The sequence below is a fragment of the Sphingomonas panni genome (assembly GCF_022664435.1).
In the GTDB taxonomy this organism is placed as follows: domain Bacteria; phylum Pseudomonadota; class Alphaproteobacteria; order Sphingomonadales; family Sphingomonadaceae; genus Sphingomonas; species Sphingomonas panni.
On the sequence record NZ_JAKREU010000007.1, the window covers coordinates 57672 to 112688 of the forward strand.

At 66.8% G+C, this 55017-nt stretch carries 61 protein-coding genes, 1 tRNA gene and 1 pseudogene (2 of these 63 running past the window's edge); 25 read left to right on the forward strand and 38 right to left on the reverse strand.

Translation table 11 applies throughout. From position 1 onward, the window contains the following. Both MF609_RS13935 and MF609_RS13940 read right to left on the reverse strand, forming a co-directional pair. A protein-coding gene (locus MF609_RS13935) for a cold shock domain-containing protein (protein ID WP_419723106.1) crosses the window boundary here: on the reverse strand, positions 1 to 59 show its start. 526 nt of this gene lie to the left of the window's left edge; the window shows 59 of its 585 coding nt (coding positions 1-59); its start codon is at positions 57 to 59; the stop codon falls past the left edge of the window. A gap of 66 nt (positions 60 to 125) precedes the next feature. Beyond that, positions 126 to 653, reverse strand: coding sequence for a regulatory protein RecX (locus MF609_RS13940; protein ID WP_242416901.1), 528 nt, complete (start codon positions 651 to 653; stop codon positions 126 to 128). 125 nt (positions 654 to 778) lie between these two features. Here MF609_RS13940 and MF609_RS13945 point away from each other — a divergent pair, with 125 nt between their 5' ends. From MF609_RS13945 to nusG, 6 genes are all read left to right on the forward strand, one after another. Further along, positions 779 to 2533: a fatty acyl-AMP ligase gene (locus MF609_RS13945; RefSeq protein WP_242416902.1), complete on the forward strand. Its 1755-nt coding sequence runs from the start codon at positions 779 to 781 to the stop codon at positions 2531 to 2533. Positions 2534 to 2621: 88 nt separating this feature from the next. Next, positions 2622 to 2697, forward strand: a tRNA-Trp gene (locus MF609_RS13950). A gap of 49 nt (positions 2698 to 2746) precedes the next feature. Next, positions 2747 to 3325: a YqaA family protein gene (locus tag MF609_RS13955; RefSeq protein ID WP_242416903.1), complete on the forward strand. Its 579-nt coding sequence runs from the start codon at positions 2747 to 2749 to the stop codon at positions 3323 to 3325. Between the two features lie 99 nt (positions 3326 to 3424). Continuing rightward, on the forward strand, positions 3425 to 4069 hold the full coding sequence (locus MF609_RS13960) for an outer membrane beta-barrel protein (protein ID WP_242416904.1): 645 nt from the start codon (positions 3425 to 3427) through the stop codon (positions 4067 to 4069). Positions 4070 to 4391: 322 nt separating this feature from the next. Further along, complete coding sequence (secE, locus tag MF609_RS13965) at positions 4392 to 4589, forward strand: preprotein translocase subunit SecE (RefSeq protein WP_242417080.1); 198 nt, start codon at positions 4392 to 4394, stop codon at positions 4587 to 4589. A gap of 34 nt (positions 4590 to 4623) precedes the next feature. After that, the gene (gene nusG / locus MF609_RS13970) at positions 4624 to 5163 is read left to right on the forward strand and encodes a transcription termination/antitermination protein NusG (protein ID WP_055759843.1); all 540 of its coding nucleotides are present in this window, start codon (positions 4624 to 4626) and stop codon (positions 5161 to 5163) included. Positions 5164 to 5331: 168 nt separating this feature from the next. On the opposite strand, the gene MF609_RS13975 is transcribed toward nusG, so the two are convergent. Together MF609_RS13975 and MF609_RS13980 are read right to left on the reverse strand one after the other, a co-directional pair. After that, complete coding sequence (locus MF609_RS13975; protein WP_242416905.1) at positions 5332 to 6192, reverse strand: hypothetical protein; 861 nt, start codon at positions 6190 to 6192, stop codon at positions 5332 to 5334. A gap of 121 nt (positions 6193 to 6313) precedes the next feature. Beyond that, positions 6314 to 7135, reverse strand: coding sequence for a hypothetical protein (locus MF609_RS13980; protein ID WP_242416906.1), 822 nt, complete (start codon positions 7133 to 7135; stop codon positions 6314 to 6316). A gap of 155 nt (positions 7136 to 7290) precedes the next feature. Here MF609_RS13980 and rplK point away from each other — a divergent pair, with 155 nt between their 5' ends. Both rplK and rplA read left to right on the forward strand, forming a co-directional pair. Continuing rightward, the gene (rplK, locus tag MF609_RS13985; protein WP_242116154.1) at positions 7291 to 7722 is read left to right on the forward strand and encodes a 50S ribosomal protein L11; all 432 of its coding nucleotides are present in this window, start codon (positions 7291 to 7293) and stop codon (positions 7720 to 7722) included. A gap of 4 nt (positions 7723 to 7726) precedes the next feature. Next, the gene (gene rplA / locus MF609_RS13990) at positions 7727 to 8425 is read left to right on the forward strand and encodes a 50S ribosomal protein L1 (RefSeq protein WP_242416907.1); all 699 of its coding nucleotides are present in this window, start codon (positions 7727 to 7729) and stop codon (positions 8423 to 8425) included. A gap of 233 nt (positions 8426 to 8658) precedes the next feature. Here the strand turns inward: rplA and MF609_RS13995 are convergent, their stop codons facing one another. From MF609_RS13995 to MF609_RS14005, 3 genes are read right to left on the reverse strand one after another with little or no spacing between them, the layout of a single operon-like run. Next, entirely contained in the window at positions 8659 to 9153 is a 495-nt protein-coding gene (locus MF609_RS13995) for a nucleoside deaminase (protein WP_242416908.1), read from the reverse strand. Between the two features lie 45 nt (positions 9154 to 9198). Then, positions 9199 to 10188, reverse strand: a complete 990-nt coding sequence (locus MF609_RS14000; protein ID WP_242416909.1) for a polysaccharide deacetylase family protein — start codon at positions 10186 to 10188, stop codon at positions 9199 to 9201. After that, positions 10185 to 12083 carry a sensor histidine kinase gene (locus MF609_RS14005; RefSeq protein WP_242416910.1) on the reverse strand — a complete coding sequence of 633 codons (1899 nt, stop codon included), beginning with the start codon at positions 12081 to 12083 and terminating at the stop codon, positions 10185 to 10187. Before MF609_RS14005 ends, MF609_RS14000 begins: the two co-directional genes overlap by 4 nt. A 178-nt stretch (positions 12084 to 12261) precedes the next feature. On the opposite strand from MF609_RS14005, the gene MF609_RS14010 reads away from it, so the two are divergent. Beyond that, positions 12262 to 12732, forward strand: a complete 471-nt coding sequence (locus MF609_RS14010) for an Lrp/AsnC family transcriptional regulator (protein ID WP_066693198.1) — start codon at positions 12262 to 12264, stop codon at positions 12730 to 12732. 918 nt (positions 12733 to 13650) lie between these two features. Here the strand turns inward: MF609_RS14010 and MF609_RS14015 are convergent. Next, complete coding sequence (locus MF609_RS14015) at positions 13651 to 14955, reverse strand: tetratricopeptide repeat protein (protein ID WP_242416911.1); 1305 nt, start codon at positions 14953 to 14955, stop codon at positions 13651 to 13653. A gap of 264 nt (positions 14956 to 15219) precedes the next feature. On the opposite strand from MF609_RS14015, the gene yaaA reads away from it, so the two are divergent. Next, positions 15220 to 15972, forward strand: coding sequence for a peroxide stress protein YaaA (yaaA, locus tag MF609_RS14020; protein ID WP_242416912.1), 753 nt, complete (start codon positions 15220 to 15222; stop codon positions 15970 to 15972). A gap of 187 nt (positions 15973 to 16159) precedes the next feature. Here the strand turns inward: yaaA and MF609_RS14025 are convergent, their stop codons facing one another. The 3 genes from MF609_RS14025 to MF609_RS14035 form a co-directional block, all read right to left on the reverse strand. Beyond that, a complete protein-coding gene (locus MF609_RS14025; RefSeq protein ID WP_242416913.1) occupies positions 16160 to 16348 on the reverse strand; it encodes a hypothetical protein in 189 nt (62 codons plus the stop codon). Beyond that, positions 16338 to 16544: a hypothetical protein gene (locus MF609_RS14030; RefSeq protein ID WP_242416914.1), complete on the reverse strand. Its 207-nt coding sequence runs from the start codon at positions 16542 to 16544 to the stop codon at positions 16338 to 16340. The genes MF609_RS14025 and MF609_RS14030 overlap by 11 nt, the downstream gene beginning before the upstream one ends. A gap of 85 nt (positions 16545 to 16629) precedes the next feature. After that, positions 16630 to 18237 (reverse strand): phosphoenolpyruvate carboxykinase, encoded by a 1608-nt coding sequence (locus tag MF609_RS14035; protein WP_242416915.1) that lies wholly within the window; start codon positions 18235 to 18237, stop codon positions 16630 to 16632. A 350-nt stretch (positions 18238 to 18587) separates the two neighbouring features. On the opposite strand from MF609_RS14035, the gene MF609_RS14040 reads away from it, so the two are divergent. The 7 genes from MF609_RS14040 to MF609_RS19995 all read left to right on the forward strand — a co-directional run bounded on the left by MF609_RS14040 (position 18588) and on the right by MF609_RS19995 (position 24518). After that, positions 18588 to 19298, forward strand: coding sequence for a response regulator transcription factor (locus tag MF609_RS14040; RefSeq protein ID WP_242416916.1), 711 nt, complete (start codon positions 18588 to 18590; stop codon positions 19296 to 19298). Between the two features lie 166 nt (positions 19299 to 19464). Further along, positions 19465 to 21036, forward strand: coding sequence for a sensor histidine kinase (locus MF609_RS14045; RefSeq protein ID WP_242416917.1), 1572 nt, complete (start codon positions 19465 to 19467; stop codon positions 21034 to 21036). Beyond that, positions 21033 to 21455 carry an HPr kinase/phosphorylase gene (locus MF609_RS14050; RefSeq protein WP_242416918.1) on the forward strand — a complete coding sequence of 141 codons (423 nt, stop codon included), beginning with the start codon at positions 21033 to 21035 and terminating at the stop codon, positions 21453 to 21455. Before MF609_RS14045 ends, MF609_RS14050 begins: the two co-directional genes overlap by 4 nt. Further along, positions 21455 to 22345, forward strand: coding sequence for an RNase adapter RapZ (rapZ, locus tag MF609_RS14055; protein ID WP_242416919.1), 891 nt, complete (start codon positions 21455 to 21457; stop codon positions 22343 to 22345). The genes MF609_RS14050 and rapZ overlap by 1 nt, the downstream gene beginning before the upstream one ends. A 23-nt stretch (positions 22346 to 22368) precedes the next feature. Beyond that, the gene (locus tag MF609_RS14060) at positions 22369 to 22776 is read left to right on the forward strand and encodes a PTS sugar transporter subunit IIA (RefSeq protein WP_055761511.1); all 408 of its coding nucleotides are present in this window, start codon (positions 22369 to 22371) and stop codon (positions 22774 to 22776) included. After that, on the forward strand, positions 22773 to 23042 hold the full coding sequence (locus MF609_RS14065) for an HPr family phosphocarrier protein (protein ID WP_242416920.1): 270 nt from the start codon (positions 22773 to 22775) through the stop codon (positions 23040 to 23042). The genes MF609_RS14060 and MF609_RS14065 overlap by 4 nt, the downstream gene beginning before the upstream one ends. Positions 23043 to 23261: 219 nt before the next feature. Further along, positions 23262 to 24518 (forward strand): helix-turn-helix domain-containing protein, encoded by a 1257-nt coding sequence (locus MF609_RS19995; protein ID WP_336944712.1) that lies wholly within the window; start codon positions 23262 to 23264, stop codon positions 24516 to 24518. Here the strand turns inward: MF609_RS19995 and MF609_RS14080 are convergent. Continuing rightward, entirely contained in the window at positions 24482 to 25705 is a 1224-nt protein-coding gene (locus tag MF609_RS14080; protein ID WP_242416922.1) for an SAM-dependent methyltransferase, read from the reverse strand. The genes MF609_RS19995 and MF609_RS14080 overlap by 37 nt on opposite strands. Before the next feature lie 110 nt (positions 25706 to 25815). Here MF609_RS14080 and MF609_RS14085 point away from each other — a divergent pair, with 110 nt between their 5' ends. After that, positions 25816 to 27048, forward strand: coding sequence for a phospholipid carrier-dependent glycosyltransferase (locus MF609_RS14085; RefSeq protein WP_242416923.1), 1233 nt, complete (start codon positions 25816 to 25818; stop codon positions 27046 to 27048). A 170-nt stretch (positions 27049 to 27218) separates the two neighbouring features. Here MF609_RS14085 and MF609_RS14090 read toward each other — a convergent pair whose 3' ends face one another. The 5 genes from MF609_RS14090 to MF609_RS14110 all read right to left on the reverse strand — a co-directional run bounded on the left by MF609_RS14090 (position 27219) and on the right by MF609_RS14110 (position 32952). Further along, complete coding sequence (locus tag MF609_RS14090) at positions 27219 to 28331, reverse strand: glycosyltransferase family 2 protein (protein ID WP_419723105.1); 1113 nt, start codon at positions 28329 to 28331, stop codon at positions 27219 to 27221. 160 nt (positions 28332 to 28491) lie between these two features. Beyond that, a complete protein-coding gene (gene leuB, locus MF609_RS14095; RefSeq protein ID WP_242417082.1) occupies positions 28492 to 29535 on the reverse strand; it encodes a 3-isopropylmalate dehydrogenase in 1044 nt (347 codons plus the stop codon). Positions 29536 to 29597: 62 nt separating this feature from the next. Continuing rightward, positions 29598 to 30329, reverse strand: a complete 732-nt coding sequence (gene recO, locus MF609_RS14100; RefSeq protein WP_242416924.1) for a DNA repair protein RecO — start codon at positions 30327 to 30329, stop codon at positions 29598 to 29600. A gap of 755 nt (positions 30330 to 31084) precedes the next feature. Continuing rightward, on the reverse strand, positions 31085 to 31999 hold the full coding sequence (locus tag MF609_RS14105; protein WP_242416925.1) for a GNAT family N-acetyltransferase: 915 nt from the start codon (positions 31997 to 31999) through the stop codon (positions 31085 to 31087). Further along, a complete protein-coding gene (locus MF609_RS14110) occupies positions 31996 to 32952 on the reverse strand; it encodes a polysaccharide deacetylase family protein (protein WP_242416926.1) in 957 nt (318 codons plus the stop codon). Before MF609_RS14110 ends, MF609_RS14105 begins: the two co-directional genes overlap by 4 nt. 234 nt (positions 32953 to 33186) lie before the next feature. On the opposite strand from MF609_RS14110, the gene MF609_RS14115 reads away from it, so the two are divergent. Beyond that, on the forward strand, positions 33187 to 33357 hold the full coding sequence (locus tag MF609_RS14115; protein WP_242416927.1) for a hypothetical protein: 171 nt from the start codon (positions 33187 to 33189) through the stop codon (positions 33355 to 33357). 90 nt (positions 33358 to 33447) lie between these two features. Here MF609_RS14115 and MF609_RS14120 read toward each other — a convergent pair whose 3' ends face one another. The 18 genes and pseudogenes from MF609_RS14120 to MF609_RS14205 all read right to left on the reverse strand — a co-directional run bounded on the left by MF609_RS14120 (position 33448) and on the right by MF609_RS14205 (position 48698). Beyond that, the gene (locus tag MF609_RS14120) at positions 33448 to 33645 is read right to left on the reverse strand and encodes a type II toxin-antitoxin system CcdA family antitoxin (protein WP_242416928.1); all 198 of its coding nucleotides are present in this window, start codon (positions 33643 to 33645) and stop codon (positions 33448 to 33450) included. Then, positions 33623 to 35554 carry an excinuclease ABC subunit UvrC gene (gene uvrC, locus MF609_RS14125; RefSeq protein ID WP_242416929.1) on the reverse strand — a complete coding sequence of 644 codons (1932 nt, stop codon included), beginning with the start codon at positions 35552 to 35554 and terminating at the stop codon, positions 33623 to 33625. The genes MF609_RS14120 and uvrC overlap by 23 nt, the downstream gene beginning before the upstream one ends. 39 nt (positions 35555 to 35593) lie before the next feature. After that, on the reverse strand, positions 35594 to 36685 hold the full coding sequence (locus MF609_RS14130; RefSeq protein ID WP_242416930.1) for a GGDEF domain-containing protein: 1092 nt from the start codon (positions 36683 to 36685) through the stop codon (positions 35594 to 35596). Positions 36686 to 36735: 50 nt separating this feature from the next. Beyond that, positions 36736 to 37725, reverse strand: coding sequence for an oxidoreductase (locus MF609_RS14135; protein WP_242416931.1), 990 nt, complete (start codon positions 37723 to 37725; stop codon positions 36736 to 36738). 1 nt (position 37726) lies between these two features. Beyond that, a complete protein-coding gene (locus MF609_RS14140; RefSeq protein WP_242416933.1) occupies positions 37727 to 38026 on the reverse strand; it encodes a hypothetical protein in 300 nt (99 codons plus the stop codon). Positions 38027 to 38263: 237 nt separating this feature from the next. Beyond that, positions 38264 to 39207: pseudogene (locus MF609_RS14145) on the reverse strand (alpha/beta hydrolase). Between the two features lie 114 nt (positions 39208 to 39321). Next, positions 39322 to 40161 (reverse strand): DUF4349 domain-containing protein, encoded by an 840-nt coding sequence (locus MF609_RS14150; protein ID WP_242416934.1) that lies wholly within the window; start codon positions 40159 to 40161, stop codon positions 39322 to 39324. Positions 40162 to 40269: 108 nt separating this feature from the next. Continuing rightward, positions 40270 to 40590 carry a DMT family transporter gene (locus tag MF609_RS14155; protein WP_242416935.1) on the reverse strand — a complete coding sequence of 107 codons (321 nt, stop codon included), beginning with the start codon at positions 40588 to 40590 and terminating at the stop codon, positions 40270 to 40272. Positions 40591 to 40722: 132 nt separating this feature from the next. Beyond that, complete coding sequence (locus MF609_RS14160; RefSeq protein WP_242416936.1) at positions 40723 to 41352, reverse strand: F0F1 ATP synthase subunit B family protein; 630 nt, start codon at positions 41350 to 41352, stop codon at positions 40723 to 40725. Further along, on the reverse strand, positions 41345 to 41836 hold the full coding sequence (locus MF609_RS14165) for a F0F1 ATP synthase subunit B family protein (protein ID WP_242416937.1): 492 nt from the start codon (positions 41834 to 41836) through the stop codon (positions 41345 to 41347). Before MF609_RS14165 ends, MF609_RS14160 begins: the two co-directional genes overlap by 8 nt. Before the next feature lie 115 nt (positions 41837 to 41951). Then, the gene (locus tag MF609_RS14170; protein ID WP_055759731.1) at positions 41952 to 42179 is read right to left on the reverse strand and encodes a F0F1 ATP synthase subunit C; all 228 of its coding nucleotides are present in this window, start codon (positions 42177 to 42179) and stop codon (positions 41952 to 41954) included. Between the two features lie 41 nt (positions 42180 to 42220). Then, positions 42221 to 43006: a F0F1 ATP synthase subunit A gene (locus MF609_RS14175; protein WP_242416938.1), complete on the reverse strand. Its 786-nt coding sequence runs from the start codon at positions 43004 to 43006 to the stop codon at positions 42221 to 42223. Between the two features lie 38 nt (positions 43007 to 43044). After that, a complete protein-coding gene (locus tag MF609_RS14180) occupies positions 43045 to 43365 on the reverse strand; it encodes an AtpZ/AtpI family protein (protein WP_242416939.1) in 321 nt (106 codons plus the stop codon). A gap of 492 nt (positions 43366 to 43857) precedes the next feature. Beyond that, a complete protein-coding gene (locus tag MF609_RS14185) occupies positions 43858 to 44241 on the reverse strand; it encodes a YdbL family probable chaperone protein (RefSeq protein ID WP_242416940.1) in 384 nt (127 codons plus the stop codon). Positions 44242 to 44243: 2 nt separating this feature from the next. Further along, positions 44244 to 44438 (reverse strand): YnbE family lipoprotein, encoded by a 195-nt coding sequence (locus tag MF609_RS14190; protein ID WP_055789857.1) that lies wholly within the window; start codon positions 44436 to 44438, stop codon positions 44244 to 44246. Continuing rightward, positions 44435 to 47563 (reverse strand): intermembrane phospholipid transport YdbH family protein, encoded by a 3129-nt coding sequence (locus MF609_RS14195; RefSeq protein ID WP_242416941.1) that lies wholly within the window; start codon positions 47561 to 47563, stop codon positions 44435 to 44437. Before MF609_RS14195 ends, MF609_RS14190 begins: the two co-directional genes overlap by 4 nt. A gap of 143 nt (positions 47564 to 47706) precedes the next feature. Then, positions 47707 to 48033 carry a hypothetical protein gene (locus MF609_RS14200; RefSeq protein WP_242416942.1) on the reverse strand — a complete coding sequence of 109 codons (327 nt, stop codon included), beginning with the start codon at positions 48031 to 48033 and terminating at the stop codon, positions 47707 to 47709. Then, on the reverse strand, positions 48030 to 48698 hold the full coding sequence (locus tag MF609_RS14205; protein WP_242416943.1) for an acyloxyacyl hydrolase: 669 nt from the start codon (positions 48696 to 48698) through the stop codon (positions 48030 to 48032). Before MF609_RS14205 ends, MF609_RS14200 begins: the two co-directional genes overlap by 4 nt. 35 nt (positions 48699 to 48733) lie before the next feature. Here MF609_RS14205 and MF609_RS14210 point away from each other — a divergent pair, with 35 nt between their 5' ends. From MF609_RS14210 to MF609_RS14225, 4 genes are read left to right on the forward strand one after another with little or no spacing between them, the layout of a single operon-like run. Next, entirely contained in the window at positions 48734 to 49411 is a 678-nt protein-coding gene (locus tag MF609_RS14210; RefSeq protein WP_242416944.1) for a hypothetical protein, read from the forward strand. Beyond that, a complete protein-coding gene (locus MF609_RS14215; RefSeq protein WP_242416945.1) occupies positions 49411 to 49647 on the forward strand; it encodes a helix-turn-helix domain-containing protein in 237 nt (78 codons plus the stop codon). Before MF609_RS14210 ends, MF609_RS14215 begins: the two co-directional genes overlap by 1 nt. Before the next feature lie 45 nt (positions 49648 to 49692). After that, complete coding sequence (gene radC / locus MF609_RS14220) at positions 49693 to 50376, forward strand: RadC family protein (protein ID WP_242416946.1); 684 nt, start codon at positions 49693 to 49695, stop codon at positions 50374 to 50376. Further along, positions 50376 to 50921: a sugar O-acetyltransferase gene (locus tag MF609_RS14225; protein ID WP_277991258.1), complete on the forward strand. Its 546-nt coding sequence runs from the start codon at positions 50376 to 50378 to the stop codon at positions 50919 to 50921. The genes radC and MF609_RS14225 overlap by 1 nt, the downstream gene beginning before the upstream one ends. Before the next feature lie 56 nt (positions 50922 to 50977). Here MF609_RS14225 and MF609_RS14230 read toward each other — a convergent pair whose 3' ends face one another. Then, positions 50978 to 51448 carry an EF-hand domain-containing protein gene (locus tag MF609_RS14230; protein ID WP_242416947.1) on the reverse strand — a complete coding sequence of 157 codons (471 nt, stop codon included), beginning with the start codon at positions 51446 to 51448 and terminating at the stop codon, positions 50978 to 50980. A 210-nt stretch (positions 51449 to 51658) separates the two neighbouring features. Between MF609_RS14230 and purB the strand changes: the two genes are divergently transcribed. Further along, positions 51659 to 52969 (forward strand): adenylosuccinate lyase, encoded by a 1311-nt coding sequence (gene purB / locus MF609_RS14235; RefSeq protein ID WP_242416949.1) that lies wholly within the window; start codon positions 51659 to 51661, stop codon positions 52967 to 52969. A gap of 194 nt (positions 52970 to 53163) precedes the next feature. Continuing rightward, a complete protein-coding gene (locus MF609_RS14240) occupies positions 53164 to 53787 on the forward strand; it encodes a hypothetical protein (RefSeq protein ID WP_242416950.1) in 624 nt (207 codons plus the stop codon). A 24-nt stretch (positions 53788 to 53811) separates the two neighbouring features. On the opposite strand, the gene MF609_RS14245 is transcribed toward MF609_RS14240, so the two are convergent. Together MF609_RS14245 and dnaJ are read right to left on the reverse strand one after the other, a co-directional pair. Then, positions 53812 to 54294, reverse strand: coding sequence for a GNAT family N-acetyltransferase (locus MF609_RS14245; RefSeq protein ID WP_242416951.1), 483 nt, complete (start codon positions 54292 to 54294; stop codon positions 53812 to 53814). Positions 54295 to 54457: 163 nt separating this feature from the next. Then, positions 54458 to 55017 carry the 3' portion of a molecular chaperone DnaJ gene (gene dnaJ / locus MF609_RS14250; protein WP_242416952.1) on the reverse strand. It continues 565 nt past the right edge of the window, so only the last 560 of its 1125 coding nucleotides appear in the window; the start codon falls outside the window, past its right edge — the gene reads right to left on this strand; it ends in the stop codon at positions 54458 to 54460.

Here is a 55017-nt window from a genome sequence, read left to right on the forward strand (position 1 = left end):
GCCGGCCCCGCCTGCCCCGTCACGCAATCATCGGCAATCGTTCGCGCTTCCAGACGCATCGTCGCTTGCTCCCCCTGCGCCCACTCTATCACGATGTTTCGCGAACGCGACGATTTCTTTACATTTCAGCTGTCCCATCCCGTATCGTCGTCGGACGGCTCCAGTCCGACGATCCGCCGGGCGAGCGCGGGGGCATGGCCGGCCCGCACCATCGCCCCGATCTGCTTCTCGCGCCGGTCGCGTTCGGCGGGCACCGCCGCAAAGGGGCCGATCCGCTTGCGCCGGGCAAAAGCGAGCGCGGCTTCCTCCGCCCCCTCCTCCAATGTCTCGCGAAATTCGCTGGCATCGTCCGCGCCCACGCCCGCCTGGCGCAATACCTCCTGCACGCGCCGCGCGCCAAGTCCCCGCCGGGTCATCGACGCCACCCGCGCCTCGGCAAAGGCACGGTCGTCGACATAGCGCAGTTCCGCCATCCGGTCGGCAAGCGCGTCGACATCGATCGGTCCCTCGCCCCCGCGCTCGCGCAGCTTGCGGTTGAGATAGGCGACCAGCTTCGCCCGCGTGGTCGCATAGCGTTCAACATAGCGTAAGGCGGCACGTTCCAGGGCGGGCTGGTCGAGCGGTGGCAGCGGACGGCGTGGGTCTCGGGACATGCGCCATGTTTGTGCCACACTGGGCGGCGATTTTGAAATCAACTGTGCCGCGCGGCCCTTTGCCGCTATGGCGACATGCTTCGAACGCCGCGTATCGCGCGAACGGGCCTGAGAGTTGGACAAGAATGACGACGAATCTTGAAGATAGTGTTGCAGTTTCGCCGGAAGCGACGCCGACCGTGGACGCGTTGCCGCGCCGCTTCGCCGACTTCGCGACGCTGGGCGACGCGATGGACTATGCGGCGCAGGGCACGCGCGGGCTGAACTTCCACGACGCGCGCGGCACGCTCAAGCGCCCCTACCCGTTCCGTGAAATGCGCGAGGATGCGCTGCAACAGGCCTATCGCCTGATCGCGAAGGGCGTGCGCCCGAACGACCGCATCGCGCTGATTGCCGAGACGGGGCCGGAATTCGCGGCGCTGTTCTTCGGCGTCGTCTATGCCGGCGCATGGCCGGTGCCGCTGCCGCTGCCCACCTCGTTCGGCGGGCGCGAGGCCTATGTCGAACAGCTGCGCGTCCAGCTGGCGAGCTGCGATCCGAAGACGTTGTTCTACCCGGCCGAACTGGAAGCGATGGCGGGTGAGGCCGCGCGGATCGCCGGCGTCGAAGGCATTGACTGGGAAAGCTTTTCGGCGGCAGACGCCCCCGAGGTCGAGTTGCCCAAGGCGTCGACGGACGACATCTGCTACCTGCAGTATAGCAGCGGATCGACCCGCTTTCCCCATGGTACCGAGATTACCCATGCGGCCTTGCTGAACAACCTGTCGGCGCACAGCCATGGGATGCAGCTGGTCGAGCAGGATCGCTGCATTTCGTGGCTGCCCTGGTATCACGACATGGGGCTGGTCGGCTGCTTCCTGTCGGTCGTCGCCAACCAGGTATCGACCGACTATCTGAAAACAGAGGATTTTGCCCGCCGTCCGCTGGCGTGGCTCGACCTCATCACCCGCAACGCCGGCAATTCGATTTCCTACTCGCCGACCTTCGGCTACGACATTTGCGCGCGGCGCATGTCGAGCCAGACCAAGGCGGCGGACCGGTTCGACCTGTCGCGCTGGCGCCTTGCCGGCAATGGCGCGGACATGATCCGGCCCGACGTGATGCAGTCGTTCGTCGACGCCTTCGCCGATGCCGGGTTCAAGGCATCGGCGTTCCTGCCGTCCTATGGCCTTGCCGAGGCGACGCTGGCGGTGGCGATCATGCCGCCGGGCGAAGGGATCATCGTCGAACTGGTTGAAGAAACCGAACTTTCCGGCGGCACCGGCCGCGCCGACCGACCGCAGCGGTATCGCGCGATCGTCAATTGCGGGAAGCCGGTGAAGGACATGGCGGTCGAAATCCGCGAGGAGGACGGCACCCCCCTGCCCGAGCGCGCGATCGGAAAGGTCTGGTGCAAGGGGCCGTCGTTGATGAGCGGCTATTTCCGTGATCCGGAAGCGACCGCGGCGTGCATGGTCGACGGGTGGCTGGACACCGGGGACATGGGCTATCTGTCTGACGGATATGTATATATCGTCGGTCGGGCCAAGGACATGATCATCGTCAACGGCAAGAATCACTGGCCGCAGGACATTGAATGGGCGGTCGAGCAGCTGCCCGGGTTCAAGGCCGGCGATATTGCCGCCTTCGCGATCACCACGCCCGGCGGCGAGGAAACGCCCGCCGTGCTGGTGCAGTGCCGCGCGTCGGACGAGGGTGAGCGCCAGCGGCTGCGCGAGGAAATTCGCGAGCGGGTACGGTCGGTTACCGGCATGAACTGCGTCATCGAACTGGTCCCGCCGCGCACCCTGCCCCGCACGTCGTCGGGCAAGCTCAGCCGGGCCAAGGCGCGCAAATTGTACCTCGAGGGCGAGATCAAGCCCTACGCCATCGCGGCCTGATTTTTCGCTTTCCTACAGCGCCGCGCTTCCCTATCCCGGATTTGGCCTTGCCCTTCCGGTTCGACCGGGATAGAGGCCGCGTCCGCACACGAGTGTAGCTCAGCTGGTAGAGCATCGGTCTCCAAAACCGAGGGCCGGGGGTTCGAATCCCTCCACTCGTGCCAGCGCGCCGCCGCGCCGATCCCCGCAACCGATGGACTGGATTCGACGACGATGTTTCGCGCGCTGTACGACTGGACGCTCCGCCTCGCCAATCATCGCCATGCGGTGCGCAGCCTGGCTGTCGTGTCGTTCTGCGAAAGCTCGTTCTTTCCGATCCCGCCCGATGTCGTGCTGGTGCCGGTCATCCTGCAGCATCGCAGCCGCGCGTATCAGATCGCGGCGATCTGCACGATCGCGTCGGTGCTGGGCGGCATGGTCGGCTATGCCATCGGCTATTTCCTGTGGGACACGGTCGGCGCGTGGGTCATCAACCTGTACGGGTTGGAGGACAAGGCGGCGAAGTTCCAGGCGGGCTTCGCCGAATATGGCGCGGCGATCATCCTGCTGAAAGGATTGACGCCGATCCCGTTCAAGCTGGTCACGATCGCGTCGGGCCTCGCCAAGTTCAACTTCGCGCTGTTCGTCCTCACCGCGACGATCACCCGCGCGTTCCGTTTCTTCCTGATCGCGTTCCTGCTCAAGAAATATGGCGCACCGGTGCAGGAGTTCATCGAGAAGCGGCTGACGCTGATCGGCATCCTGCTGGTCGTGGCGCTGGTCGGCGGCTTCGCGGCGATCAGCTTGTTGTAACCATTTCGGATACGATTCCGGAAATCGTAACCGGCACGAAACGACTGATCGGCCATCAGCCTCCCCCGACGCGGCAGTCGCGTCCAAGGGGGGACTGACATGAAATTGACGATAGTCGCGGCGATCGCGGCATTGACGGGTGCGACGCCGGCGTTCGCGCAGGACAAGCCGTTCGATCCCTATGGCACCGGCGACGAGGTCACGTATCGCGACGCGATGACCGGGTTCCGGGTCGAGGTGCAGGGCGGGTATGACCGGCTGGAGGTCAACAGCGTCGAGGGCGACACCAAATATTATGATGGCGCCGACGGCATCCGCTATGGCGGCGAGATCGGGTATGACGTCGCGATCGGCAGCCGGGTGCTGCTGGGCGCCTATGCGGGCTATGCCGGGACGACGACCAAAAGATGCGACGATGTCGGGCTGTCGATCGAGGTGTGCCAGCGGGCGAAGGGTGAGCTGGGCGGCGGCGTCCGGCTGGGGGTGAAGGTCGGGGAGCAGGCACAACTCTATGGCAAGGTCGGCTATGCGTCGATGCCGCTGGAATTCGCGTTCGGCGTCGACAAGACCACCGAAACCTATGCCGGCATGAATTTCGGGCTGGGTGGCGAGTTCGGGGTCGGCCGCGGGGCATATGTGAAGGCCGAACTGGTCGCGACCAACTTCCGGACGAAGGACCGGATCTACGAGGGGCTGAACTTCGACCGGCGTCATGCGGTGGCCGGGTTCGGCTATCGGTTCTGACCGGCGCGGATCGCGCTGCAGGCAGCCGTCCGGGGCGTCGGGCGACTCGTGCCGCGTACTATCACGAGGAGACTCCCGCCTTTGCCGGGATGACGTTCGGGGCGGAGCGGGTCGAGGCGACCTGCGCCAGGCGGCGGCGCGTGTCGCGGGTGGTGGGAGCGGCTGCGCGGCCCCTGCCCCCCGCGCGCTTGCTTCCCGCTCGCGCAGTCGCTAGATACCATGCCCAATCCGACAGCGTGGATGGGCCGCGCCGGTTCCCAACAGGGACCGGACGGGGCCTTGTGTCCGGCGGTCGGTCGAACCGATAATGAAGGTCATGCACGTGGCGAAAGTTACCCCCGTCGAATTCATGCGGCAGGTCCGGGCCGAAACCGCCAAGGTGGCGTGGCCGACCCGCAAGGAAACGGTGATGACCGCGGTGATGGTCGTCATCATGACCTCGCTGCTGGCGATCTTCTTCCTCGGCGTGGATTCGGCGTTCGACGCGATCGTCAAGGGCCTGCTGAAGCTCGCCCAGTAACCCACGCCTTCCCGAAATAGCTTTAAGGACAACCATGTCGCGCTGGTACATCATTCACGCCTATTCCGGGTTCGAGGGCAAGGTCCGCGATTCGATCCTGTCCGAAGCGACGCGCCTCGGCCTCGACCACGCCGTCGAGGCGATCGAGGTCCCGACCGAGAATGTGACCGAAGTCCGTCGCGGCAAGAAGGTGCAGTCCGAGCGCAAGTTCATGCCCGGTTACGTGCTGGCGAAGCTTGACCTGAGCGACCAGGTCTACCACCTCGTCAAGAACACGCCGAAGGTCACCGGCTTCCTGGGATCGTCGGGCAAGCCGCAGGCGATCAGCGAGGCGGAAGCCACGCGGATGCTGAACAGCAAGGAAGAGGCCGCCGCCTCGCCCACCAAGCAGAAGATCAAGGTCGATTTCGAGATCGGCGATTCGGTCAAGGTGCTGGACGGCCCGTTCGCGAGCTTCAACGGCGTGGTCGAGGAACTGGACTTCGACAAGTCGAAGGTGAAGGTCAGCGTGTCGATCTTCGGACGCGCGACCCCGGTCGAACTGGATTTCGAGCAAGTGGAACGAAGCAAGTAAGGCGAATGCCTGACTTGCTGTCCGCACGCAGTTAGCGAACGCTAACTGCGAGACGGCGGACACCGGCCGGCGGGTGCAACCCGACCGACGTTAGCGGCGTAGGGCGAAGGCCCTGCGCCGTTTTTGTTTAAAAGCGATTGGCCATTTAGCGTGGCTTGAACCCATCTTTTATCGGTATTCGCTTACTTTTCGACGGCGTTCACCGGGCATGGCATGATCCATACGTACAAAGAAACTGGCATCATTATAACTTAATATGTATGGCTTCACAGGCTTAATACCCAATATATCGCCTAGCTCTTCAGGGCTTACTACCCGAGCTTTTAATGATTTTAGAGGCTCTTTTTTTGACAGAGTTTTACATGCTTTTAGCAATGAACGATCCGAAGTCAAAAAATAACCCAATCCGTAATGTTCTGCCGTACGGATATGCCACGCATCTTGGCTACATTTCTCTCCGAGCTGCTGCTTCAAAAGATCATACAATCTTTTGAACAACATATCATCTGATTGTCTTAAACGATTACGCTGCTGATCCTGCAAAGAAGGCAGCTTCATCCAACTTGGCCCGATCATCGAAAAAACCCAACCATCGATCGGTTTGATTTCTAAGCCCTGAAATAGCGAATAATCGACGTAACCATACCCCCGATATCGTCCTACTGGCTGCCGAAATTTTTCTTCTTCTAATTCAGCAGACTGGAAGAATTTTATTGCCCCGGACCTAGCTAAATGAGTTAAGCTTACAAGGTAGCTAGCCTGCCTATGACGCTCGGAATTATTTTTTCGGCCATACACCGGAACGCGCGCAACATATCCCCCACGACTATGCTTAATCCATTTACCTTCATGAGTGACAGCTAGATCTAAAACAGTGTTATCGACGAGTATGGTGGCTATCTCTTTCCCCGCTGCATCCTTTCTCGTTTTGTGAGTAGCGTACTGTAAAAGCGCGCGAGCAATCAGGGGAATAAGCTTGAACCGGAGGCGCTCGGGAAGCGCAAGGAAGCGTCTATAACAGTGAAACACGACACCCCCGATAATCAGAATAACCTAATGCATCACGTTAAAGGATTTTTGCATCGAGTCTAACGCGATTACCGGAGCTTGATTCTCAAGATGCAAAACTCGATGGTTTTTCCTTTGCCCCTCACCCCTTCCTGAGCGCAATCTCCAACGCCACCTCCCACCCGCCCGGCTCCCACTGCGTCCGCCGCCCACCCCGCCGCCACTCCAACTGCGCGTACTCCACCATCCGCATCTCTTCCTCGGCCAGCAGCAACCCGGCGCGATAGTCCTTCGCCTTGCGCTCGATAAACGCGGCGTTGCTCTCGCCGCGCTTCGGCGCGAGGTCGGGTTCGGCCAGCCCTTTCGCCCGGCGGTCGTTCCACGCGATCATCTGCATCGCCTGCGCTGCGGTCATCGCCGGGATCGGCGGGGGATCGTTATGGCGCCAATGGTCGTGGACATTGGCTTCGGGCAGCGAGCTTTCGAGCAGCGCCGCCTCCAGCCGTTCGGAACCGACCGCCAGCGCGACGCGCATTTCGCGGGCGAAGCCGGGGTTGTTGCGCGCGCGGGCGTAGAAGCTGGAATGGGCGAAGCCGGCGGCGGCTGCCGAGAGGCGGACATTGGCGGTGGCGCTCAAGGCGGCGAGGAAGCGTTGTTCGGCGTCGCGGTCGATGGTGCGGGTCTTGGAGACGCGCAGTTGCAGGCGGCCTTTCGAACGGACGACGCGCGCCGGCCCTTCCGTCTGATCGGGTTTGGCGAGGCGGGCGGCGGCTAGGGTCAGGGCGGCCTCCCAGCGCTGGGCGAAGTCGGGGTCGGCGTTCCTCCGCTTGGTGAGCATCGAGCGGTTGAGGCCGGTTATGCGGCCGGCGTCGCGGGCGTTGCCGGTGCGTTCGAGTTGGCTAAGGAAGGCGGCGTTCTGCAGCGCCTGCTTGCGGCTGTACGGGCGGGGCTTGCGGTCGGGCATGGTGCGTACCGGATCAGGCGGAATCCTACATTGCAAGGGGGGCCGGTTTGCGCTAAGCGCGCCGCTTCCCAAACGACAGTTTTGGAAACCATGGCGGGAGGCCGGTCCGACAGGGCCGCGCCGCACGAACCGCTAAACTTGAAAGAGAGTGAACCATGGCCAAGAAGATTACCGGCTATATCAAGCTGCAGGTGCCGGCGGGCGAAGCCAAGCCGTCGCCGCCGATCGGCCCGGCGCTGGGTCAGCGCGGCGTGAACATCATGGAATTCTGCAAGGCGTTCAACGCGCAGACCGGCGATGCTCCCAAGGGCACCCCGCTGCCGACGATCATCACCGTCTATGCCGACCGTTCGTTCAGCTTCGAGACGAAGACGCCGCCGGCGACCTACCTCATCAAGCAGGCGATCAACCTGAAGTCGGGTTCGAAGGAACCGGGCAAGGTGAAGGCCGGCAGCATCAAGCGTTCGCAGCTGAGCGAAATCGCCACGATGAAGATGAAGGATCTGAACGCCAACGACATCGACGCGGCGACGAAGATCATCGAAGGTTCGGCCCGCGCGATGGGCCTCGAAGTGGTGGAGGGTTAAGACTGTGGCCAAGCTGACCAAGAAGGCGAAGACCCTCGCCGCTGCCGTCGATGCGCAGAAGCTGTACGGCGTTGACGAAGCCATTGCGCTCGCCAAGACCCATGCGACCGCCAAGTTCGACGAGACGATCGAAGTCGCGCTGAACCTGGGCGTCGATCCGCGTCACGCCGACCAGATGGTCCGTGGCGTCGTGACCCTGCCCAAGGGCACCGGCAAGACCGTGCGCGTCGGCGTGTTCGCCCGCGGCGCGAAGGCCGAGGAAGCCACGGCGGCGGGTGCCGATGTCGTCGGCGCCGAGGACCTGATGGACGCGATCCAGGGCGGCAAGATCGACTTCGATCGCTGCATCGCGACCCCGGACATGATGGGCCTGGTCGGTCGTCTCGGCAAGATCCTGGGTCCGAAGGGCCTGATGCCGAACCCGAAGCTGGGCACGGTCACCATGAACGTCGCGGCTGCGGTCGAAGCGGCCAAGGGCGGCCAGGTGGAATATCGCGTCGAAAAGGCCGGCATCATCCATTCGGGCATCGGCAAGGCGTCGTTCTCGGCCGCCGACCTGCGCGAAAACTTCGACGCACTGGTCGATGCGGTGGTGAAGGCCAAGCCGTCGGGCGCCAAGGGCAAGTATGTCCGCAAGGTTGCGGTCAGCTCGTCGATGGGCCCGGGGATTAAAGTTGACACCACGGAAGTGGCTGGCGCGTAAGCCCGAGCCGCACCGCGTTAGCGCAAGCTAAGGCGGAGACGGCGACAGGCCGGCCGGCGGGGGCGTAGCACCCGACCGACGACGCGGGATTTACTCCCGCGTCGGCCGACAAACAGAACAGGGGGTCGGAGGCTTCGTGCTTCCGGCCCCTTTTCTTTGGCGGCGGCAGAAGAGGAAGCGGGACCCCGGGTCAAGCCCGGGGCGACGGTTGGGGGAGCGCGGCGCCCTCCCCCTCAGATATTGCCCTGTTCCTCCTCCGGCACGTCGTCGTCGGGGCCGTAATAGAGCGCGGCGCATTCGTCGCGCAGGCAGCCCCCTTCGATCACGATGTCGTCGCGGTACGCGTCGGTGATGAAGCTGAGCGTGTCGATGTGGCGGTCCTCGAAATACATCCGGTGCACGTCGTCGCGGCCGGCGCCGTAGACGACGCGGGCGACCTTCGACCAGATCGAGGCCATGGTGCACATGCCGCAGGGCTGGAGCGTGGAATAGAGCGTCGCGCCGCGCAGCTCCATGTCGCGCTCGCTCTCGCAGGCGCGGCGGATCGCCATCATCTCGGCGTGCGCGGTGGCGTCGGGCAGTTCCTGGGTCTGGTTCGGTTCGGCGGACAGGACGCGGCCGTCCCGGACGATGATCGACCCGAGCGGGGAACAGGATGGGTCGTCGCCCTTGGTCCGGGCGATGGCGATCGCCTGTCGCATCCAGTGTTCGTCTTGGGGGGTGAGCATCGGCAATTCCCTTCGCGCGGCTGAACGCGCCGGGGCCGAGAAGGATCAGGTGGCGGCGGCGAGGATGTCGTCGCTCGACGCTGCGCCCACGCCCAGCCGCGCGAGCAGGCCCAGCACCGCATCCCACCACGCCCAGAAGGCGGCGAGATCGGCGGCGTCGCGGACATAGGGGGTGTGGCCGGGGACGAGGCTGGGCGAGTGATAGGCGAAGTTGAGGACGCGGGCCCCCTCCCCCACGGCCACGCGGATCGCCTCCAGCACGTCGGCGAGCGGCATGTCCTCCGGCGTCAGCGCGACGCGGTGGAGCAGGCCGGTGCGCGCGAGGATGCCCCGCCCGCGAGGGATCCGGCCGGCGGCGCGGTAGAGCGCTGCCCCACCGCGCCGCAACCGTCCGGTGAAGACGGTGGTCAGCGGCAGTTCGACGATGGTGCCGTCGGGACCGGTGCGAAAGGCGTGGTTGGCGATGGCGCGATAGTCCGGCCCGCCCTGCGCGCCATAATCATAGCGGGCGCGCATCGAGCTATCGAGGGCATAGCCGCGTTCCGCCAGCAGCTTGAGCGTGTTGGGGCCGAGACCGTAGCGGCCGGCGCGGTAGACGGTCGGGCGGGTGCCGGCGAGCGCGGTCAGCGCATCGGTCAGGCGGTCGAGCTTGGCGGCCTCCAGCGCCTTGGGCAGATTGCCCGCGAAGCTGCTGTGGGCCGACAGGGCTTCGTCGAACGGCGGGTTGACCCAGGGGTGGAGCTGCGCGCCGATGGTCGCATCGCCCTGCGCCAGCACCGCGCGCAGGGCGTCGATCGCGGCGGGATCGGTCGCGACCGGATAGTCGACCAGATAGCAGCTGCGCACGCCCAACCCCGCCATGCGGGCATGGGCGTCGGGCAAGGCGGCGGTGGTCGCCACGCTCCACCCGTCATGGCTGAAGGGGGCGTTCCAGTCGAACTCCTCCTCGGTATCGACGAAGACGGCGAAGCGCGTGCCGAACCCGTCGCGCCAGACGACCGGCCGGCCATCGGCGGGCCGAAACGGCGGGCTCACCGCTGTTGCGCCTGCCCGACCTCCACCGCGTCCGCCGCCGGCAGGCGCAGCGTCAGCGTGGCGGTGCCGAAGACGAGCGTGCCGCCCAGCTCGCTGGCGAGATTGCGGGCGAGGCGCAGCGCAAAGCCGGTGCCGAGCAGCGACTGGTCGCCTTCGTCATCGTCCACGTCGAACACGCTGTCGCCCGGCCATGCATCGAGCGCTGCCGGCCGGTCGAGGACGATCGCGACATGGCCATCGCCCTCCAGCCCCATGCGGACATAGATCGATTCCTCCGCCTCGCCCGCCGACACCAGCGTCGCGAGCAGGCGGGCGAGCAGGCGTTCGACCGCGCGGCGGTCGCCGGTCACCGACAGGTCGGTCGGCTCGATCTCCAGCAACGTGCCCCGCAGGTCGCACAGCGAGGCGAGGTCGGCGGCGATCATGTCCAGCACCGGGCGCAGCGCCACGCTGTCGGCGCGCAGGTCGAGCGCGTCGCCGTCGATGCGGGCGGCGAGGTCGAGATCGTCGATGACGGCGACCAGATCGCGCGAATGGTTGAGGATCGCCCCGGCGCGGTCGCGATAGACCGGGGGGACGGGGCCGAGCAGCTGAGCCTCGATCATCTCGGCAAAGCCGGCGATCGCGCCTGCCGGGGTGCGCAGTTCGTGGACCAGCTGGCGCAGCTGGGCGACGCCGGCGTCGCGCGTGGCGACCGGTTCGGCGCGCTCATCGCGGCGCGGACGGCGGGCGGTGCCGCGATAGCCGGTGAAGCGGCCGGTCGCATGGTCGAAGGCCGGCACGCCCGACACGCACCATTCGCCCGCCGCATCGCTGTCGCCGCCGATGACGAGGCGCGCGTCGCGGAACGGGCTGCGCTGGCGGAGCGCACCGGCCGCCACGCCGTCGAAGCGCGCGGTTCCCGGGGCTGCGCCGAAATCGAGCGACAGCCCGACCAACGGTGCGCGGCTGACCCCTTCGACCCAGCGGATCAGGCCGGCGGCATCGGTTTCGAAGCGGAAGCTGTCCTGCGTACCGGGCAGCGGCGGTGGGGGCGGCGCGACGTCCTGCGTGCGTTCGAACGCCTCGATCCGGGCCATGACGTCGACGATGCGGAACGGGCCGGCGGGGTCGGCGGCGGGGGCAAAGAGATCGGCCTGGGGCGAGACGGGGGCGGGTTTACCGGATACGTCCTGGCCATCCGCCACGCGCGTCACCCCAGCGGAGGCTGGGGTTGCTGCGGGGCGGGCGTCGTCCGCTTGCGGCGGGAGACCCCAGCCTTCGCTGGGGTGACGCGTGGGGGGGAGTTCGATTTCTGGGTCCGCCTGCGTCGTCGGCGTCGGCTCGGCAGCCTTCGTCACAGGCGTCACCCCAGCGGAGGCTGGGGTCTCTGTGGGGCTGGCGTCGTCCGATTGCGGCGGGAAACCCCGGCCTTCGCTGGGGTGACGTTGTTGGCTGGCGGATGCGGAGACATCGCCTTCGCCGCGGTCGTCGCCCAGCACCAGGTCGGTGCTGCCGAAACTGTCGAGCGCGCGTTGCACTTCGGGGTCGAGGTCGCGGCGATTGCGGACGACGCCGCGGGCGGCCGAGCCGAGGCGCGGGAGCAGCGCGAGCCATTCGCCGACCGACAGGGTGGCGCTGCGCAGCACCGGCACCGCCGCCTCGATCACGTCGGTCGCCAGCAGGTCGACCAGCACGGCGGGCGGGCGGGCATATTCGAGGTCGCGGGCGCTGGCGACGCGGACGGTGCGCGGCACGCCGTCGCGCAGTTCGTGGAGCAGCGCGATGGCGCGGGGATCGGGGGCCGAGCGGCCGCGCCCGATCAGGTCGACCAGCTGCCGCCACGCCGACGCGCGCGCGCCCTCGCCCGTCAAATCGGAGGCCAGAACCGTTTCGAGGCTGTCGTCGAAGCGCACCGCATTCCCGTCACTCGCACCCGCGCAAATCCGGGGTGCCCACGACCCTTAACGCCGCGACCGTTAATACGGAACTGCCCATTTTCGGTACGTCGCAATGTGGGACAATTGCGCTTCCGCGTAATTTTATAATGCTGTAGGCAGGGCAATCATTCGAACCCTATCACGGAACTCTTTCATGGCTTTCGATCGTATCGACCGGCAAATCCTCGCCCTGTTGCAGGAGGACGGACGGATGACGAACGTCGAATTGGCCGAACGCGTCGGGCTGACCGCCCCGCCTTGCCTGCGCCGCGTACGGGCGCTGGAAGAGGCCGGCGCGATCCGCGGCTATCATGCCGCGCTCGACCCCCGGCTGCTGGGCTTCACGATCACGGTCTTCGCGCTGGTCAGCCTGAAGAGCCAGGCGGGCAGCGACCTGGCCGCGTTCGAGGAGCATATCGCGACGATCCCCGAGGTGCGCGAATGCCATATGCTGAACGGCGAGATCGACTTCATCCTGAAAATCGTCGCGGCGGACCTCGAATCCTTCCAGTCGATGCTGACGACGCAGCTGATTACCGCGCCCAATGTGGCGAGCGTGAAGACGTCGCCGACGGTCCGCACGTCGAAGGCGTTGCCGGGGATTCCGGTTTCCGCCGGGGAGTGATGGGGGGGACGCGTTGCCCTTCGCTACATTTCCTCACTCCGTTTGCTTCGAGCGGAGGTTGAGCCTGTCGGGAAGGGGTTGCCCCAAACGGAGAGTTCTCGACGGACGCTTCTCGACAGGCTCGAAGCTGCTCGAACCGAACGGGGTGGTTGAGTGTGGGGATGAAGCTTTCCTCTCCCATCCTCCATATCAAACTCCGTTTGCTTCGAGCGCAGGTTCGAGCCTGTCGAGAACCGTAGTCGAGAAGGGACTGCCCCAAGCGAACGGGTTCTCGACGGGCGCTTCTCGACAAGCTCGAAGCTGCTCGAACCGAACGGGGGTGGTTGGATGTGGGCGTGTGGCTTTCCTTTCCCGTGCCCCATATCAAACCCCGTTTGCTTCGATCGAAGGGTCGAGCCTGCCGAGAACCGTAGTCGAGAAGGGACTGCCCCAAGCGAACGGGTTCTCGACGGGCGCTTCTCGACAGGCTCGAAGCTGCTCGAACCGAACGGGGTGGTTGAGTGTGGGGATGAAGCCTTCCTCTCCCATCCTCCATATCAAACTCCGTTTGCTTCGAGCGCAGGTTCGAGCCTGTCGAGAACCGTAGTCGAGAAGGGACTGCCCCAAGCGAACGGGTTCTCGACGGGCGCTTCTCGACAAGCTCGAAGCTGCTCGAACCGAACGGGGGTGGTTGGATGTGGGCGTGTGGCTTTCCGTTCCCATCCCCATATCAAACTCCGTTTGCTTCGAGCGAAGGGGCGAGCCTGTCGAGAACCGTAGTCGAGAAGGGACTGCCCCAAGCGAACGGGTTCTCGACGGGCGCTTCTCGACAAGCTCGAAGCTGCTCGAACCGAACGGATCTGGTGCGGCGGGTTGCCCGAAACGAAAACGGCCCGGACCATCGCTGGTCCGGGCCGCTTCGCGTATTCGATTACCCGATCAGTTGTTGCCGACCGCCGGGGTCGAGGCGACGATGCGGGGATTGTCGACGTAGAAGGTCCAGAAGCTGGCGATCTCGGCACGCGGGCCGCTCTTCGTGACCTTGGCCAGCGCCGCCTTCGCTTCCGCCGCCTGGCCGGCACGGGCATGGGCGATGCCGATGCGGGTGTTGGCCTCGTCGGCGTCGATCCCGCCCTTTTGCAGCGCGAGATTGTACAGCTCGACCGCCTTGGCATTGTTGCCGGTCGCCAGATAGACGTTGCCCGCCGCCAGCGCCGCACGGCCGTTCGGGCCGGACTTTGCACGGGTTTCGAGCGCCGCTGCCGAACCGTCGGCCTTGATCTGGGTCTGGGCCGTCGTGCGGACGGTGTTGAAGATCGACGCCGAGGCCGGGATCTTGCCCGACGCGCGGCCTTCGTCGATCACCGCGACGGTTTCATAGGGCAGGCCGATGTCCTGCGTCGTCTGCGCATAGTCGCGATAGTCGTTCTGGTCGGCCAGCGACTTGGTGTCGCGCATCAGGCGCAGAATGTCGACGCGGGCCTGATTGCCAAGCGTCGCGCCCTTGTTGTCGGCGCGGTCGCGGAACAGCGCCAGCACGGTGCGCCAGTTCGCCTGGGTCGGATATTCGGCCAGCTTGCGGCGCGCCCACTGCCCCGCCTCGACCGGACGGTTCGAGCGATAGAGCTGCGAAATGGCGAGGTCGTACCACCCCGGCGGCACCGGCTGACCGGCGGCCTTGCGCGCGGCCATCACCTTTTCGAGGCTGGCGAGACCCTGATCGACCTGACCCTTCTGGATCGCGATGCTGGCGAGGCGCAGTTCGAGGTCGGGCTCGTTATAGCCGGCCTGCTTGGCGCGTTCGAAATTCTGCACCGCGACATCGGTCTGCTTGGTGTCGAGCGCGAGGACGCCGCGGTTGTAATAGAGACTGCCGCGCTCTTCCGGCTTCAGCTTCGGGCTGGCGAGCAGTTCGTCGATCGCGGCGGCGAGTGCGGGGCGGTCGTTCTTCGCCTGCGCGTTCGACACCTTCAGCTGGGCGAGGAAATAGGCCTCGTCCTGGTTGCCGGCGGTCGCGGCAGCCTGCATCGCGGCGATCTGCTGATCGGCGACGGCGAAGTTCTTTGCCTTGATCGCGGCGTCGGCGGCGAGCGCGGCGGTACGGAACGCTTCGCCGACCTGAATCTGCGGTGCGGCGGGCGCTTCGTCCTTCTTCTTGCGCTGGGCATCGGCCGGCGCGGCGACGGCCAGGGTCGCACCCATGCCGAGCAGGGCAGCCAGGGCAGCCTTGGAAACGAACGTCATGCCGTGATTTCTCCCGAAAACTGATGCTGGACGTGAGCGCCCGGCAGGCGCGGCCCATCTAGGTCGAACCATGCGTCCGCACAAGCGCGGCCACGTAACGTTGCATTGCCGGACGAGCGCTGAACGCGCGTTGAACGGTTCGGGTCCCTTTGGGCGATCCGGCAGGACCGGATCGAGGCGGCACCGGGCCGGTGCCGCGTCCGCGCAAGCGGGCCAAACGAACCCCCTTTGACGTGTCCGGTTCGGGCCGATAGGCGGCGGGCGATGATCGCGATCCTGTCCCCCGCCAAGACGCTCGACTATGCGAGCACGCTGCCCGACCTGACGTGGAGCGCGCCGCGCTTTCCCGACGAATCCGGGCAGATCGCGCGCGGTGCGGCGCGGCTGGGCGCGGCGAAGCTGGCCAGCCTGATGCGGATTTCGCCCAAGCTCGCCGAGTTGAATGCCGGGCGGTATCGCGACTTTGCGGATGCGGAGGAGCGGCCGGCACTGCTGGCGTTCGCGGGCGACGTCTATGCCGGATTCGACGCGAAGTCGCTGGAGGTCGCGCAGTTCGATTTCGCGCAGGACCATGTCCGCATCCTGTCGGGGCTGTACGGGCTGCTGCGGCCGCTGGATGCGATTCGGCCCTATCGGCTGGAGATGGGCACGCGCTGGGCGCCGGGGCGGGCCAAGGACCTCTATGCGTTCTGGGGAGACCGGATCGCGGCGTTGCTGGCGGAGGATGTACGAGCGAGCGGGTCGGACGTCGTGCTGAACCTTGCCAGCCAGGAATATTGGCACGCGGTGGCGGGCAAGCTGCCGGGCGATGTGCGGGTGATCGAGGTCGATTTCCGTGAGAACGGGCCGGACGGCCCACGCTTCGTCAGCTTCCACGCCAAGCGCGCGCGGGGGATGATGGCGCGGTGGATGTGCGAGCACCGGGTGACCGATGTGGCGGCGATGCAGGGGTTCGACAGCGACGGCTATCGGTTCGCGGGGGCCGAAGGGGATCGGTGGATGTTCGTTCGGGGGTGAAGGGGGTTTCGATCCCTTTCCGTTTCCAACCAGACCCGTTTAGTTCGAGCAGCTTCGAGCCTGTCGAGAAGCGTCTGTCGAGAACGCCACGTTCGGGGCAACCCCTTCTCGACTTCGGTTCTCGACAGGCTCGAACCTCCGCTCGAAGCAAACGGGCCGGTCGGGGGGAAGGTTGAGGCGGTCCTGCTCAGGAAAACACCGCGATGATCCCGGCGATCACCGACGACCCCGCCAGCGGGCCGACGAACATCACCAGCAGGAACAGCCCGATGCTACCGAGCATCACCCGCTCCTGAGGCCGGGTCAGGCGCGCGGGCGGTCGGGGCGGTTCATAGCCGTCGGGCGGCGGGGGCCAGGCGTTGGCGTCATAGAACATCGCGCTTCTCCCGATCCCGAACGGGCAATCGCGCAGCGACGACGATCGCCGCGCTCGACAACAGGATCGACGATACCAGCGCACCGATCGACAGCAAACCCGCGGGCGTGACGTCGACTCCTGCCCTTAGGCGCAGCTTGCGTCCGGCGCGGAGCGTCAGGCGGGCGGATTGCGGCTGGTGAAACGGCTGGGGCATCCGGCGACAACGCAGCGGGTCGCTTCGCTATCCCCGGACGGAAAAGGCGCCCCCGGTACGTGCCGGGGGCGCTCCCTCTCCTGACTCAGGCCGGTTCGGCGACGCGGGGGGCGGCATCGCGCACCCCGGCGTCGACCGCATCGGCGAACTGCGCGAAATTGGCGGTGAACAGGTCGACCAGCTTGGTGGCGGTACGGTCATAGGCTTCGCCGTCTGCCCAGGTGCTGCGCGGGTCGAGGATCGCGGCGTCGACGCCCGGCACCGCCACCGGCACCTGGAACCCGAAATAGGGGTCGGTGCGGAATTCGGCATCGTTCAACGATCCGTCGAGCGCGGCGTTGAGCAGGGCGCGCGTCGCCTTGATCGGCATCCGGCGCCCCTCGCCATATTGGCCGCCGGTCCAGCCGGTATTGACCAGCCAGCACGCGACATTGCCCTTCGCAATCCGCTCCTTCAGCAGGTTGCCATAGACCGAAGGGTGGCGCGGCATGAACGGCGCGCCGAAACAGGTCGAGAAGACCGGCTCCGGCTCGGTCACGCCGATCTCGGTCCCGGCCACCTTCGACGTATAGCCCGACAGGAAGTGGTACATCGCCTGATCGGGCGTCAGCCGCGCGATCGGGGGTAGGATGCCGAAGGCGTCGGCGGTCAGCATCACGACGTTGCTCGGCACCGGCCCCATATTGTCGGCCGAGGCATTGGGGATGAAGTCGATCGGATAGGCCGCGCGCGAATTTTCGGCGAGGCTGGGATCGTCGAGGTCGAGGACGCGGCTATCCGGGTCCATCACGACATTTTCGAGGACCGTGCCGAAGCGCTTGGTCGTCGCGAAGATTTCCGGCTCGGCCTCTGCCGACAGGCGGATCATCTTGGCATAGCAGCCGCCTTCGAAATTGAAGACCGCCGTGTCGGACCAGCCATGTTCGTCGTCGCCGATCAGCGTGCGGCTGGCATCGGCCGACAGGGTCGTCTTGCCGGTGCCCGACAGGCCGAAGAACACCGCCGTATCGCCCTTCGGCCCGATATTGGCCGAGCAGTGCATCGGCATGGTGCCGGTTTCGGGCAACAGGAAGTTCAGCAGGCCGAACACCGACTTCTTCATTTCGCCGGCATATTGCGTGCCGCCGATCAGGATGAGCTTTTCAGTCATGCTGACGGCGATCACCGTCTCGCTGCGGCAGCCATGGCGCGTCGGATCGGCGCGGAAGTTCGGCAGGTCGATGATGGTGAAGTCGGGGACGAAGCCCGCCAGATCGGCGTTCTCAGGGCGGACCAGCATCGTGCGGATGAAGAGGTTGTGCCATGCCAGCGTGTTGATGACGCGCACCTTCACCCGGTGTTCGGGCTGCGATCCGCCGAACAGGTCCTGCACGAACAGGTTCGGTTCGTTGACCAGTTCGGCGAGGAAATCGGCCTTCAGCGTGGCGAAATGCGCCGGGTCCATCGCGCGGTTGGTCTTGCCCCACCACACGGTGTCCTCGGTAATCGCGTCGCGGACCATGAACTTGTCCTGCGGGCTGCGGCCGGTGTGGCGACCGGTCGTGACGACCAGCGGGCCGTCCTTGGCCAGCCGCCCCTCCCCACGCGCGACCGCCAGTTCGACCAGCTGCGGCGTGCGCAGGTTCCAATGCACCTCCGCGCCGGTTTCGATACCCATTGCCGACAGGTCGTGTTCGGGCGTGACGATCGCCATGGCTATATTCTCCCTCGAATCCCGACTCGCGGACGGTGGTTCCGCCTCGCGATTTCCCGTTCGTGTAAGCGGCACGACCCGCGCCGTCAAACACGTTAAACAACATTATCGCCGACATGTTTTCCGCCTGCGCCCAATGGGTTAAGCTGATAATTATATGATATATGGGTCGCTCGTCGTCCTGGGCCGGACCAGGGAAGACGAAGAAGCGGGACCCCCGATCAAGTCCGCGGTGACGATTGGTCGGGTGTCCCGCGTCAGAACGAATGTCGCCCGCCCCCGGCGCGGACCATTGAGCGCAAGCGCCGTTTCCCCTAGTCGTGGGCGGTGATGCAGATGGACCTTGAGGCATGACCGCGACGATTGCGCTGGTCGATGACGACCGTAACATCCTGACGTCGGTGTCGATCGCGCTGCAGACCGAAGGCTTCGTCACGCGGGTCTATTCGGACGGCGAGGTCGCGTTGAAGGCTTTTGCCGAGAATCCGCCCGACCTGGCGGTGCTCGACATCAAGATGCCGCGAATGGACGGTCTCGAACTGCTGCGGCGGTTGCGGGAGAAGAGCCGGTTGCCGGTGATCTTCCTGACCAGCAAGGACGACGAGCTGGACGAGGCGCTGGGCCTCGCGATGGGCGCGGACGACTATATCGCCAAGCCGTTTTCGCAGCGGCTGCTGATCGCGCGCATCCGCGCCATCCTGCGCCGCGCCGAACCGCCCCAGCCGGGCGAGCCGGGCAGCGCCGAGGGCGGTGCGCAGGCGGTGCTGGAACGCGGACGCCTCGCCATGGACCCGGCGCGGCACAAGGTGACGTGGAACGGCGAGAATGTCGTGCTGACCGTGACCGAGTTCCTGATCCTCGAAACGCTCGCCAGCCGCCCCGGCATCGTCAAGACGCGCAACCAGTTGATGGACGCCGCCTATCAGGACGACATCTATGTCGACGACCGCACGATCGACAGCCATATCAAGCGGTTGCGCCGCAAGTTCCGGCAGGTCGACAAGGATTTCGACGCGATCGAGACGCTGTATGGCGCGGGGTACCGGTTCGCGGACGAATAGGGTGGCTGAGGACGGTCGGCATTCGGTCCGGCGGGCAGGTAAAACGGTATCGTACCCCGGCGAAGGCCGGGGTCCAGTTGGGGAACGTCGGTGATGGGATCGCTACGTGCCGTAACTGGACCCCGGCCTTCGCCGGGGTACGGCATGGGCAAATGCAGGGATGGCAATGCCCCCCGCTGACATCCCCGAGGACCCGCCCGCCGACGAAGGTGCCCTCTCGCTCCGCTGGTCCGGGCGGGTGTCGCTGACACCGCGCATCCTGTTCGTGAACATCTTTGCGCTCGCGCTGCTGGCGGGCGGGTTCTTCTATCTCGACAGCTATCGCGCGCGGATCGTCGACGGGCGGGTGGCGCAGGCGGAGCGCGAGGTGCGGCTGATCGCCGAGGCGCTGTCGCTGCTGCCCCCCGACGACCGCACCGACGAGATGGTCAATTTCGCGCGCAAGTCGGGGCTGCGCCTGCGCATCTACGACCGGCGCGGGCGGCTGGTCGCCGACAGCCGCCAACTGGGCGTGCGCAATTTCCAGCTGGTCGACCCCGACAAGGACGGGTGGCAGCAGGATGCCGCGCGCGCGCTCGACGCCGGGATCGACACGGTGGTCGGCAACGAACGCGACCCGCTATACCGCGAACGTGCGCCCGGACGGGGCCTGCGCTGGCCCGATGTGGTGACGGTGCGCACCACCGGCGCGACCGCCGCGACGGTGTGGCGCGCGCCGGACCGGACGCCGGTGGTCACCGCCGCAGCGCCGCTGCCCGAGGACCGGGTGCTGATGGCGACGGTCAATGCACGCGACATCACCTCGACCGTGCGCACCGAACGCGCGCGGCTGAGCCTGGTGCTGGCGGTCGCGTTCCTGCTGTCGGTGCTGCTGTCGTTGTTCCTTGCGCGCACCATCGTCCGGCCGATGCGGATGCTGGCGCGCGCCGCGATCCGGGTGCGCCTCGGCCGCGCGCGCGAGGTCGTCGTGCCGCGCCTGCCCAGCCGCCGCGACGAGATCGGGATGCTGGCGCGTGCGCTATCGGACATGACCAGTACGCTGCGCAGCCGGATCGATGCGACCGAGGCGTTCGCTGCCGACGTGACGCACGAGCTGAAGAACCCGCTCGCCTCGCTGCGGTCCGCCGTCGACGGACTGGGCGCGGTCAGGGACCCGGCGTTGCAGGCGCAGCTGCTGGCGATCGTGCAGGACGATGTCCACCGGCTCGACCGGCTGATTACCGATATTTCCGACGCGTCGCGGCTGGATGCGCAGCTGGCGCGGGCGAAGTTCGAGAGCGTCGACCTGGTCGCGCTGATCGGCGCGCTGGTCGCCTATCGCAACGATCGTGGCGTGGAGCGCGGCGTCATGCTGCGCTTCGAGCCGGACGAGCCGTTGGTGGTCAGCGGCGAAGGCGCGCGGCTGGAGCGGGTGTTCGCCAACCTGATCGACAATGCCATCTCCTTCTCGCCACCCGGCGGCACGGTGCGGATCGCCGGGACCAACGATGGCGACCTGGTCGAGATCGAGGTGGTCGATGACGGCCCCGGCGTGCCCCCGGAACAACGCGAGGCGGTGTTCCGCCGGTTCCATTCGGTGCGACCGGGCGATGAGGCTTTCGGACGACATTCGGGCCTTGGCCTTGCCATCGCGCGGACCATCGTCGAAGGGCATGGCGGTATGATCGCCGCCGAATCACGCAGGGACCAACGCGAAGGCGCCCGCTTCGTCGTGCAGCTGCCGGTGGCCGGCGCATGAGCGACGACCCTCCGCAACCCGTCCATGCCTCGTGCGTCGCGATCGGCGGGCGGGGCGTGCTGATCGCCGGGCCGTCGGGGGCAGGCAAATCCGACCTGACGCTGCGGCTGATCGATGCGGGGGCGATGCTGGTCAGCGACGACTATACCGTGCTGACCGCCCGCGACGGCGTGCTCCGTGCAGCGCCGCCCGCGACCATTGCCGGGCGGATCGAGGTGCGCGGTATCGGCATCGTCGAACGCCCCTTCACCCGCGACGTACCCGTCGCGCTGTGGGTCGAGGCCGGCACGCCCGAGCGGATGCCCGAGGCGATGACCCATGTCGTCGCGGGCATCGCCCTGCCCGCCTATACGCTCGCCTTGCTGGAGGCATCGGCCCCGGCCCGTATCCACCTCATGCTCGACAGGATCGCCCGATAATGCATCATGCTTCCATCCTGCTGGTCACCGGCATGTCCGGCGCGGGGAAATCGACGGTGTTGAAGACGCTGGAGGACAGCGGCTGGGACATTGTCGACAATCTGCCGCTGCGGCTGCTGGGCAATCTCATCGCCGCAAGCCCGGCCGATGCCGACCGGCCGCTGGCGATCGGCATTGGCACGCGCACGCGCGGCTTCGACGCCGAACAGATCGTCGCGGCGATCCGCGCCCGGCCCGACTTCGGGGTCAGCGTGCTGTTCCTCGACAGCAGCCAGGCCGAACTGGAGCGCCGCTATAACGAGACGCGGCGGCGGCATCCGCTGGCGCTCGACCGCACCGCCGCCGACGGGATCGAGAGCGAGCGCGAGGTGCTCGAACCGCTGCGCGCCTTCGCCAACCGGCTGCTCGACACCACCAATTTCAGCCGCAACGACCTGGCGCAATGGACGCGCGAGACCTTTGCCGACCCGGACAGCAGCGAGCCGGTGCTGTCGGTGCTGTCGTTCGGCTTTTCGCGCGGGGTGCCCCGCAACGCCGATATCGTGCTGGACATGCGGTTCCTGCGCAATCCGCACTGGGACCCGGTGTTGCGGCCGGGCACCGGCCTCGACGCCGATGTCGCCGCCTATGTCCGGGCCGACCCCGCCTATGACGCGGCGATCGCGTCGTTCCAGACGATGCTGCTGACCCTCCTCCCCCGCTATCGTGCGGAGGGGAAATCCTATGTCACCATCGCCTTCGGCTGTACCGGCGGGCGGCACCGGTCGGTGCATGTCGCCGAACGGATGGGCGCATGGTTGCGTGAAACCGGTTTTTCGCCCACGATACACCATCGCGACCTCGGCACCGCGCCGCAGGATTCGCTGGAAGGCGCACGACAGGCGCCATGACGGATGTAGGAACGACGACGAACATGATCGGCCTGGTTTTGGTGACGCACGGACGTCTTGCCGAGGAGTTCGTCGTGGCGATGGAGCATGTCGTGGGTCCGCAGGAGCGGATCGGTACGGTCTGCATCGGTCCCGAGGACGATATGGAGGAACGCCGCGCCGATATCGCGAAGGCGATCGCCGATGTCGATGCGGGACAGGGTGTGATCGTACTGACCGACCTGTTCGGCGGCACGCCCAGCAACCTTGCCATCTCACTGATGGAAACGGGCCGCATCGAGGTGATCGCCGGCATCAACCTGCCGATGCTGATCCGGCTCGGCGGTGCGCGGAAAGCGATGAAGGTCGCCGAAGCGGTGGCCGCCGCGCGCGAGGCGGGGCGCAAATATATCTCGGTCGCGAGCGAGGTTCTGGGAGAAGCAGCCGCATGACGACCTCGCGCACCGTCCAGATCACCAACCGCCGCGGGCTGCACGCGCGGGCCAGCGCGAAATTCGTGACGATGGCCGCCGCCGCCCCGATCGAGGTCAGCGTCGAAAAGGACGGATCGCGCGTGACCGGCACGTCGATCATGGGCCTGATGATGCTGGGCGCGGCCAAGGGCGACCATATCACGATCAGCGCGTCGGGCGATGGCGCCGAGGCGGTGGTGGGGCAGCTGTGCCAGCTGGTCGAGGATCGTTTCGGCGAGGATTGAGGAGCCGGGGGGCGTGGATCGCCCCCTCCCCGTCGTCACGCCAGCCCCACGCGTCATCCCAGCGAAGGCTGGGATCTCCCGGTTATAGCGCGAGGCAGGAGCCGCTTGAGGCCCCAGCCTGCGCTGGGGCGACGTTCGCTTCGGGTTTGACGGGCCGTCGTACCCGTCCCAAATTTTTAGGGGTGTTCCCTCCCCCGGCACGGCCATAGGCCGAACCCCATGACCATGCCGACCAAGGCCGCCCTCGACGCCCTGACCGAAAAGGAAAAGCAGACGCTACGCCTGATCGTGCGCGGGCATGATGCGAAGTCGGTCGCGGTGACGCTCGGCCTGTCGGTCCATACCATCAACGAACGGCTGCGCGATGCGCGGCGCAAGCTGGCCGTATCGAGCAGTCGCGAGGCGGCGCGGCTGTTGCTGGCGGCGGAGGGCACCCCCGAAAATCTGGGGGACAAAAGAACCGGGGAGGACTCGGCGGCCGTGGCGAACGATGTCGAGGCCGCGCCGGATGGCGGCGCGGCACCGGCGCGTCGCCGGCTGCCGGTTCTGACCGGAGTGTTGCTGATGACCCTCGCCCTCGGCCTGCTGGCCCTGACCCTGCTGCCCGGCACGACCCCTGCCCCGCAGCCCGCGACCACGGTGCCGGCCACCCCCGCCGCCGATGCGGCGCGCGCCTTCCTCGAACTGGTCGACCAGCAGCGCTGGAGCGACAGCTATGACCGGTTCGGCGCGGCGTTCCGCAAGCTGAACAGCGAGGCGGTGTGGGCCGAGGTGTCGCAGCGCGTGCGCCCACCGCTGGGCGCGGTGGTGTCGCGTTCGCTGATCGGGCAGGAAACCATTCCCGTGCCCCCCCGCCGGCGTCGAAATGCTGAAGTTCCGCACCCGCTTCGCAACCGGCGGCGAGAAGGTCGAGACGGTGACGCTCGATCAGGAAGCTGGCGACTGGAAGGTCGTCGGGGTGACCATCGAATAGCCGGGCCTGGTCCAGCGCGGCGGCCAGCCATCAAAGTCGACCGCCGCGCGGATCGTGTCGCCGGCGGTCGCGAAGAAGACATAGCGCGGCGGATCGGGCCAGCCATGCCAGACGCGTTCGCGGACCGTCCATCGTTCGCCATCGACCTCGGCAACGGCGATCGTGTCGTCGCCGAAGCGGCCAAGGATGGGATGCGCTTCGATCGCCTTGCGCTCCGCGTCGGTTGGGACACACCACGCAACCACACGGCGACGCGCGCGGCGAAAACGGTACCAGAAGCGCAGGTCGTCGTGGAGGCTCTGCCCGAAGCCGTCGGGTTCAACCGGTGGTCGAGAACGTCGCGGAAGCCGGCCGAAGAGGCGCATGACCTATCGTGCCTTGCCCGGTTCCGAGCGACAAGCCCCGACGCCGGAACGGGAGAAGCGGGACCCCGGGTCAGGCCCGGGGTGACGACGGGGACGACAGCCTATCCCCGCAACCGCCGCTCCTCCTCCAGCATATAATCCCGCGTCAGCGGCAGCGCGAGGCGGTTGCGGGTCAGCTGGACCTGATAATTGACCATGCCGCCATGGCGGAACGCCGCCGCCGCGCCTGCCAGATAGAAGGTCCACATGCGGTAGAATTTCTCGTCGTACAGCGCGACGATGGCGTCCTTCGCCGCGACGGTGCGGTCGTACCAATGGTCGATGGTCAGCGCATAATGGACGCGCAGCACCTCGATATCGGTGGCGATCAGCTTCGTCCCTTCATAGCCGCGCACGATTTCCGACAGCGCCGGGTTGTAGCCGCCGGGGAAGATGTACTTGGTGGTGAAGGTATCGGTGACGCCGGGCACGCCCATGCGGCCGATGGTGTGGAGCAGCATCACGCCGTCGTCGGTGAGCAGTTCGCGGCACTTGCGGAAGAAGGTGCCATATTGCGGCGGGCCGACATGTTCGAACATGCCGACCGACACGATCCGGTCGAACCGGCCGGTGACGGCGCGGTAATCGATCAGTTCGAACTTCACCTTGTCGGCGACGCCGGCTTCCTCCGCGCGGCGGCGAGCGACCTTGATCTGCTCTTCGGATAGGGTGACGCCCAGCACCTCCGCGCCGGTCTTTTCATGCAGATACAGCGCCATCCCGCCCCAGCCGCAGCCGATGTCGAGCACGCGCATGCCGGGCTTCAGCGCGAGCTTGGCGGCGATATGCGCCTTCTTGTCGGCCTGCGCCTGTTCGAGGCCGTTGGCGGGATCGGTGAAATAGGCGCAGCTATATTGCAGGTCGGTATCGAGGAAGAGCGCGTAGAGCCGGTCGGACAGGTCGTAATGATGCGCCACGTTGCGCTTCGACCGACGGGCCATGTTGACCCGGTCGACCCGGTGGCGGACCGCATCGAACAGCCGGATCGGCAGCGACGGCGCGAGCGAACTGCCCCGGCCCCACGGAGTATTGGACGTCAGCAGCTCGACCAGATCGCGAATGTCGCCGCGGTCGATGACCAGGTCGCCGTCCATGAACGCCTCCGCCGCGCCGAGCGCCGGATGACGGACGATACGTCCGGCGACGCCGGAATGGGTGAAGCGGATCGCGACATCGGGAAAGGCGGGATCGGCAGTGCCGAAGGTGACGGTACGGCCATCGGCATGGGTCAGGGACAGCGTACCGCGGCGGACGGTTCGGGCGAGGAACGTATCGATCAGTGCCATGGCTCGGTCCAATACGGACGGATTGTGGCAAGTCATGGGCGATCGGTTCGCGAAATCCTTCCCGACACGGGAAGGATTGCACCGTCGCCACGTTCCGCTACACCCCGCCCATGCTCTCCCGCCTGCGCGATCGCCCGTGGACCACCGCCCTGCTGATCGCCGTCGCGGCGCAATTGCTGTTCCTGTGGGGGCTGGGCCGACCGGGCAAGCTGTCGTTCGACGAGGTGCATTACGTCCCCGCCGCACGGACGTTGCTGGCGCTCGCCTATCCGGCGAATACCGAGCATCCGCTGGTCGCCAAGATGTTCATCGCCGCCGGCATCGCGCTGTTCGGCGACGATCCGTGGGGGTGGCGGATCTTCGGCACGCTCGCCGGGACCGCGACGGTGCTGGGGGTGTTCGCCTGCCTGCAACTGCTGTTTCGGCGGGTGCAGGTGGCGGCGTTCGGCGCGGTGCTGGCGATGCTGAACCAGACGCTGCTGATCGAGGCGCGCACCGCCATGCTGGAGGTGTATCTGGGCGCGTTCACCACGCTGGCCATCGCCGCATTGCTCTGGTCGATGCGCGGGCGGCCAGCGCGCAGGCTGGCGCTGGCGGCCATGTTGTTCGGGCTGGCGGTCGGGGTCAAATGGGCGGCGATCCCCTATGTCGCGGGGGCCGGGCTGTTGCTCGTCTGGGGCAAGAGCGACGGGCGCGATTACTGGCCGGGGCTGCCGCTGTTCCCGGCGCTGGCGCTGTTCGGGGTGGTGAGCATCGCCACCTATTTCGCGACCTTCGCGCCGGCCTTCTTCTATGCGCAGGACCCGCTGACGCTGGCGCGGCTGGTCCCGTTCCAGCTGGAAATGTATCAGCGGCAGACGCAGATTCTCGCCCCCCACCCCTATCAGTCGAGCTGGTGGAGCTGGCCGCTGCTGATCCGGCCGATCTGGTATTTCTACGAACCCGACAATGGCGTGCAGCGGGGCGTATTGCTGCTCGGGAATCCGGCGGTGATGTGGGGCGGGCTGGTCGCGGTCGCCGCGTGCCTGTGGGCCGGATGGCGGCGCAGGTCGCGGGCGTTGCTGGGGGTCGCGCTGCTGTGGATCGGGTCGCTGGCGGTATGGGCGGTGATCCCCAAGTCGCTCGGCTTCTATTATTATTATCACCTGTCGAGCATCTGGCTGTGCCTCGCGCTGGCGGCGGCATTCCATGCGTGGGCGAAGGGCCGGTTCGCGCGGGCGCACGAATGGTTCCTGCTGCCGGTGCTGATGCTGTTCGTCTATTTCTATCCGATCATCTCCGCCGCGCCGCTGTCGGGGCCGCAGGCGTTCAACCGGTGGATGTGGTTCGACAGCTGGCGGTAGAAGGAATCGGGTTCGCGCGAAGGCGCGGAGGCGCGAAGAGGTTTCGATCGGGAAACGTCCCCTTCCCACTGATAACGGTTAACAGCCGCTGGCGCGGCAAACGCGACCGTTCTGCGTCTCTGCGTCTCTGCGCGAAATCTGTGTTGCTGCTTGGCGCCGTCGCGTAAAAACTAGGCCGAGCGCTTCCGCCCGTAGCGCCCCCACGTAAACCGCGACGACAGCGCGAAATTCCACACCGCGCCCACCGCGATGCCGGCCAGCGCGGGCAACGCCCATGCTCCCCCGCGCACGTCGTAGAGGAACGCCGCCACACCGACATTGGCGACCGCACCGACCGAACAGACGGCGCAGAACGACACCCAGCCATCGACCAGCGCCCGTGCCCCCCGCAGCCGCCGGTCGCGATAGGTCAGCAGGTTGTTGAGGAAGAAGTTGAACGTCATCGCCGCCACCGTCGCGACGATCGTCGCCGCGATGAAGTTCACGCCGAGTTCGAGCCACAGCGCCAGTGCCGCGAGGTGGACGATCGCCCCCGCCGCGCCGATCGCCGAAAACATGACGAAGCGCACCGGCACCACGCGCCCGAACATCCGGTCGTACAACGCGATCAGATATTCGAGCGCGACGACATGGTCGAGCTTGCTCTCCCCCACGGCACGGGTGCGGAAGACATAGGGCAGTTCGACGAAGTGCAGCGGCCGGGGCGCGGCGGTCAGGATGTCGAGCAGGATCTTGAACCCGATCCCCGACAGGCGCGGCACGACGCGGCGCACGACTTCGCCGCGGATCATGAAGAAGCCGCTCATCGGGTCGGACAGATCGGCCTTCAGCACGCGGCGCGACAGGCGGGTGGCGAGCGCCGACTTGGCGACGCGGTCGGCGTCCCACGCCCCCGTCCCGCCGCCCGCGACGAAGCGCGAACCGATCACCAGGTCGAGCGCGGGATCGGCGATCAGCGCCGCCGCCATGCGCGGCAACAGCGTCTCGTCATGCTGCAAATCGCCGTCGATCACCGCGACCAGCGGCGCGGCGGTGGCGCACATCCCCTCGATACAGGCGGTCGACAGGCCGCGCCGGCCGATGCGCTGGATCACGCGGACGCGCGGATCGTGGCGGGCGATATCTCGCGCGACGTCGGCGGTACCGTCGGGGCTGTCGTCGTCGACGAAGATCGCCTCCCACGCGATGCCCTGCAAGGCGGCGTCGAGCGCGGCGACGAGCAGCGGCACGTTGCCGCGTTCGTTAAACACGGGAATGACGATGGCGAGGTCGAGGGGGGTCATCAGGCGATACGTACCGCGGCCGGGTGGCGTGCGCACCTGCGGACCACCGACCAAACCGTACCCCGGCGAAGGCCGGGGTCCAGTTGGGCGACGCTCGCTTTGAAACACGATCGTTCCGTAACTGGACCCCGGCCTTCGCCGGGGTACGGCGGTGCCAATGTCACAGCGCCGCCAGCACCGCGTTCGTCATGTCCTGCGTCGTCGCACTGCCCCCCAGGTCGGGCGTGCGATGCCCGGCGACCAGCGCGGCGGTAACTGCCGCCTCGATCCGGTCGGCCGCTTCGGCCATGTCCAGCGAATGGCGCAGCAGCATCGCCGCCGACAGGATTGTCGCCAGCGGGTTCGCCTTGCCTTGTCCCGCAATATCGGGCGCCGAACCATGGATCGGTTCGTACAGGCCCTTCTTGTCCTGATTGATCGCCGCCGACGGCAGCATCCCGATGGAGCCGGCGCACATGCTCGCCTGATCCGACAGGATATCGCCGAACAGGTTGCCGGTGACGATCACGTCGAACTGGCCGGGATTGCGCACCAGCTGCATGGCTGCATTGTCGACATACATATGGGTGAGCTGGACGTCGGGATACTCCTTTGCCACCTCGATCACCACGTCGCGCCACAGCTGCGAGGTTTCGAGCACGTTCGCCTTGTCGACCGAACACAGGCGGTGGTTGCGGGTGCGCGCGGTGTCGAACGCGACGCGGGCGATGCGCGCGACCTCCGCCTCGTCATAGCGCATCAGGTCGTGGCCTTCGCGCAGGCCGTCCGCCGTCGTGCCGCGGCCCTTTTCGCCGAAATAGACGTCGCCGGTCAGCTCGCGCACGATCACCATGTCGATCGCGGCGGCGACTTCGGGACGGAGCGCCGAGGCGTCCTCAAGGCCCGCGAACAGCTTGGCCGGGCGCAGATTGGCGAACAGGCCCAATGCCTTGCGCAGGCCGAGGATCGCCTGTTCGGGGCGATGTTCGCGCGCGACATTGTCGAATTCGGGATCGCCGACCGCGCCGAACAGGACGGCATCGGCACGCTTCGCCAGGTCGAGCGTCGCGGGCGGGAGCGGATGGCCATGGGCGCGATAGGCAGCACCACCGACCGGTGCTTCCTCGAACGTCAGGCCGAGATCGAGCTTCTCCAGCACTTGGCGTGCCGCCGCCACCACTTCCGGTCCGATCCCGTCGCCGGGCAGTATCGCGATCAAAGCCATCATATCATCCATGGTTCACGCACGAAGATTGCGTGGGCACGCCTCTGCCCACTCCGGCGCGCTCACGCAACCGTCCTTTTCAACCGCTCGACCAGCCGGGTACGCGCCGCCAGCACGTCCTGCCCCTTCAGCCCCAGCAGGTCGCGCGACAGGAAATGGCCCGACAGGGCGAGGCCGTCGAATGCCGCCGTCCACTCGGCCCGGCCCCCTTCGATCAGGAAGGCAGGCAGCGGCAGCAGGCGGTGTTCGAGGCCGGTCGCTGCCCCGCGCGACACCGCGCCGCCGCTCTTGGGGCTGACATGGGTCAGGTCGTCGGTGACGCCGGTCGCGACGCATTCGTCGAGCGAGAGGCCGAAGCCCAGTTCGGACAGGATCAGCAATTCGGTCCGCACCAGCGCCCCCACCCAGTCGCGCGCACCCGGCGCGGCGGCGATGGCCGAGAACAACCCGTCCAGCGCGGCATGGATGCGGGGATAGGGCTGCGCTTCGGGCAGGGCATAGGCGGTGAGCGCACACATCCAGTCGATCGCGGCGGCGGCGAGCGGTTCCGCGAACAGTGGCGCGCGGCTTTCGATCAGTTCGACGGTCAGCGCCGCCAGCTGCGTATCGGTCCGCGCCCGCCAGTCGCCGCGGATCAGGTTGCCGGGTTGCAGGACCGGCCGGATCGCCCGGCTCCGCCCCCCGCGGACATAGCCGGGCTGGACCCCGGCCTGTTCGGTCAGCGCCCGCACCACCGCGCCATGTTCGCCGTGCGCGCGCGCGGACAGGAGGATGGCGGGGGCGTTGAGGTGCATCGGGCGGGTTTAGCAGGGTTCGTTCGGGGGGCGAAACTGACGGATGGCAGCGGTTCGAACGCTATTCTAAACAGGTCGGCATGCCTCCCCTTTCTTTCTACAAAAGATCGAACGGTTGCCGAGCCCCCGCCGCGAATTACCTGCGCGGGCGAGTTTGCATCGGGGAGCTGGAAGAAGATTTCTGTTCAAGCACCGCGAACTCGAGCCGCGACCGATACGAGCAGAACTGGCGCGAGGCTGCCCGATTGCTGGTACACAAACGCCAGCCAGTGCTGTTTTATACCGATGTAACGGCAAAAGCGTCATCGACATATCATGCCGTACCCTATGGTCGCGACATATTGCTCTTTGATCTTATCATTCGTGGCGCTCGCCGTCCGGTCAGCCAAGCGCGTTATCGACAGACTCTCCTGCGCGAACGGCATGCGGTATCGTGCTGGGCCGCCCCGATTACCTCGTTCGAAGCTTTGGCCGTTTCGAAATAGGCTCGATCGTCCACCCCCATCGTCATTCCCGCGAAGGCGGGAATCCATATGCACCAGCGTGCGCGATCGATCCTCGAGCGCAGCGCGTATGGATCCCCGCCTGCGCGGGGATGACGGCGGAGAAAGGCGCCTACTTTCCTACATCAGCGGAAGCGTGCCATCGTCCCTGCGGCTCTTTCCATCGTTCAATCCATTCCGGTGTCACAGGGCACAAAGCGACTAGTGCGCAAATGGCGTGCGAGTGTGAACTTCGTGAACTTTGGGCCTTGGCTACCCCCGCCGCACCCGCGCCACCAAGGGTCCGACGACCGGCCAGTCGCGTGCCTTCTTCACCCGCTCGACCCCGCCATCGAACGCCCGCAGTGCCTTCACCGTCGCGCGGTTACCCACCGTTCCGCGCAGCAGCAGCAGGTCGGCGCAGGCCGTGCCGCCGGTGGCGAACTGCCGCTTGTGCTGGCCCTCGCCCTCCGTAAAGTCGAAGCGCAGCGCCGCCGGTTCGTCGAACAGGGTGCGGAACGCCGCCATGTGCAGCACGCTGCCGGGCGACCATTCGCTCCAGCTGGGGTCGTGGCCGACATAGTCGTAGCGGACGTCGCCCGCCGTCATCGGGCAATAGAGATAGGCGATGGGCGTGCCGCCGACGAACAGCAGCCAGCCGAACGCCTCGCCCCGCGCGCCCTTCCCCTGCATCGCCGCGCGGAACTGAATATCGTTGGGCAGGCCCGCGCCGAGCAGCCTTTCCTGATAAGTCCGCTCCGCCACCCGGCGGGCGATGCCGTGGAACTCGGCCAGTTCCTGCGCGGTGCGATAGGTGCGGACGTCGAGCGCGCCTTCGTTCGCTTCGGCCAGCTTCTTCGCCTTGCGCTTCAGGCCGGAGCGTGCATTGCCCGACAGGCCGGCGAACCATGCGTCGAACCCGATGGTCAGGTCGGTGTGATAGCGGGTGTAGCGTTGCCGGACGAAGGCGAAGCCGCTGTCCGGGCGCACCCTGTCCAGCAACGGTTCGGGCAGCGAGGTGACCGACCAGCCATCGCCGCCGGGCGGCAGCGGTGGCAGGACCGGCACCTCCCCCGACAGCACGTCGCGCAACTCCAGCGGCACGCGCACCAGCCGGCGGCGGATCGAAAAGAGCGTGCGCGCGCCGATCTGGAACTTGATCGGCCAGGGTTGGGCGGCGGTCGTCACGCCGCACGCTCCTCGACCCAGTTCGACCACAGCTGTTCGACCTGTCGCCGCCGCGTGCGCCACGCGCTGGCGGGCAGCGGTCGGTCGTCCTGCCCCAGCCGCAGCGCGGGACGGTCGCCAAAATGGGTCGTGGGCAGCGCGTCGGCGCGCGCGGCCAGCGTGCGGCACAATGCCTCGAACCGGCGGACATGGACGCCGTTGGCGCGCGTACCCTGTCGGTTGGCGAGTTCGAAGCCGTGGCTGACGATGGTCACCGCGGCATGGTCGTGCCGGGCGGCATGATCGAGCGCCGCGCGCATCTCCGCTGCAGATAATGCGCAAATCTGGAAATGCCGCCGCCCGCCGCCGGGCATGGCGATGGTCGTTACCGGCAGCTCGACCAGCCCGCGATGCGCTACGGGCGCGATCAGGTCCGACGACAGCGACAGCGCGCTGGGCCATGGATGGTGCGCGCCGTTATGGCTGCTGTCATAGGCGAAGCCCAACGCGGCCAGCGCGTCGATGGTGGTGTCGTTGGCGCTGTAGCTGCCGGCGCGGAATGCAACCGGATCGGGCGCGCCGGCTTCACGCAGCAGGTCGCGTGCCTCGCCCAGCAGGTCCTGCTGCTCCTGCCGCGACAGGTCGACCAGTTCGAACGCACCATGCGCCCGCCCCCGGTCGCCGACCGCCGCGCCGACCCAATTGGGGTGGAGATGGAGCTGCGCCTCCTGCCCCGCAGCCAGGATCGCCTCCACAGTCGGGGCGATCGCGGCCATGCCGTAGAGGCGCGCGGGGAGCGGATCGACGAAGAAGCACGCCTTCAGCCCATGCGCACGCAACCGCTCCAGCTGCCACGTCACCCCGACCCCGGCGGGTTCGAGCGAGCGGGCGACGACCGTCGATGCGGGCAGGTCGGCCGCATGGTGCCGCCACATCAATTCGGTGTCGATCGTCAGGAATACCGGCGTTGCCATGAAAGCGTCCTGCACGGTTCGAGGTAAATATCCCATAAATCGATTAGGACGATGCCGATCTATTAGTACAGGGCGTACCAAGCAACGTTAACCATCCTATCGGCCCATATGCCCGGATTGTTACTTTCCCGTACCGAAAACGACGCGAATTTCGCGCAAAATAGGGGATCGACAGCGGGAACAGGACCGACCAACACGTCGTTCAGCGGCGTAACTTTATTACCGGAGGGCTGGATGATCGACGACATCGACCGCACCGACGCCATATTTCTCGTCGCACGCCATGGCCGCGACGCCCCGGACATCGCCGGGTCGAAGAGCGTCCGCGCCTGCAACCGCGGGGACGCGGGCGAGGCCCGGCGCTGGCAGGCGATCCGCAGCTTCATCCAGCGGAGTATCGGCTAAGCGCCGCAAGGACGTTGCTCCAACGGACGCCGGAGCTTCCGTGCCGGGGAAAATCCGTCTTCCGCTCGGTTGACGTTCGGGGCGCTCGATCTATTCCGGGGTCCCGGCCCAGTCGTTCCATTCGGCGATCGCCGCTGCCGTTTCCGCCCGCAGCGTCGCCTGTGCCGCTTCGTCGATCGCATGGATGAGCGCCGCGTGGCAGGTCGCGGTGATATCGATCCCCGCCGCCCGCGCCCGCGCCGCCAGCGCGGGATCGAGCGCGATGCTATCGGGCGTGGAAGAAGTCATAGACACCCTGTGCCATGGTCTTGCTGACCCCCGGCGCCTTTTGCAGGTCCTCCAGGCTGGCATTGCGCACCGCGCGGGCGGTGCCGAAATGCATCAGCAGCGCCTTCTTTCGCGCCGGGCCGATGCCGGGCACGTCGTCGAGCGGGCTGGCACCGATCGCCTTGGACCGTTTGTCGCGATGCGCCCCGATCACGAAGCGATGGACCTCGTCGCGCAGCCTTTGCAGATAGAACAGCACCGGTGAATTGACCGGCAACGTCAGTTCGCGCCCGTCCATCAGGTGGAACACCTCGCGTCCGTCGCGGCCGTGATGCGGCCCCTTCGCGACGCCGACCATGCAGACATCCTCGATGCCGAGGTCCTCCAGCACCGCCTTGGCCGCGCTCAACTGCCCCTTGCCGCCATCGATCAGGACAAGGTCGGGCCAGCCATTGCCGTCGCGGTCGGTTTCGCGATCCGGATTCTCCTCCTGCGCGCGGGCGAAGCGGCGCGTCAGCACCTCCTTCATCATCGCGAAGTCGTCGTTGGTCTGCGCCTGCTTGATGTTGAACTTGCGATACTGGCCCTTGCGGAACCCTTCCGGCCCGGCGACGACCATCGCGCCCAGCGCATTGGTGCCCTGGATATGGCTGTTGTCGTACACCTCGATCCGGTCGGGCGGCCCTTCCAGCTCGAACAGCTCGGCGACCTCGCGCAGCAGCTTGGCTTGGGTGGTGGACTCCGCATTGCGTCGTTCCAGCGCCTCCTCCGCATTGCGCTTCGCCTGGTCGAGCAGGCGGCGGCGCACGCCGCGTTGCGGCACCGACAGCGCGACCTTGAACCCGGCACGTTCGGCCATCGCCTCGGCCAGCACCGGTGCTTCGGTCAGGTCGCGGTCGACGAACACGTTGCGCGGCGGCGGTACCTCTTCATAGAATTGCATGAGGAAGGCAGACAGCACCTCCTCCTCCGGCACGTCGTTGGTGTGCGCCGGGAAGAAGCTGCGATGGCCCCAATTCTGGCCACCGCGAATGAAGAAGGCCTGGATGCCGATCGTCCCCTCGCGACACGCCATGGCGAAGATATCGGCATCGCCGACGCCGTCCGCGTTGATCGCCTGCGACCCCTGGATGAAGGTCAGCGCCTTCAGCCGGTCGCGCAGCACGGCGGCCAGTTCGAAGTCCATCGCCTCCGCCGCCGCCTGCATCTGGGTGCCGAGCTTCGCCTGTACCTTGGTCGATTTGCCGGCCAGGAAGTCCTTCGCGTCGGCAATCAGCTCGGCATAGGCGGCCTGATCGATCCGCCCGACGCACGGGGCCGAGCAACGCTTGATCTGGTACAGCAGGCACGGCCGGTCGCGCGTCTTGAAGAAGCCGTCGGTGCAGGAGCGGAGCAGGAACAGTTTCTGCAACGCGTTCAGCGTCTGCGTCACCGATCCGGCGCTGGCGAAGGGGCCGTAATAATTGCCCTTCGCCCGCCGCGCGCCGCGATGCTTCTGAATGCGCGGGAATTCATGGTCGGCCCGCAGCAGGATGAACGGGAACGACTTATCGTCGCGCAGCAGCACGTTGTAGGGCGGGCGATAGCGTTTGATGAGCTGCGCTTCGAGCAGCAGCGCCTCCGCCTCGTTATTGGTCGTGACGATCGTCATCGACCGGGTCTGCGCGACCATGCGCTGCAGCCGCTTGGTCAGGCGCGACACCTGCGTATAGTTCGCCACGCGGTTCTTGAGCGCGCGCGCCTTGCCGACATAGAGCACCTCGCCGCGCGCATCCTGCATCCGGTACACCCCCGGCCGCGCCGGCAGCGTCGCCAGCACGTTGCGGATCGCGGCGACGCCGGCGTCGATATCCGGCGCGTCCGATCCGCGCACGGTGAAGCTGGCTTTGTCCTCATGGAAGCGATTGGGAGCGTTGGGCGTTTCCGACATCGCCGCCGATTTAGGGAGTCCGCCCGGCGAGCGCCAGCGTCATGCCGCCGCGGAGGTGCGGCCATCGTCCTTCGCGCGGTACATCAACAGGTCGGCGCGCTGGATCACCTCGTCGATCGAGCGGTCGCCGGCCTCGATCCGGGCTGCGCCGACGCTCAGCGTCCATGGCGGCAGCCCCGCCTCGCCCCGACCGGCGCGGAGACGAAGCCGTTCGGCGGCGGATGCCGGATCGTCGGCATCGGTTACGACCAGAAACTCGTCGCCACCCAGCCGCGCGACGAAATCGCTACCGACGCCGCGTTGCAGGGCGGTCGCGATCGCCACCAGCACCGCGTCACCGACCGCATGGCCATGGCAGTCGTTGATCGCCTTGAACCGGTCGACATCGATCAGCAACGCGACCCGGCCCGGCACCAGCAGCTTGGCCGCGCCCGCCGCCAGCGCCGCGCGGTTCCACAGGCCGGTCAGCGGATCGCGCAACGCCATATCCCGCAGCTCCCGCTGCGCGCGCGCCGTCGGAATCCACAGCAGCGCCAGATTGGCCGCACCGAACAACAGCTGGTCGGCGAGATAGGGAATCGCCTCCAGCAGCTGCACCAGTTGCTGCGTCGCCAGCGCGCTGATCGCGACCGTGAGATAGACCGGGGCGTAGAGCGACAGCAGGCAGCCGGCGAGGCGACGCGGCCGGGCGGTGCCGTCGGTCGCGCGATTGCGGATCAGCGGCAGGGCAAGCGCGAAGGAACTGATCGCCATCGTCGCCGACCAGACCGCCGCCGCGATCGCGCCCGTACCGATCACCGTCAGCACGGCGCTGGGCACGATCGCGGTTATCCCCACCACGACCCACATCCATGGCACGAAGGCTGGTTGCCCGTCGAAGCGCCGGACGCCCGCCAGCACCAGCGCCATCGAAAAGCTGAGAACGGCGTCGGTCAGCACCAGCATCCACAGCGGGAGCGGCTCCCCGATCAACCCCGTCAGGATGAGCGAGGCGCAATAGCTGAACGCCCCCCAGCCCCAATAGCGGTACCACGCCCCTCCCGCGCCCATGGCGAAGAACACCACGGTATAGGCCGCGCTGCACAGGATGCTGCACTGGCGCAGCGTCGCCACGTCGGGAAGCTCGAACATCTGGGACCATGATTACCGGACGAGCGTTAACGGCCGGTCACCAGCATTGCCTACCCCGCCCGGGCCGCCTCGATGATGCGCAGGCCGCGCACCGCGTCGACCGGATCGACCGGCACTGTGCCCTCGCCCCGGATCGCGTCGCGCATCGCCCGGTAAAAGCCGCGCCAGTCGCCAGCCTCCGACCGGACCGGGCGGGCGTTGCCCTCCGCATCGGTCAGCGTACCCCACAGACCATCGGGTTCGATGCCATAGCCGCTGTCGGTCGGCATCCCCCCGGCGCGCAGCACCGCTTCCTGCGGATCGATGCCATATTTGACGAAGCTGCCCCTGGTACCGTGCAGGGCGAAGCGCGGACGTGGCGCTGCGACCAGCGAGGCCGAACCGATCGTCACGCGGCGGGCACCATAGCGCAGGACGACCTCGAAATAATCGTCGACGCCGGCGCCGTCGCGCTGGGTGGTGACGTCGCCCGCGACCGCATCGGGCATGCCGAACAGCCGGATCGCCTGATCGATCATGTGCGGCCCCAGATCGTTCAGCAGCCCGCTGCCCGGACCGCCCTCCTCACGCCAGCCGGGCTTGATCGCCGGGCGGAACCGGTCCCAGCGCAGCTCGGCCAGCTGCACCTCGCCCAGCGCATCGTCGCGCAGCAGGCGTTCGGCGGTCAGGAAATCGCTGTCCCAGCGGCGATTGTGGAACACGCTGAGCAGCCGGCCTGCGCCCCGCGCCAGATGCACCAGCGCGACCGCATCGGCGTCGTCGGTGGCGAGCGGCTTGTCGACGACGACATGTCGCCCGGCGGCGAGCGCCGCCTGTGCCAGTGGGGCGTGGCTGTCATTGGGGGTGGCGATAACGATCAGGTCGAGGCCGTCGTCGTCGATCAGCGCCATCGGGTCGGCATGGCGCACCGCGCCCGGGAAGCGATCCGTCTGGCGCGAGGTGGCGATCGCCGCCAGCTCAATTCCCTCCACGCACGCGATTAGCGGCGCGTGGAACGACGCGCCGGCCAGGCCGAACCCGATCAGGCCGACGCGCACCATGTCAATTGAGCTTCGCGAGTTCGGCGGCGACCTTCGCGATGTCCGCGTCGGTGATCTTGCCCTGTGCATAGGGCTGGACCTGCTTCAGGCTCATCCCCTTGAACATCGGATAGGATTCATGCGCCATCATCCCCGGGAACTGCGCGTCGAGGATCGCCTTGCCCTTCGGGTTCGCCGCGATGGCCTCGATGCTGCTGTCGATGGTCAGCTTGGCGGCAGCGGGCGCGGCGGTCGGCGCGGTCTGTGCCGAGGCGGCAAGCGGCGTCGCCAGCAGCGCGACGGCGGTGAACAGGAACTTCATGGCAATCCCTCCAGGGGCAACGACGCCCCGACAAGGACTTAGCGCCCCGCAGCCACGCCGCCAACCCGCTGGAGACGTCCGCCCTTTTCTCGATGGCTGCTCCAAACATCGTCACCCCGGCCTTGAGCCGGGGTCCCGCTTCTTCCTTTACCGCGCAAGAAAGCGGGACCCCGGCTCAAGTCCGGGGTGACGAACGGGTGGGGGACGGAATACCGTAATCGCCATAACCGGATGCCGTCACCCGGCGCGCTTCAGCCAGCCGTGCATGTCCATCCAGCGGGCGAAGGCGTCGAACCATCCGGTGCTCGTCGTCTGCTTCGGATACATGCCGAAGCCATGGCCGCCCTGTTCATACAGGTGGAATTCGACCGGCCGCTTCGCCGCCTTCCACGATTCGATCAGGCCGAAGCCGCCGTTCGCGAAGAACGGATCGTCGGCAGCAATCGCCACGAACAGCGGCGGGGCGTCGGCCGGCACTGGTCCCATCGCGGCGAGCGGGCCGTACACGTCGCCGATGAAGGCGGGCCTGGCGGGGCCGTTCGCCAGCGTCGTTGCCATGGTCAGCATCGCGCCGGCGGAAAAACCGATCATGCCGATACGGTTCGGATCGACCTTCCACTCGCCCGCGCGCGACCGGATCAGGGCGAAAGCGGCATTGGCGTCGGCGATCTGCGGGGCGAGCGCGTTCGCGGCAGCGCCCGGCGCAGGTCGCGGACGCGGTGCGGTGCGGTGCCGGAGAACATCTCGCGCATCGACCGTTCGAACCCGGCCATGTCCGCGGGCGTCTGGTTCAGCCGATATTTCAGGACGAACGCGGCGACGCCCCGGTCCGCCAGCGCCTTCGCCACGTCCCAGCCCTCGTTCGACATCGACAGGGTGCGGAATCCCCCGCCCGGTGCGACGATCACCGCCGTGCCGGTTGCCTTGGCCGGATCGGGCAGGAACGGGGTCAGCGTCGCGTCGGTGACGTTGCGGGCGAAGCTGCTGCCATATTGCCGGTGCCACGATTCCTTCGCGGTCGCGCCTGGCAGCGTGCCGGTGTTCAGGGGAATGGAGGTCGGCTGGGCCGGGGTCGCCATCGGTTCCATCCTGTCGCTTTGCGCCAGCGCCGGCGCGGCGCTAACGGCCAGTGCCGCCCCAATCGCCCAGCCCGGCAAACGCCGTCCGTGGATTGCTCGCATACACCCTCTCCCTGTTGTTATCGGGCGAGTATTCCTGCGCTACGAACCATTGTCCAACGATTCCTGTTAGCGGTAACCTCGACCGATCCCGGATTTTCGGTCAGCGGTTCGGCATCAACCAGCGGGACGTTCGCCGCGCCGCCATGACCAGCGCCAGCCCCGCCGCCGGGCCAGTCGTCGCAGCCCGAACACCAGCAGGCCGCCCGTGACGATCCACGGCAACGCCGCGACGATGAACGTGACCATGGCCGCGACGCTGGCCGACAGCGTTGCTCCCGCCGTGGCCAAGCTGGCACGGACCGGAGAATCGCCGCCGGGCAGGTCGTTGAAGGCATAGGTGATCGTCAGCTTCGACATGGCGACACGTTGCGCCAGCGCCGCCTGTTGCGCCTTTGCCGCTTCCAGTTCCTCGTTGGTCGAGGCATAGGCGCGTTCGGCCGCGACCAGTTCGCCGACCTTGCCGTCGCCCCCACGAATGATGGCGAGCAGGCGTTCGGCAAGCGCCTGTTTGGCGCGGACCTTCGCATCGGTGTCGATGACCTGCCGGGTGACGTCCTCCGCCTCGACCTGTCGGTTCGACCGGCGCGCTCCGCCGCGTTCGGCGATCGCGTCGAACCGGCGCGTCACTGCATCGGCGCGTGTCGCATCGATCATCAGCACCGCTTCGTCGGTGACGACATGGTCGTCGGGACCGGGCGTATTGAGCGACGATCGAACGACCAGACAGCGCCCGGTCCCGAGCCGGCGGCACAGATCGAGATGTTGCCCCTGCACTTTAGCAACCGTGCTGCGATCGAACGCGTAGGTGACCGAATAAGTATAGGCGATCTGCGACCCGGCGGCGGGCGGGGGCGGCATTTCCGCCGGCGGTTCCTCGACGTCGAAGGTTTCGGTAGACTTCATCGAGCGCAGTTCGGACGGCGGCTCGCTGCATCCGGCGAGCACTATCGCCATCGCCCCCGTCCATCGCCGTCCGGTCATTGCCGCCTCCCCTGTTCGGAACGACAATGACCGGCACCCCCCGCCGCCGTCAATGCACTGGCCGATGCAGGCGTTACGGGATCAGGTCTGGGCGAACAGCTTCGTACCGACGACGCCGACGACGATCAGCACCATGAAGCCCGCCTGCACCGGTGCGATCTTCTCCCCGAACAACACCGCGCCGCCGATGATGACGCCGACCGCGCCCAGCCCGGTCCACACCGCGTAGGCGGTGCCGGCGGGAATGCCGCGCATCGCCAGCGCCAACAGCCCCATGTTCACGAACGACAGGGTGATGGGCACGGCAGAGGCCAGCACCGTCCCCTGCCCCGCCGCCCATTTCAGGCTCAATGCCCAGATGATCTCACACACGACCGCAACGGCGAGAATGGCCCATGCCATATCGCTTCTCCTGTCACGGGCTCGGGAAGATGGGCCGCGGCGTCGGAAACCCGAAAGAGACGCCAGCGGCCGGAACGCGAAACGCCGCCCGGCCGGATGGCGGGGCGGCGTCGTCGCGCGGAAGAGATCCGATCAGTTCAGGCGGCTGCCACCCAGACCCGCAATGGTCCGGTCGACCAGCGCGCGATCGGCCTCACCCGACAAATGCGTCGCGATCAGCGCGCCGGCAGCCTTGGCGGCGGCATCGGCGGCGGTCGCGCGGACCTCGGCAATGGCGGCGCGTTCGGCGGCGGCGATCTTGTCGGTCGCCATCTTGGCGCGACGCTGGGTCAGTTCGGCGGCGTCGGCTTCCGCCTTTACCAGCAGCGCCTGCGCCTCGGCTTCGGCATGGGCGACCATTTCGGCGGCCTGTGCCTCGATACCGGCGATCTTCGACGTATATTCGTCGCGCAGCGCCTCGGCTTCGGCACGCAGCGTGCGCGCTTCGTCGAGGCGGGTACGGATCGCCGCGATCTGACCGTCGAGTAGGCGACCGATCAGGGCGGGCACGCCCTTCACGACCAGCACCAGCAGGAACAGCAGCATCGCCGCGCTGACCCATGCCGTGGCGTTCAGCCCCAGCGCGGTCGGATCGGGATGGTTGGCCCCGGTCGAGCTGCCATGCGCACCCTCGACGGCTTCGGTGCCGGTCTTGGGCAGGCCCTCTTCGTGGATCGCCTCGTTCAGCGTCGGGCTGCCATGCGCGACGTTGGGATTAGCCATGGAGCACCGCCTTCACCGCGCCGTGCGCGTCCTGTTCGCTGACCCGCACGCCCGACACGCGCTCGACGATCGCCTGTGCGGCTTCGGCGGCGACCTGTTCGACCTGCGCCATCGCCGCGCCACGCTGGGCAGCGATATCGGCTTCGGCCTGCGCGACGCGGGCCTGCATGTCGGCATTGGCCGCGGCCAGCCGTTCTGCCGCCGCCGCCGCACCCTTGGCACGGGCTTCGGCCAGCAGCTTCTGCGCAGCCTCGCGGCTGGCATTTTCGCGGGCACGCCATGCCGCTTCGGTCGCATCCGCCTGCCCACGCGCCGCTTCGGCGGCGGCGAGGTCGGCGGCGATGCCCTGGTCGCGCTGGTCGACCGTGCCCTGCACCTTGGGCACCATGCCGAGGCCCACGACGAGGAACACGATGCCGAAGGTCAGCACCAGCCAGAAGACCTGCGACCCCCAGGTCGCGGCGAGCTGCTCGATTTGCGGCATGAAACGTCCCGTATTGGTCTGGTCGACCGGGCGCCATCGCCCGGCCGAAACCGGTCCGTCAGCCGGACCGGGAGTCCGGCGCGGAGGTCAGCCCCCGCGCCGGGCGTCACGCATGTTACGCGACGAAGATCAGCAGCACTGCGACGACGAACGCCAGCAGGCCGAGAAGTTCGGCGGCGGCGAAGCCGATGAACATGTTGCCCTGCTGACCGGCAGCGGCCGACGGGTTGCGCAGCGCGCCCTGCAGGAAGGCGGCGAAGACGTTGCCCACGCCGAGTGCGGCGAGGCCAGCACCGATAGCTGCGAGACCGGCGCCGAGGAACTTGATGGCGTCTGCTTCCATGTCGAAAACTCCCTTGGAAAAATCTTGTCTGTTGGTTGGGATCAGTGATGGTCGTGCAGGTGCACGGCATCGTTGATGTAGAGCGAGGTCAGCAGCGCGAAGACATAGGCCTGTACGCCGGCAACCAGCATTTCGAGGGCCGACACGCCGACCATCAGCGCGAAGCTGGGCACGCTGACCAGCACGCCGATGCCGGCACCGGTCGCGGTCGAATTGATGATGAAGCCCGCCAGCACCTTCAGCAGGATGTGGCCGGCGGTCATCGCAACGAACAGTCGCAGCGCGAGGCTGAACGGGCGGACCATGAACGACACGAACTCGATCGGCGCGACCAGCAGCAGCACCGGGATCGGCGTGCCCTTCGGCGCGAACAGGCTGAAGAAGCGCAGGCCATGCTTGAACAGGCCGACGATCAGCACGATCGAGAAGCTGGCGATGGCGAGGACGCCGGTCACGGTGAAGTGGCTGGTGACGGTGAACGGGTGCAGCCCGACCAGACCGAAGGGCAGCAGGCCGACCACGTTCGCGAACAGGATGAACATGAACAGCGAGAACACGTACGGAAGGTACTTGCGCCCTTCATGCCCGATGTTCGCGGCGAGCAGCTTGTCGATGAAGCCGGTAAAGCCCTCGACCGCCATCTGCCAGCGGCCCGGAACGACCTGCTGCTTCATGCCGCCGATCATAAACACGAACAGCGCGACCGCCGCGACGATCATCCACAACGCCGAATTGGTGAACGGCAGGACGTGATCGCCCAGGGGAATGTCGAAGATCGTCTGCACCTCGAACTGGTGCATCGGATCGATCTTGCCTGCCTGCGCCACGTCGCTTCGCCCCGATATGCCAAGGCGCCCGAGGACTGTCAGTCCGGACGCCGGTTCGAAATCCTGATGATATTCCTGAATGCACTGACAATTCCGAGGAACAGCAGCACGAGCAGGAGCCATGGCGAGGTGCCGAGCAGATAGTCGAGGGTTCCCCCGATCACCGCCCCCCCGACCATCCCGCCGATCAGTTCAGCCAGCACGCGATTGCCGAGGCGGTAGTTTTTCTCCCCCGCTTCGTCCCGCGCCTGGCCGGTCCGGATCGCCTCGTCCTTTTTCGCCTGGTTCAGCCGCGCGTCGAGCGAGGTGATCCGGGGATCTTCGGGCAAGGGGTCTAGTCCGGGCTCGTTCTCCGCCATCATCCCCTCCACGACCAGTCGGTCGGGCCGGATATGCGCCGGATGGCGAGCCCGCCAAGGCAGGCGCGCTTTAGGAAGGTGACGGTTTCGAGTCAACCATAGCGTTCGCGCAGAAACCTTTCGGGAGGATGAACGGGGGAAACGACCGAGATCGTTCTGAACACATTCGACAAGGAATGCAGACCCTGCCGAGAGAATTAGCTAAACGCATCGAGCGGCCGACACATCGGCCGCGAAGGAGGTGATTGAACTGAATAACGATACCGCAACCGTCATCATCGGCGTAATCATGCTGATGGTGGCATTCGCGACCCTGGTGCTGAAAATCATCGAGGTCGCCCGCTCCAAGTAGCGGCGGGACGGGGTCGGCCTGGCAGCCGGCCCCGCAACGTAAAGACCCCGGCCGCTGGCACGACCGGGGTCTGGAGGTGTATCCCTGAAATCAGACACCGCGTGTTTCATATAGCGCAGGATGCGCCGATTTTCAATCCCTCACACGCAGCGCGGGTCGCGCTCCGGCGGTCCGTTGCCGCGGGTTTCCCAGCTACCCCCCGGCGTCTTGTACTTCTCGCCCGGCTTGGTCTGCGCGATCAGGTTGCAACCCGACACGAACGCGAATTGCTCGACGGTCGCGCCCGACTGTGCGCCGCGGGTATAGGCGGCCTTGCGCTGGATGTTGATGTTGGCCACCAGCGCGCGCAGCTCGGCCGTGCCGCCGCCGACGACACCCAGATAGCCATCGGGCTGTTCGCCCACCTGCCCCGCCGCGCGGGCGGCCTGATAGGCGGGATCGCGCTGCGCCCATGCGGTGCCGGCGAACCCGGCGACCGCGACGAAGGCGGCTGCGGCGAGGCCGTATTTGACGTAAGCATGCATGGTCAGAAAATCCCCGGGTTATCCTGAATGAGCGTCTTCGCCTCCCCATCGAGGCGATACACCACTTCCTGCGTGATGTTGATGTTCAGGTTGATGACGATCGGCTTGTCCGGCGCGGACACGTTGACGCAGCCGCCGGCGAGGCACGCGGTGCCACCGATCATCAAGGCTCTGAACATCGTCACGCTGTCGTTCATGGCACAGTCTCGCTTTCGGAGGGCTGAATGGTGGTGTCGAGCGGCGCCGGTGGCAAGCCCTGTTCGCGGCGGCGCTGTTCGGCCTGCAGCGCGGGCAGGTTGCGTTCGATCAGCCGTTTCGGGTCGTAATAATTCTGCACCGAATCGATCAGCTGGCGGAAGGGTGCCCTGATCCGAACATTGAAGACCAGCGGCAGCTTGGCCAAGCGGCGGATCAGGAAGTTGCTGTATGTCCCCTCCCCCTGGCTGACCCCGGCAAAGCGGATCGCCGTCAGCATCTCGCCCGCCAACGGCCCGTCCAGTTCGATGGTCAGGCGGCGATAGTTCATCGATTTGAGCGCCTGGAAGGCAAGATTTCCCCAGAAGCCGACATCTTCCTTCGATACCTCGCCCACATAGGACAGGTTGCCGCCACCACGCGATTGGAGCTTGCCCCCTTCGATCCGGCCGCCATTGGCGTCGAAGATCATCGGCAGCACACCGTCGAACACGCCCGACGCGTTGAGATTGTCGAATTCGAACTGTTGCAGGAACAGCCCGCCATCGACACCGGTGACGCGGAAGGTCATGCGCCGCTCCTGATCCTCGGCAAAGTCGAGGACCGTCGGCTCCAGCACCATTTCACCGCCGCCCAGCGGCCAGCGTCCTCCTTCGATCTGGACGCGCATCCCTTCGATCAGGCGATAGCGGACCACGCCGTCGGTCACCGCGATGCCGGGATTGACCTCGGCGATCGTCGCGACCTGTCCGGGTGCGGTGACGAGACCGAGCAGGTCGGTGAAGCGGATTTCCCCCGCCAGCCCGGTGACCGGGCCGAAAGCGGCGGCGAGGTCGGTGTCGGCAGTGCGAAACGTACCGGTCGAGGTCACGCCCTCCGGACTCCACGCAATATCGCCGCGCCCGGACACCGTGCCCTTCACATCGGCCACGACGCCATAGGTCAGCCGGGTCAACTCATTAGGCTGGAACGAATCACTGAAGGTGATGCCGGGCACCGCCAGCACGGCATCCCCGCGCCCGGTGGCAAGGTCGTGGGTGATGGTCACGTCGGTGACCTTCACACCCTTGGCCGGGTGTTTCAGCGTCCCGCCGGCACGGATGTCGTTGCCGCTGAGCGTCAGCTTGAAATCGTCGCTGCGCAGCGGTTCGAATCGCGGCTGCGGATCGGCATCGCGCACGCCGACATCGCCGTCCAGCGACAGGACGCCGCCAGCCAGCCGCCAGTCGCCCGATGCTTCGCGTATCAGCAGCGGCACATTGCCAATTTGCCCCTCGCCCCGGTCGAACCTGCCCGCGACCAAGCCGTTCGCGACGCGCCCGGTAAGCCAGCCCAGGTCGAGAACGCTGATCCGGTCCGGGCTGCCCAGCCGCGTCTTCACATCGGTCAGCGCGAAGCCGAGGTCGGCAAGACCGAACCGCCCGCCCGCCGCCGCCAGCGTAACCGGGGTGCCGCCGAGCGTTCCCGTCAACCGCGTCGCGCCGATCGATACCCCGCCGCCGATTCGCCCATTTGCGAGCTGCACCATGCCCCCATTCGCCGCGCACAACCGCAGCCGCGCCGGATCGAGCGTCAGCGCCGACACGCGCAGCCGGTTGAACGCGACCGGCACGCAGCCATTATTCACCACCAGCCGCCCGCCGCCATCCCAGCGCGCATCGATCGGCAGGGCGAGCCGGTCGATCCGTCCGCCGCTGAACGGGCCGGACAGTTCGGCACGGGTCTCGATGCGGGTCGCGCCATTGCCGGCGGTACGGAAACGGACCGGGGCAAGCGCCAGCCGCGCATCGCCCGCCGCATAAGGAGCGACGGTCGCCGTGCCGATGACCGGCGATCCGGGGCCGGCATGGGACAGCCGGATGCTCGCCACAGGCAGGCCGCCGCCGCCCATCGCCAGCGTGCCGTTCAGCGTCGCGCCCTTGCCCGATACCCAGCGCACCGGCCCGTCGCGCAGGGTCGCGCGCGCGCCGCTGGCCGCGACGAAGGCCATCCGGTCGATCCGCGCGGCGAGTGGGCGGGCGGCGACCTCCGCCGACAGGTCGAACCGCTGCGCGGCCCGTGCCGCCGCGCGCGCCGCTGCCGTCGCCAGCGGTGCGACCGGGGTGCCGGCGGCGGCATCCCCCGTGCGGGCGATCTGCGCTACCATCGCCGGTGACAGTCGGGCACCCCGCGCCCCGATCCGTCCGTCGAACGCCGGCACTCCGCCGACTTCGTAGCGCCCGGCGATGGACAGCGCCTGCCCCGCACCCTGCTGCAGGACGTAATCGCCCGAATGCAGGTCGAGAATGCCGGAGGTTCGCCGCGCCCGGCCATCGAACCCGATGGTGCCGGACAACGCCGCCACCTGGGTCCGGGGTGCGACGATCCGTTCGGCCGCGACCTCGGCTCGCCCGCGCCACCGGTCGAAACCGGGCGAGAGCCTGGCGTCGGCCCGAATCACCGGCGCGACCAGCCGCACGTCGCCGCACGCCGCTGCCTGCGCCCGGATCGGACCGGTCAGCGATGGCCCGGTGGTCGCGGTCCTGAGCAACAGGTTCGCCGCCAGCCGGTCGATGCCGCAGCCATTCAGCGACAGCCGCTCGGCCACCGCCGCCAGCGTACCCGTAAAGCCGTTCGCCAGATTGCCCTTCCCGGCAAGCTTCGCGCCGACCACCCCATATGGCGTCGTCAGTCGGATGCGCCCGTCATCGACCGCAACGTCGAAATCGGGCAGCGCGAAGGGCTTGCCGGAGGGCGGCGGCAACAGCCTGTCGATCTGACCGAATGATACCGTCCCGCCGGGCCGCAAGGTCGCACGCAACCGCGCCTGTCCGACGCGGGCACCGGTGACCGTCGCACCGTTCAGCGACACATCGGTATCGATCTCCACCCAGTCGGCGATCAGGTCGGGTGCCTTGGGATCGCCCAGCACGACGTCGACCAGTCGCTGACGCCCCAGCCCGATCTGCGCGACGCGGTAGCGGGCGGACACGCCGCGCTTTTCCAGTTCGCGGCGGACCAGATTGTCGGCGATCGGCTTGCGCTGCGTCCACAACAGCCCGGCCAGCAGCAACACGATGCCGCACACGATCAGCAGCACCTGCACGAAGCGGCGGCGCTTTCGGCCATGGCGACGCGGCGATGCCACGGTCTCCACCGCCTGCTCGTCGTCACCGCCCAGACCCTCTACTCCGCTATTGCGACCCGTTCGTCGCGCTTCATGCTGCCAGGGTCAAGCGCGAGAGGCGGCAAACGGTTCCGGCAGCGCAACGGAAGTTGTGGGGTGACGGCTCAACTCGGGGCCGTCGCCGCCTTGTGTCGTTCCTGCCAGGCTTTCGCTTCGCGTTCGAGCGGCGGCCGCATACATGCTTCCATTTCCGGTCCGGTCCGCACCGTCGGTACGCAGGCGAGATACGCCTGGCAGATGCCCGCATCGAACAGCGGATCACCGCTGGGCGGCTTCAACGCGCATCGGGTCGGGCCGACGAGCCATGCCCGCTTCGTCACGACTTGGAAGCTGCGCGGGCGCTCACCGGTCACGACGATTTCGTCGTCGGGAGGCGGCGCATCCGGCGCCGCCTGCACCAGCAGCGCGGCGACAAGGAGCGGCGCGATCACCGACCCAGCCGCCGCACGATGCGGATGCCGACATTGTCGATGCCGGGGTTGGTATCGGAAAACATCTGGCGATGGCTGAAATGCTCCCAAGCGAGTTCGACGGCCCAGCGCCGGTCAAGCCGCACCCCGACAGAGGCATTGGGATTGAACAGGACTTTCGATCCGAACGAGGTACGGCGACGATAGATATCGTAGCGCCGCCATGCCTCGTCGTTCGAGATACCCGGCTGGAACGGGTCCGGCGTGAAGCGATAGCCGTCGATGACGGTCATGCCGATCCCCGCCTGCCCATAGACCCGGCCGCGCAGGATATGCTGCCGCCATTCCGCCCCCGCGCTGAAGAAGCTGGTGCGGCCTGCCGTGTTCACCTGCGCCTTCACGGTCAGGCGGGGTTTCAGCAAGATGCGAAGCGGCGCGGTGCGATAGGCAAGCTGCACGTCGACCGTGCCATTCTCTTCCTCCCCTTCGTAAATCTGCCCGGCCGGCAGCTCGGGCAGGTCGAAGATCAGCTTGCTGCCGAGCGGATGAAAGTTGGCACCATGCCGCAGCACGCCGATAGCGACCTCCGCCGGTTCACGCGGCGGCACCGCCCGCTCCTGTGCCATCGCCGTCGTCGAGGCGAGCGCCAACACTGCGCCCAGGACGCCCTTTTCAAACCGAATCATTTGAACCCCTTCCCGCAAACGGCAGTCGCTTCGCCGTGAGCAATGTCGTATCATCGACAATAATTGCTGTAAAACAGAAAGTATCTTGTGTCGGACGGATATTCGCTGCCGCCAAAGAAGGCGCGGACCAGCCGCAGGGTCGGTATGCTGTTCCTGTGCCTCGCGGCGCTGCTGGGGGTGCTGACGATCATCGCAGCGGCAGCGCCTGGCCGTATTGGAATTGCGGTTCGGGCCAAGATTGCCGAGCAGGCGCCGATGCGGCGAACCTGCTGCCTGACGAAACACTGACCAAATTGAACCGCGATCCAACGGCCCGCCGCCGTTTCGACGCGTGGGTGGCAACGCCCGGCATCCGCATCGGACTGGCGGCTGTCGTGCTGCTGCAATCTGGGCCGATGCCGGTCCTGTTGTTCGCGGTCGGCATGGCGCTGCGACGCCTGGGGCAGAAGCGGTGTAATGCCCTGGCCGATGCGTTGCCGTGGTTGCGACGGGCATCGCGTGCCGCGATCGTGCTGGCTATTGCGCACATAATCGCGCCTATCTTTCAAAGCCTCTTGCTCGCCAACGGGTTCGCCCAGCCGGAGGTACTTACCGCTCCCATCATGGTGGAGATGACCTTGCTGCTCCTGATGCTCGCCTTCGCGGCCTACGCCACGATCTGGGCGCTGGAAGCAGGCATCCGGGCCGAGCGCGAACTGGCCGATTTCGTCTGATGCCGGTCATCGTCAATCTCGACGTGATGCTGGCGCGGCGGAAGGTCCGGTCGAAGGAACTGGCCGAGGCGATCGGCATCACCGAATCGAACCTGTCGCTGCTGAAATCGGGCAAGGTGAAGGGCGTGCGCTTCGCGACGCTGGCGGCGATCTGCCGCTATCTCGACTGCACGCCGGGCGACATTCTCGACTATACCCCATCCGACGACGACCTGAAGCCGGGGGGCGAGGAGTGAACCGCCCCCTCGCCCCCTGCCCCGCGATCGGCTAGGCATTCGGCCATGACCACGCCAGAGACCGACGGCACCGGCCACCGCGCGCGCCTGCGCGGACGGTTGCTGGAACATGGCGGGGCGGCTTTGCTCGACCATGAATTGATCGAGTATCTGCTGACGCTGGCCATCCCCCGGCGCGATACCAAGCCGCTGGCGAAGACACTGCTCCACGAGTTCGGCGGGATCGGCGGGTTGCTGTCGGCCGACCCGATCGCGCTGGGCAAGGTTTCCGGCATGGGCGACAGCGCGGTAGCGGCGATCCGTATCGCGCAGGCGGCAGCGACGCGGATGCTCAAGGCGCAGGTGGCGGAGCGGCCGGTGCTGTCGAACTGGCAGGCGCTGCTCGACTATCTCCACGCCGACATGGCGCATCTGGCGGTCGAACGAATCCGGGTGCTGCACCTCAACAGCCGCAACCTGCTGATCCGCGACGAACTGGTGGCGGAGGGGACGATCGACGAAGCCCCGATCTATACCCGTGAGGTGATCCGCCGCGCGCTGGACCTGGGGTCGGCGGCGCTGATCCTCGTCCACAACCACCCCAGCGGCGATCACAGCCCCAGCCGGGCCGATATCGACCTGACCCGCACCATTGCCGCAGCGGGCAAGCCATTGGGCATCACCGTCCACGACCACCTCATCATCGGCGCGAAGGGGCATACGAGCCTGCGCGCCCAGGGAATGTTCTGATGCGTACCGAAAAGCAGAAGATGATCGCCGGCGAGCTGTACCATGCCGGCGATGCCGAACTGGTGGCGGACGTGATGCGCGCGGCGGCGTGGATGGACCGCTACAACGCCCGCATCGCGCTCGACCGTGACGAACAGCGGGCGTTGCTGCGTGAGATGCTGGCATCGGTCGGCGAGAACGTCATCATCCGCCCGCCCTTCCACATCGACTATGGCTACAACATCACCATCGGCGACGACGTGTTCCTGAATTACGGCTGCGTCATCCTCGACGTGTGCGCCGTCATGATCGGCGACAAGACGCAGATCGGGCCGGGCGTCCAGATTCTGGCCGCCGACCATCCGCGCGATCCGGCGGTGCGTGCGCAGATGCTGGAGTTCGGGCGACCGGTCACCATCGGACGCAATGTGTGGATCGGCGGCGGCGCCATCCTGTTGCCCGGCGTGACGGTCGGTGACGATGCGCTGATCGGCGCGGGATCGGTCGTCACGCGGGACGTGCCGGCGGGGGCGACGGTCGTCGGCAATCCGGCACGGGTACGATAGAAAAGACCGCCGGGATCGCTCCCGACGGTCTCTGTCATATCAGCTCTGCGCGGCGATCAGGCGCTCTGGCTCAGGAAACTGGTCAGTTCCGCCTTGCTCACTGCCTTCGACTTGTCCTTGTCCGCCTGGGCGAAGGCCTGCTTGACCCAGCTCTTCACCTCGGGCTTGTCGGCGGTCACGCCGGGCTCGCTGGCCGATCGCAGCGCGACCATCCATTCGCCGAACTGCTTTTCGGTCAACTGCCCCTTCCCGTCCTTGTCGTATTTCGGGAATTCGGCCTCGACGATCTGCGCGATTTGCGCACCGCTGGCGGGCTGTCCGGCCTCTGCGGTCGCCTGCGCGGTCTGCGTCGCCGGGTCGGCCGGGGCTGGCTGCGTTGCAGTGATCGACGGATCAGCCTGTGCAGGAGCAGGATTTACCGGTGCCGCCTGCGCGGTCGGAGCAGTCGCTTGTGTCGTAGTAGCATCCTGCGCAAGGGCAGGCGCAGACATCATCACGGCACTGGCCAGAAGAATACGCTTCATCATCGAATTTCTCCTTTCGGAAGGCTTCGGTACTTCATTGCGTCGTTCGCATTACATTGCCTAACGACTTTGCGATGACCCGGCCAACTTAGGTCGTTTCGGTTTCGATTGAAGCCCTTCTCGACTCTCTTCTATCGCACGATAGGCTCGATTCGTCCGCGACTTGTTGCTAGGGCGCGGCAAACCGTTCGCCCGTTTTCGAAAGGCCCTGCGATGATTCCCCGCTACTCCCGCCCCGAGATGACCGCCCTGTGGCAGCCCCAGGCTCGATTCCGCATCTGGTTCGAGATCGAGGCGCACGCCACCGACGCGCTCGCCGAACTGGGCGTGGTGCCGAAGGAGGCCGCCGAGAAGATCTGGGCGATGAACGATGCCGAGTTCGACGTCGACCGGATCGACGCGATTGAGGCGGAGACGAAGCACGACGTCATCGCCTTCCTCACGCATGTGTCGGAACGGACCGGGCCGGAAGCGCGCTTCCTGCATCAGGGGATGACCAGTTCGGACGTACTCGACACCTGTCTTGCGGTGCAGCTGGCGCGGGCGTCGGACATCCTGCTCGCCGATCTCGACAAGCTGCTGGACGTTATCGAGCGTCGCGCGCGCGAACACAAGCTGACCCCCACCATCGGCCGCAGCCATGGCATCCATGCCGAGCCGGTGACTTTCGGGCTGAAGCTCGCCCAGGCCTATGCCGAGTTCGACCGCTGCCGCACGCGCCTGCGCAACGCACGCGCCGAGGTGGCGACCTGTGCGATTTCGGGTGCGGTCGGCACCTTCGCGAACATCGACCCGCGCGTCGAGGAACATGTCGCCGAGAAGATGGGCCTGACCGTCGAACCGGTATCGACGCAGGTCATCCCGCGCGACCGCCATGCGATGTATTTCGCGACGCTGGGCGTGATCGCCGGGTCGATCGAACGCCTCGCGACCGAAATCCGCCATCTGCAGCGCACCGAAGTGCTGGAGGCCGAGGAATATTTCTCGCCGGGGCAGAAGGGGTCGTCGGCCATGCCGCACAAGCGCAACCCGGTGCTGACCGAGAACCTGACCGGCCTTGCCCGCATGGTGCGCGGTTACGTCACCCCGGCGCTGGAGAATGTCGCCTTGTGGCATGAACGCGACATCTCGCACTCGTCGGTCGAGCGTTACATCGGCCCCGACGCGACGATCACGCTCGACTTCGCGCTGGCCCGCCTGACCGGGGTGATCGACAAGCTGGTCGTCTATCCGGCGCGGATGGAAAAGAACCTCAACAAGATGGGCGGCCTCGTCCATTCGCAGCGCGTCCTGCTGGCGCTGACCCAGGCCGGGGTGAGCCGCGAGGATTCGTACCGCTATGTTCAGCGCAACGCGATGAAGGTGTGGGAATCGGACGGCGAACTGTCGCTGCTCGAACTGCTGAAGGCCGATCCCGACGTCGCCGCCGCGCTGTCGCCCGACGAGATCGAGAGCCGGTTCGACCTCGGCTATCACTACAAGCATGTCGACACGATTTTTGCCCGGGTGTTCGGCAAGGCGTGACGGATTATCCCCGCCGGACCGGTAAGTCCGGCGGGGCATCGCGGGGAGCCGGGCGCGGCGGCGAACACCGTGATCGATACCACCATTTTCGATGCGACTGTCTCTGCGCGACCCGCCCTGTCTCGCGCTACGATGCATCCGATCGGCTGCGGTGCAGCGTGTACGATCTGCGTCCCGCCACGAAGGATGAGATCATGAACCAGATCCCGCAGAACCACGACGACGACCCGGCGTTCCAGAACGACGATGACGGCGCGATTGCAGCGGTCAACGACGGGGAAGCATGGGCGAATGCCGACGTCGACTACCCGGCTGCTCGACGCGATGGCGACTATGCCGCCCCTTCCTCGCTACTGGTGCGCCCGACGATGCCGTTGGATCGCGCTATCCTGACCGATTTTCTGGACAGGTGCATGACCAGCGATCCCCGTGTGCGCTACGGCCTTGGCAAAAAGGTCCCGAGACATGGTGCCATTCCGGGGCAGGAGTTCACCGAGATCGATTGCAGCGGCTTCGTACGCGAAGCCATCCGGTTAGCGACCAGTCCCATGGTCAAGTTCCCGGACGGATCGGTGGTCCAGCATGACTGGGTGCGAAACTGGAATTACGCGCCCGGCGTCGTCGAGGACGGCGAAAAGACGGACAACCGCGTACGGATCGCGTTCCTGCGACCGCAGGACAGTGCGAAGGGCGTCGGTCATGTCGTCCTGCTGCTGAACGGAATGACACTGGAATCGCATGGCGGGGTCGGTCCGAACCGCAGGGTCTGGAGCAGCCTGTCATGGCGTCACCACAGCCATGTCTATCGGCTCGATTGACGCGGCACCCCGTCGCCCTTCGGATCAGTCGACCCGCCGCTCCATATAGATCGCATCCGCGCCGAACCCCGCCGCGCCGCCGGGGGCCGCGATGAAGCCTTGCCGCGCCCAATAGGCATCGGCCCCGCCGACCGCGATCAGCGCGAGGACGGGAATGCCACGGCGCGCGGCGATGTCGCTCAGGATCGGAAGCAGGCGCTCGACCGCCTTCGTACCACGCGCGACCGGCGCGACGACGACGTCGTGCAGATACCAGCAATCGGCGCTGGGCGGCAGATCGCCCAACAGCGCGTGCATCGCCGGCGGTGCGAGCCGGTGCCACGGATGGCTGATGCAATGGCCGGTGACCGTATCGCCGTCGGCCAGCACCCAGCATCCCTCGGGGCTGAGGGCGATGCGTTCGGCGTACAGGTCCGCCGCTTCGCCATAGTCGCCCAGTTCGGCGCGGGCGAGCGCGGCGATGCGCGGCGCGTCGGAGACGGTGGCGGGACGCCACACAGCGGTCATGGTCGTGTCCTTTGCTTGGGTCGCAGTATCGTATCACATTCCGTCGTCATCCCGGCGAAGGCCGGAATCCATGGACGGCGGAACGTCGCGTATCGTTCGCGAACACCCGACACAATGGATCCCGGCCTTCGCCGGAATGACGAAGGAAGCGGACGACCTGTTCTTACCCGCCGAGCGCGGTCTTCAGCCGGCTGAAGAAGCCCATCGACTCCGGGCACTCCTCACCCGTCTCCGTTTCGCGGAACGCTTCGAGCAGTTCCTTCTGCCGGGCCGACAGGCGGGTCGGGGTTTCCACCTCGATATGGATCACCATGTCGCCATGGCCCCGCCCCTGCAGGACCGGCATCCCGGCACCACGCTGGCGCAGTTCCTTGCCCGATTGGATGCCGGCGGGCACGCGGATGCTGTGCTTCTGCCCGTCGAGGCCGGGAATCTCGATCGTCCCGCCCAGCGCCGCCGTGGTGAAGCTGATCGGCGCGCGGGCGTGCAATGCGGTGCCCTCACGTTCGAACAGCGCGTGGCGCTTGACGTGGAGGAAGATGTAGAGGTCGCCGGCCGGTGCGCCACGTGCGCCCGCCTCGCCCTCTCCGGTCAGGCGGATGCGCGTGCCTTCGTCGACGCCGGGCGGAATGTTGACCTGCAACGTCTTGGTCTGGTCGACGCGGCCCTCGCTGTTACAGACCGGGCACGGGTCGCTAATAACCTGCCCTGCACCGTGACAGG

Bases quoted from the DNA above. Each gene is read 5' to 3' on its own strand.
- MF609_RS14165 (WP_242416937.1), bottom strand. From the start codon at position 41,836: ATGCCGCAAATCGAGCAGCTCGCCGCGACCTGGGGGTCGCAGGTCTTC.
- nusG (WP_055759843.1), top strand. From the start codon at position 4,624: ATGTCGCGCTGGTACATCATTCACGCCTATTCCGGGTTCGAGGGCAAG.
- MF609_RS14090 (WP_419723105.1), bottom strand. From the start codon at position 28,331: ATGACCCCCCTCGACCTCGCCATCGTCATTCCCGTGTTTAACGAACGC.
- purB (WP_242416949.1), top strand. From the start codon at position 51,659: ATGATTCCCCGCTACTCCCGCCCCGAGATGACCGCCCTGTGGCAGCCC.
- rapZ (WP_242416919.1), top strand. From the start codon at position 21,455: ATGCATCATGCTTCCATCCTGCTGGTCACCGGCATGTCCGGCGCGGGG.
- MF609_RS14015 (WP_242416911.1), bottom strand. From the start codon at position 14,955: ATGACGTTCGTTTCCAAGGCTGCCCTGGCTGCCCTGCTCGGCATGGGT.
- MF609_RS14170 (WP_055759731.1), bottom strand. From the start codon at position 42,179: ATGGAAGCAGACGCCATCAAGTTCCTCGGCGCCGGTCTCGCAGCTATC.
- MF609_RS14080 (WP_242416922.1), bottom strand. From the start codon at position 25,705: ATGGCACTGATCGATACGTTCCTCGCCCGAACCGTCCGCCGCGGTACG.
- MF609_RS14025 (WP_242416913.1), bottom strand. From the start codon at position 16,348: ATGTTCTATGACGCCAACGCCTGGCCCCCGCCGCCCGACGGCTATGAA.
- uvrC (WP_242416929.1), bottom strand. From the start codon at position 35,554: ATGTCGGAAACGCCCAACGCTCCCAATCGCTTCCATGAGGACAAAGCC.
- MF609_RS13980 (WP_242416906.1), bottom strand. From the start codon at position 7,135: ATGCCCGACCGCAAGCCCCGCCCGTACAGCCGCAAGCAGGCGCTGCAG.
- leuB (WP_242417082.1), bottom strand. From the start codon at position 29,535: ATGGCTTTGATCGCGATACTGCCCGGCGACGGGATCGGACCGGAAGTG.
- MF609_RS14110 (WP_242416926.1), bottom strand. From the start codon at position 32,952: ATGGCAACGCCGGTATTCCTGACGATCGACACCGAATTGATGTGGCGG.
- MF609_RS14030 (WP_242416914.1), bottom strand. From the start codon at position 16,544: ATGCCCCAGCCGTTTCACCAGCCGCAATCCGCCCGCCTGACGCTCCGC.
- MF609_RS14135 (WP_242416931.1), bottom strand. From the start codon at position 37,725: ATGGTGCGCGTCGGCCTGATCGGGTTCGGCCTGGCCGGCGCGTCGTTC.
- MF609_RS14160 (WP_242416936.1), bottom strand. From the start codon at position 41,352: ATGGCTAATCCCAACGTCGCGCATGGCAGCCCGACGCTGAACGAGGCG.
- rplK (WP_242116154.1), top strand. From the start codon at position 7,291: ATGGCCAAGAAGATTACCGGCTATATCAAGCTGCAGGTGCCGGCGGGC.
- MF609_RS14140 (WP_242416933.1), bottom strand. From the start codon at position 38,026: ATGAAGTTCCTGTTCACCGCCGTCGCGCTGCTGGCGACGCCGCTTGCC.
- yaaA (WP_242416912.1), top strand. From the start codon at position 15,220: ATGATCGCGATCCTGTCCCCCGCCAAGACGCTCGACTATGCGAGCACG.
- MF609_RS14010 (WP_066693198.1), top strand. From the start codon at position 12,262: ATGGCTTTCGATCGTATCGACCGGCAAATCCTCGCCCTGTTGCAGGAG.
- recO (WP_242416924.1), bottom strand. From the start codon at position 30,329: ATGCACCTCAACGCCCCCGCCATCCTCCTGTCCGCGCGCGCGCACGGC.
- MF609_RS14215 (WP_242416945.1), top strand. From the start codon at position 49,411: ATGCCGGTCATCGTCAATCTCGACGTGATGCTGGCGCGGCGGAAGGTC.
- MF609_RS14155 (WP_242416935.1), bottom strand. From the start codon at position 40,590: ATGGCATGGGCCATTCTCGCCGTTGCGGTCGTGTGTGAGATCATCTGG.
- MF609_RS14065 (WP_242416920.1), top strand. From the start codon at position 22,773: ATGACGACCTCGCGCACCGTCCAGATCACCAACCGCCGCGGGCTGCAC.
- MF609_RS13960 (WP_242416904.1), top strand. From the start codon at position 3,425: ATGAAATTGACGATAGTCGCGGCGATCGCGGCATTGACGGGTGCGACG.
- MF609_RS14245 (WP_242416951.1), bottom strand. From the start codon at position 54,294: ATGACCGCTGTGTGGCGTCCCGCCACCGTCTCCGACGCGCCGCGCATC.
- MF609_RS13940 (WP_242416901.1), bottom strand. From the start codon at position 653: ATGTCCCGAGACCCACGCCGTCCGCTGCCACCGCTCGACCAGCCCGCC.
- MF609_RS14240 (WP_242416950.1), top strand. From the start codon at position 53,164: ATGAACCAGATCCCGCAGAACCACGACGACGACCCGGCGTTCCAGAAC.
- MF609_RS14085 (WP_242416923.1), top strand. From the start codon at position 25,816: ATGCTCTCCCGCCTGCGCGATCGCCCGTGGACCACCGCCCTGCTGATC.
- MF609_RS13945 (WP_242416902.1), top strand. From the start codon at position 779: ATGACGACGAATCTTGAAGATAGTGTTGCAGTTTCGCCGGAAGCGACG.
- MF609_RS14040 (WP_242416916.1), top strand. From the start codon at position 18,588: ATGACCGCGACGATTGCGCTGGTCGATGACGACCGTAACATCCTGACG.
- MF609_RS14120 (WP_242416928.1), bottom strand. From the start codon at position 33,645: ATGACTTCTTCCACGCCCGATAGCATCGCGCTCGATCCCGCGCTGGCG.
- MF609_RS13995 (WP_242416908.1), bottom strand. From the start codon at position 9,153: ATGCTCACCCCCCAAGACGAACACTGGATGCGACAGGCGATCGCCATC.
- MF609_RS19995 (WP_336944712.1), top strand. From the start codon at position 23,262: ATGACCATGCCGACCAAGGCCGCCCTCGACGCCCTGACCGAAAAGGAA.
- MF609_RS14115 (WP_242416927.1), top strand. From the start codon at position 33,187: ATGATCGACGACATCGACCGCACCGACGCCATATTTCTCGTCGCACGC.
- MF609_RS14150 (WP_242416934.1), bottom strand. From the start codon at position 40,161: ATGGCGATAGTGCTCGCCGGATGCAGCGAGCCGCCGTCCGAACTGCGC.
- MF609_RS14225 (WP_277991258.1), top strand. From the start codon at position 50,376: ATGCGTACCGAAAAGCAGAAGATGATCGCCGGCGAGCTGTACCATGCC.
- MF609_RS14190 (WP_055789857.1), bottom strand. From the start codon at position 44,438: ATGAACGACAGCGTGACGATGTTCAGAGCCTTGATGATCGGTGGCACC.
- MF609_RS14230 (WP_242416947.1), bottom strand. From the start codon at position 51,448: ATGATGAAGCGTATTCTTCTGGCCAGTGCCGTGATGATGTCTGCGCCT.
- MF609_RS14185 (WP_242416940.1), bottom strand. From the start codon at position 44,241: ATGCATGCTTACGTCAAATACGGCCTCGCCGCAGCCGCCTTCGTCGCG.
- MF609_RS14130 (WP_242416930.1), bottom strand. From the start codon at position 36,685: ATGTTCGAGCTTCCCGACGTGGCGACGCTGCGCCAGTGCAGCATCCTG.
- MF609_RS14180 (WP_242416939.1), bottom strand. From the start codon at position 43,365: ATGGCGGAGAACGAGCCCGGACTAGACCCCTTGCCCGAAGATCCCCGG.
- MF609_RS14045 (WP_242416917.1), top strand. From the start codon at position 19,465: ATGCCCCCCGCTGACATCCCCGAGGACCCGCCCGCCGACGAAGGTGCC.
- MF609_RS14060 (WP_055761511.1), top strand. From the start codon at position 22,369: ATGATCGGCCTGGTTTTGGTGACGCACGGACGTCTTGCCGAGGAGTTC.
- MF609_RS14035 (WP_242416915.1), bottom strand. From the start codon at position 18,237: ATGGCGATCGTCACGCCCGAACACGACCTGTCGGCAATGGGTATCGAA.
- radC (WP_242416946.1), top strand. From the start codon at position 49,693: ATGACCACGCCAGAGACCGACGGCACCGGCCACCGCGCGCGCCTGCGC.
- MF609_RS13955 (WP_242416903.1), top strand. From the start codon at position 2,747: ATGTTTCGCGCGCTGTACGACTGGACGCTCCGCCTCGCCAATCATCGC.
- MF609_RS14050 (WP_242416918.1), top strand. From the start codon at position 21,033: ATGAGCGACGACCCTCCGCAACCCGTCCATGCCTCGTGCGTCGCGATC.
- MF609_RS14205 (WP_242416943.1), bottom strand. From the start codon at position 48,698: ATGATTCGGTTTGAAAAGGGCGTCCTGGGCGCAGTGTTGGCGCTCGCC.